This window comes from Micromonospora sp. NPDC005215 (assembly GCF_040607915.1).
In the GTDB taxonomy this organism is placed as follows: Bacteria; Actinomycetota; Actinomycetes; order Mycobacteriales; family Micromonosporaceae; genus Micromonospora.
This window is the reverse complement of the sequence record NZ_JBEXHQ010000026.1, coordinates 1-54,332: the sequence shown is the minus strand read 5'-3', so window position 1 is coordinate 54,332 and position 54,332 is coordinate 1. Positions and strand designations below refer to the sequence as shown.

Sequence of the window (54,332 nt, the reverse complement as noted above, 5' to 3'; positions counted from 1 at the left end):
GCAGCTGATCGACGAGGCTCGGGCCGGCGGTGGGGGAGAACCCGGGCCGGTCGCCGCGCGGGCCGTCGCGCTGCTCGCCGAGCGCGACCCGGAGGACATCGTCGGGTACGCCCGGCACCAGACGCGGGTGCTGGCCGCCTCGCACAAGGCGGACCTGTGGGGTGCGGCGTACCTGATCAACGGTGGCGCCTCGGCCGACGGCTTCGAGCACTTCCGGGGCTGGCTGATGGCCCAGGGGCGGGCGGTCTTCGCCCGCGCGGTCGCCGAACCGGACTCCCTGGCCGAACTGCCCCAGGTGCGGGCGGCCTCGCTCAGCGGCGAGGAGTTCTCCGCCGAGCGGATGCTGTCGGTGCCCTGGGACGCGTACCGGAAGGCCACCGCTACCGACCTGCCGGCGGACCGCGAGCCGGTGCGGACGCCGGACCTCAACGACTTCTGGGACTTCGACGACGAGGAGGAGGCGCGTCGGCGGTTGCCCCGACTGGCCGCGCTCTTCGTCGAGCCGCCGCTGGAGTGAGGGCCGCGGGCCGATCCGTCGCCCGCGCAGCGGGCGCACCCCGGCGGCGTGGGAACATAGAGGGGGTCGGCGGCGCGCCGGCCTGTTCACGTCAGCCGACCAGAACGGACCGCTGTGCCACCGAAGCTCGATCCCGGCGCGAATGCTCCTGGTTCCACCGACCCCGGTCGCATCCGGAACTTCGGCATCATCGCCCACATCGACCACGGGAAGTCGACCCTGGCCGACCGGATGCTGCAGCTCACCGGTGTGGTCGACCCCCGGCAGATGCGCGCCCAGTACCTGGACCGGATGGACATCGAGCGCGAGCGCGGCATCACCATCAAGAGCCAGGCCGTCCGCATGCCGTGGACCATCCGCGACGGTGAGCGGGCCGGCGAGCACGCGGTGCTCAACATGATCGACACCCCGGGGCACGTCGACTTCACCTACGAGGTGTCCCGGTCGCTGGCTGCCTGCGAGGGCGCCGTGCTGCTTGTCGACGCCGCGCAGGGCATCGAGGCGCAGACCCTGGCCAACCTCTACCTGGCGCTCGAGAACGACCTGCGCATCATCCCGGTGCTCAACAAGATCGACCTGCCGGCCGCCCAGCCGGAGAAGTACGCCGAGGAGCTGGCCCACCTGATCGGCGGCGACCCCGCCGACTGCATCCGGGTCTCCGGCAAGACCGGCGAGGGCGTCCCGTACCTGCTCGACGAGATCGTCCGGCAGTTCATCCCGCCGGTCGGTGACGCCGAGGCGCCCGCCCGGGCGATGATCTTCGATTCGGTGTACGACGTCTACCGCGGCGTCGTCACGTACGTCCGGGTCATCGACGGCCGGATCAGCGCCCGGGACCGGATCAAGATGATGTCCACCGGCGCCGTGCACGAGTTGCTGGAGATCGGCGTCATCTCGCCCGAGATGGTGAAGGCCGAGGCGCTCGGTGTCGGCGAGGTCGGCTACCTGATCACCGGTGTGAAGGACGTCCGGCAGTCCCGGGTCGGTGACACGGTCACCATCAACAGCCGGCCGGCAGCCAAGGCGTTGGGTGGCTACAAGGACCCGAAGCCGATGGTCTACTCGGGCCTCTACCCGATCGACGGGTCCGACTACCCCAACCTGCGTGAGGCACTGGACAAGCTCAAGCTCAACGACGCCGCCCTGGACTACGAGCCGGAGACCTCCGGCGCGCTCGGGTTCGGCTTCCGCTGCGGCTTCCTCGGCCTGCTCCACCTGGAGATCATCCGGGAGCGGCTGGAACGCGAGTACAACCTCGACCTCATCTCCACCGCGCCGAACGTCGTCTACCGGGCGATCACGGACGACGGCGAGGAGATCGTCGTGACCAACCCGAGCGAGTACCCCACCGGCAAGATCGCCGAGGTGTACGAGCCGGTCGTGCGCGCCACCGTGCTGACGCCCAACGACTACGTGGGCGCGGTGATGGAGCTCTGCCAGGGCCGGCGCGGCACCCTGCTGGGCATGGACTACCTCTCCGCCGACCGGGTGGAGCTGCGCTACACGCTGCCCCTGGCGGAGATCATCTACGACTTCTTCGACCAGTTGAAGAGCCGCACCAAGGGCTACGCGTCACTCGACTACGAGCCCACCACCGAGCAGGCCTCCGAGCTGGTGAAGGTGGACATCCTGCTGCACGGCGAGCCGGTGGACGCGTTCAGCGCCATCGTGCACAAGGACAAGGCGTACAACTACGGCGTCACCATCGCCGCCAAGCTGCGTACCCTGATCCCCCGCCAGCAGTTCGAGGTGCCCATCCAGGCGGCCATCGGCAGTCGGGTGATCGCCCGGGAGACCATTCGGGCGATCCGCAAGGACGTGCTCGCCAAGTGCTACGGCGGTGACATCAGCCGTAAGCGCAAGCTGCTGGAGAAGCAGAAGGAAGGCAAGAAGCGGATGAAGATGGTCGGCCGCGTCGAGGTGCCGCAGGAGGCCTTCATCGCCGCCCTCTCCTCCGACTCCGGCGACGGCAAGGCTGCCGGGAAGAAGTAGTTCCGACGTTCGACACCGCCGGGCGTGGCCAAGATCCGCGCAACTTCGGGGAAAGTGCTGCCTGGAGTTGTGTTGAGGCAGCACTTTCCCCGAAGTTGCCTCTGCCCTGGCGCACCTTGCCCTGATCCTCCCGGTCTGTTGGGTGCGGGGTGTGGAGGTGTGATCCACCTGGCCGGAAAATTTTTCTGGGACTGTTGCGGGGCGGTCGGGTCGACGACATGGGCTCCTACCTGTGTGGACGCGCTTCCGCGCCAACCGACGCACCCGTCGGGCATTGACGTCTGGCGTTGTCATCCACGGTGAGTCGGTTTGGGATTTCGGCGGGTCGGGCACTTAGCGGTCACGACAGGAAGCACACATCGTGTGTCGAACATTCTTTGAAGGAGGGCGACCGTGGAGTTCACCGTGTGGGGCATCATCACTGCGATCGTTGTTGGTCTCATCGTCGGCGCGCTCGGCCGCCTGGTCGTCCCGGGCCGGCAGAACATGCCGATCTGGTTGCACCTGCTGATCGGTATCGGCGCGGCCCTGCTGGGCACGGTGCTGGCGCGGGCCGTCGGCATCGCGACCGAGACGAGCGGCATCGACTGGGGCGAGCTGCTGGTCCAGGTCGTGGTTGCCGCGATCGCTGTCGCGCTGGTGGCTGGTGTGGGTGGCCGCCGCCGAGTGACCCGGTAACACCGAGCACCAATTCTCGTACCACCGCCACACAGTCGATGGGCGCCCGGCCGACAGGCCGGGCGCCCATCGGCGTTTCCGCAGCCGCAGCGGCCAATCGCTGCGCCAGCCGGGCGTTCTCGGCGCTCCGGCAGGTGATGTCGCGGCGGGCTGGCGGCCCGTGGCGGTGGTTCCGGTGAGCGGCGGTCGGTGGAACGTGCTGGTGTCGACAAAGACGTGATCGTTTGGTGGCCGGAGTCGGTTTGGAATTTGGGTGGGTCGGGCAATTAACGGTCACGACAGGAAGCACACGAACCGTGTGTCAGACATTCTTCGAAGGAGGGTGGCCGTGGAGCTCACCGTGTGGGGCATCATCACTGCGATCGTTGTTGGTCTCATCGTCGGCGCGCTCGGCCGCCTGGTCGTCCCGGGCCGGCAGAACATGCCGATCTGGTTGCACCTGCTGATCGGTATCGGCGCGGCCCTGCTGGGCACGGTGCTGGCGCGGGCCGTCGGCATCGCGACCGAGACGAGCGGCATCGACTGGGCCGAGCTGCTGGTCCAGGTCGTGGTTGCCGCGATCGCTGTCGCGCTGGTGGCCGGCGTGGGTGGCCGCCGCCGAGTGACCCGATAACGACCTGGCATCACCTGGCGAGGCAACAGCACCGTAGGACAGCACGACCGAAAAAGCGCCCGGCCGAGAGCCGGGCGCTTTTTCGTGCCGTGTGCCCGGGTTCGCCCCGATGTCAGAGCGTCAGTCGTCGGGCCGCTGCGGTACGGTCGCGACGCTTCGGCCGGCCCGCCCACTGTCGTAAAGGAATTCTTCGTACTAGGGTGCGGCGGAGAAGGTTAGTTCCAGGCGGCGCGAGGGGAGAAGTGGCGTGAACAGGTGGAAGCGGTTGGCCCCGGTCACCGCCATGGTGGCCTCGGCCGCGATGGTGCTGACCGGCTGCGGTGGTTCCGGTGAGGACGCGGCCGACGACAGCAAGCTCACGGTCTGGATGATGGGCGAGGGCGGCGACGCGCAGAACGCCTTCCTCGACACCGTCGAGACCGAGTTCCGCCAGAAGCACCCCGACACCGACGTGGTGGTGCAGTACATTCCCTGGCTCGAGGCGCCCAAGAAGTTCCAGGCCGCGCTCGCCGGGGGTGAGGGGCCGGACATCACCGAGTTGGGCAACACCGAGACTCAGGGCTGGGCTGCCCAGGAGGCGCTCGCCGACGTCAGCGGTCGGATGGGCGGCTGGGCCGACGGCAAGGACCTGCTGCCCGACCTGGTGCGCAACGCCCAGCTCGACGGCAAGCAGTACGGCGTGCCCTGGTACGCGGGTGTGCGCGCGATCTACTACCGCACCGACTGGTTCGCCGAGGCCGGCGTACAGCCCCCGAAGACCTGGGACGACCTGGTCACCGTGGCCAAGGCCGTGCAGGCGAAGAAAAAGGGCACCTACGGCATCGCCCTGCCGGGCAACTCCGAGCTGCCGTTCTACTCCTTCCTCTGGGGTGCCGGCGGCGAGATCGCCAGCAACCAGGGCGGCACCTGGAAGTCCGGCTACACCACGCCGGAGGCGCAGCGCGCCGTCAAGTTCTGGACCGACCTGGTGACCGTGCACAAGGTGGCCCCGCCGGCCGCGGCGGGCTGGAACGAGATCGACGCGCGCACGCAGTTCGCCACCGGCAAGGCCGCGATGGCGTTCGCCGGCAGTTGGCAGCAGGCCGCCATCAAGAAGGACAACCCCGAGATCGAGAAGGTCTGGGGTACGTTCCCGATCCCCGGCCCGGACGGCAAGGCGGCACCCGGGTTCGCGGGCGGCTCGGACGTGGCGATCTGGAAGGACAGCGAGCGCCAGGACCTGGCCTGGGACTACCTGACCGTGCTGCTGAACAAGAAGAACGCGCAGAGCTTCGCGAGCAGCCTCGGCTTCTTCCCGGTCTACCAGGATCTGGTCGCCGGTGACACGTACGCCAACGACAAGGTGATGGCGGCGTTCGCCACCACCATGCAGAACACCAAGCTCACGCCGCTCACCCCGAAGTGGGTGGAGGTCAGCCGGACGAAGACGGTGACCCAGGCGATGAACAGCTCGGTCATGAAGGGTCAGAAGACGGTCGAGAAGGCTACCGCCGACGCGGCCGGTGAGATGGAAAGCATTCTCAACTCCAAGTGACCACGCTGACCGAGACACCGGAGACGGCCGCCGCGCGGGAGACCCCCGCGCGGCGGCGTCGCCGGGTGGACCGCCTGCCCTACCTGCTGCTCCTGCCCGCGCTGGCGATCATCGGGGTGCTGCTGCTCTGGCCGCTCGGCCAGGTGGTGGTGATGTCCTTCTACCGGCTCAACAGCGTCCGGCAGTTGCGCGGCGACCGGGAGTGGCCGTGGGTGGGGCTGGGCAACTACGCCGACATCCTCTCCGATCCGTTCTTCCTGACCGTGCTGCGCAACACGGTCCTGTTCGCTGCCGCCAACGTGCTGCTCACGATGGTCCTCGGCACGCTGGTTGGGCTACTGCTCAACCGGCTCGGCCGCAAGATGGCGACCTTTGTGGCCAGTTGCGTGATGCTCGCCTGGGCCACGCCGGCGCTGACCGGCACCATCGTGTGGAAGTGGATCTTCGACGACACGAGCGGCCTCGTCACGTGGTTGTTCAACGCGCTGCCGGACGGGCTCTCCAACAGCCTGTTCGGTCGTAGCGACTGGACCGGCTACGGCTGGTTCAACTCGCCGCTGCTCTTCTTCGCCATCCTCACCCTGGTGGTGGTCTGGCACTCGTTCCCGTTCATCGCGGTGAGCGTGCTCGCCGGTCTCAAGAGTGTGCCGAGCGAACTGCACGAGGCGGCCCGGGTGGACGGCGCCAGCCCGTGGCGGGTCTTCTGGAAGATCACCTTCCCGCTGCTGCGCCCGGTCTTCGGGATCCTGATCGTGCTCTCCACCATCTGGGACTTCAAGGTCTTCACCCAGCAGTTCGTGCTGGCCGGCGGCACCCAGGACCGGCCGACGTTCATGCTCGCCATCTACTCGTACGCCGAAGCTTTCTCGCCACCGCCGAAGTACGGACTCGGCGCGGCCATCGCGGTGATCCTCACGCTGATCCTGCTCGTGGTGACCGGCTTCTACGTACGGATGGTGCTCAGGCAGGAGGACGAGTCGTGAAGAAGGTCGCCCTCAACGCCGCCGGGCTGCTGGTCGCGCTCTTCGCGGCGTTCCCGGTCTACTGGATGATCTCGACCTCGCTGAAGCCGAGCAACGAGATCTTCTCGGCCACCCCGCAGCCGGTGCCGACCCACCCGACGCTGGCGCACTACCGGGAGATCCTGACCGGCAACCTGATCCCCGGCGTGAGCTTCTTCGACTTCTTCCTCAACAGCGCGCTGGTCGCGGTCTCCACAGTGGTGCTCAGTGGCCTGGTCGCGTTGCTGGCCGCGACCGCTGTGGCGCGGTTCCGCTTCAAGCTGCGGACCAGCTTCCTGATCATGCTGCTGGTGGTGCAGATGATCCCGCTGGAGGCGTTGGTCATCCCACTCTTCCTGATGATCCAACGGCTGGGGCTCTACAACACCCTGCCCAGCCTGATCCTCACGTACCTCGGTTTCTCGCTGCCGTTCGCGGTCTGGATGCTGCGCGGCTTCGTCGCCGCGGTGCCAAAGGAATTGGAGGAGGCGGCGGCCATCGACGGCGCCAGCCGGGCCCAGATCTTCCGCCGGGTCCTGTTTCCGCTTGTCGCGCCCGGCCTGGTGGCCACCAGCATCTTCTCCTTCATCACGGCGTGGAACGAGCTGATCTTCGCGTTGACGTTCATCAACGACCAGGGGAGCTACACGCTGCCGGTGGCGATGACGTTCTTCTTCGGCCGGGACGACACCAACTGGGGGCCGGTGATGGCCGCGTCCACCCTGTTCACCCTGCCGGTCATCATCTTCTTCCTGCTGGTGCAGCGGCGGATGGTCTCCGGTCTGGTGGCCGGCGCCGTCAAGGGCTGACAGGTCGGAAACGACGCCCGGCGGTCAGTCGGGGGGCGGCTTCGGCAGCCGCTCCATCCGGTTCCAACCGGACCAGCCGCGCTCGCGCATCAGCTCCCGCAGCCGCCGTACCCGAGGGTCGGACTCGACGGCAAGCGCGTCGATCAGGTCGTGCGGGAGGTCGTCGTCGACCTCCTCGCCGCGCAGGACCTCGTCGCCGGCGGCGTACGCCTGCTCCGCCAGGCAGGCCATGATGTCGGCGGCCTCCGCCAGCCGCGGGTCGTCCTCCTCGTCACCGTCGAAGATCTCCGAGAGCACCCGATAGAGCCGGACGACCTGCGGATCATCGAGATGGGCGATCTTGCCGGGCATCCACTCGACGACGCGGTCGGGCCAGCGCGCCGCGACCAGGATCCACCCGTCCCGTTCGGCCTCCACCATCCGCTGGGACGCCCCGATGCCCCGGAGCCGGTCGAGGTAGGCGGCGACCTCGGGTGGGAGCGTCAGGCTGTCCCCGGCGGTGAGCTGCGCGATGTGTCTGCGGCTGGTCTCCAGCCGTTGGATCTCGTCGCGCAGGTGCCTGTCGATGGTCCGGATCGCTTCGGCGAAGGCTGAGGCGTCGGCTTCGAGCATCCGACTGATCTGCGACAGTGGCACGCTGGCGTCGGCGAGGGTGCGGATCTTGATGAGGGACACGACTGCCGTTGCGCCGTAGCGCCGGTAACCCGAAGCGTCTCGCTCCGGCTCGGGCAGGAGTCCGATCTGGTGATAGTGCCGCACCGCCCGCACCGTGACGCCGGCGTACGCCGCGAGTTGACCGATCGTCAGCATGCCCTGATCCTGCCCGCAGTTCGCCCAGCTCTGGTCGACACCGGCTCAGGAGATCTTGCGACGGTAGGTGACGTTGGCGAACAGGTAGGCGAGGACGAGGATGCCGGCGCACCAGGCGAGGGCGATCCAGATGTCGGAGCCGACCGGCTGTTGGGTGAACAGGTCCCGGATCGCGTTGACGATGGAGGTCACCGGCTGGTGCTCGGCGAAGGCGCGTACCGGGCCGGGCATGGACTCGGTGGGCACGAAGGCCGAGCTGACGAACGGCAGGAAGATGAGCGGGTAGGAGAACGCGCTCGCGCCGTCCAAGGTCTTCGCGGTGAGGCCGGGGATCACGGCGATCCAGGTCAGCGCCAGGGTGAACAGGACCAGGATGCCGGCGACCGCGAGCCACCCCGACACGCCAGCCCCCGAACGGAAGCCCATGATCAGGGCGACGCCGATGACGACGACGAGCGAGATCAGGTTGGCGACCAGCGAGGTCAGGACGTGCGCCCACAGCACGGCGGAGCGGGCGATCGGCATGGACTGGAACCGTTCGAAGATGCCGCCCTTCAGGTCCAGGAAGAGCCGGAAGGCGGTGTAGGAGATGCCTGAGGCGATCGTGATGATCAGGATGCCGGGCAGCAGGTAGTTGACGTAGGAGTCGGACCCGGCCTCGATCGCGCCGCCGAAGACGTAGACGAACAGCAGCATGAAGGCGATCGGCATGATCGCGGTGGTGATGATGGTGTCCGGGCTGCGGGCGATGTGGCGCAGCGAGCGTCCCAGGAGAACGGCGGTGTCGCCGACGAAATGCTTGTTCATCGTTCTTCCTTGCTCGTGCGGGCGCCGACGAGGGTGAGGAAGACGTCCTCAAGGCTCGGCTGCTTCTCGACGTACTCGATCTTCGCGGGTGGGAGGAGTTGCTTGAGTTCGTCGAGGGTGCCGTTCACGATGATCCGGCCCTCGTGCAGGATCGCGATCCGGTCGGCCAGGTGCTCGGCCTCGTCGAGGTACTGAGTGGTGAGCAGTACGGTCGTACCGCCCTTGGCAAGTTCCTTGACGGCCTGCCACACCTCGAGGCGCGCCTCCGGGTCCAGCCCGGTTGTCGGCTCGTCGAGGAAGATCACCGGTGGGTTCCCGATGAGACTCATCGCGATGTCCAGCCGCCGGCGCATGCCACCGGAGTACGTCGCCACCCTCCGGGTGCCCGCCTCGGTCAGCGAGAAGCGCCTCAGCAGCTCATCCGCGATCGTGCCCGGCGCTCTGTGGTGCCTGAGCCGGGCGACCAGGACGAGGTTCTCCCGCCCGGTGAGGACCTCGTCGACCGCCGCGAACTGCCCGGTGAGACTGATCGACTCGCGTACGTGGGCAGCCTGTGCCGCGACGTCGAAGCCGTTGACCCGGGCGGTCCCCGCGTCGGCCTTGAGCAGCGTGGACAGGATCTTCACCACCGTGGTCTTGCCCGCCCCGTTGGAGCCGAGCAGGGCGAAGATGGTGCCGCGCGCCACGTCGATGTCCACACCGCGCAGCACCTTCAGTTGCTTGAACGACTTCTCCAGGCCCTGCACGTGTATCACGGCCGGCTCGACCTGATCGGTTGTTGGCGGAATGCTCATGGCAGCCAGCATGGAGGGTTGACGCAGCGTCAAGGTCAAGCCCGCACTGCGAATTCACCTAGGCTGACGGTCATGACGGGCAGGGTGGCAGCGGTGAACCTCGGCATCGTGACCGAGGCGCGGTGGGCCGGCGACGCGAGCGGTCGTAGCGGCATCGACAAGCGGCCGGTGGACGGCCCGGTGCTGATCCGCGCCGACGGGGTGGTTGGCGACTTCATCGGCGAGCGAGCCCATCACGGCGGTCCTGACCAGGCGGTCTACGCCTACGCGGAGGAGGACGCCGCCTGGTGGGCGACCGAGCTGGGCCGGCCCGTACGGGCTGGTGGCTTCGGCGAGAACCTGTCCACGTACGCGGTCGACGTGACCGGCGCGGTGATCGGCGAGCAGTGGCAGGTCGGTTCCGCAGTGCTCCAGGTCACCAAGCCGCGGACACCCTGCGCCACCTTCGCCGGGTTCTGGGGCGTACCGGATCTGATCAAGCGCTTCACCGCGCGGGCGTTGCCCGGCGCCTACCTGCGGGTGCTGCGGGAGGGTGAGGTCGGCCCGGGTGACCCGGTCGAGGTGGTGGAGCGGCCCGCGCACGGGGTGACCATCGGCGAGGTGTTCCGGGCGACCAGTCTGGAGCCGGAGCTGCTGCACCGAGTGCTCGAAGCGGAGGGCCTGCCGGAAACGATCCGGGAGAAGGCCCGCCGACGCCTCGCCTCCCGCGGCTGAACGCGGTGCCGCGACGACACGCGGCCTTCCTGTCCGGGTAGGGGTGGCTGGCGGCCGACAAGAACCCGAGGACGGGACCGACGGCGGACGGTTGCCCGTATTGTCCCTACCGGGGGCGTGCGGCGGGGGGCCGGCTCGCCCCGGCGGCGGAGGATCCGGGGAAGCGGAGCGGACGTCACTGCGACTGCCTCCTGTGCCACCCCGCGCTCTGGGGCGGGGGCGCCGCGCCCCGACCCGCGCACCCGCCACGCTACCGACAGTGCGGTCTCCGGTGGTCGGGAACGGACTCGGCCCGGGTGATCGAGTCCCCGCGGACACGGAACGGCCCTCTGCCGTCGTTCAGTGGTGGCAGAGGGCCGTTCTACGAGCAGGAGATCAGCGGAGCCAGGGGATGTTGCGGTCGAGCAGGCCGCGCTCCTTGAGCTCCTTGCGCAGCGGGATCTCGTCGTCGACGTACCCGTCCCAGTTAATGCCCCAGTAGTTGGCGGTGTGGGTGCCCTCACCGATGAGCTGGCGCTGCACGGGGGTGCGGTTGCGGTACCACTCGCCGTTCACGTCGGGGTGCAGCTCGTCCAGCGGACGGATCCAGCGGTAGGTGTAGCCGACGAAGAGCATCTTGCGGGTGATGGTCGACAGGTTCGTCGAGCGCGAGTGCCACTGCCGGCGGTCGAAGATGAAGGCGTCGCCCGGGTTGGCGGTGATCTCCACAGTGCCCTCCGGGTCGGGGTTCTGCACTGTGAGGTCCGCCGGCCGGGGCAGCGAGTTCTTCAGGTGGCTGCCCGGGATGACCTTGGTGGCGCCGCGGCCGGTCTCGGAGAGGTCCGACAGCACGTACGCGACCTTCAGTGAGAACATCGGCCGGGGCAGGTTCGGGTCCATCGTCTCCGGGTCGGAGTTCTGCCGGTACCCGTCCTGGTGCCAACCCCAGTACGGCTTCTCCGGCTCGGCGGCCGGCGGGGTGACGTCCAGGTGGTTGTGGTGGGTGTAGATGTTCCAGCCGGCCAGCCCCCACATGTACGGGAAGGCGATCGGGTGGGTGAGCAGCTCGCCGAAGAGTTCGTCGCGCTCCAGGAAGCCCAGCAGGTGCAGGGTGCCGTCCTTCTTGGTGGTGCCCTTGGCCTGCTCCTCCGCGTAGACGCGGTCGACCGCCGCCTCCAGCGCCGCCCGGTGGTCCTCCGTCAGGACGTTGCGCAGCAGGAGAAAGCCCTGCTCGTGAAACTCCTTGCGGTCAGTGTCGCTGATCGGTTCGTAACCGGTCCGGTCGCCGTAATCGAACACCGCGTCGTACCCCTCCCCATGAGGTGAAGCCTTTTCTGGCACAGGCCGCCGATCGTAACGCGATGGCACTGGCCTCGGGGAGGGCGTCTGGGGCTGGTGGGCCGCAGGGGGACCCCGTGCAGTGGGGGAACTGCGGAGAGTGAGTCGACCGTGATCAATAGGGGCGTTTGCGGTTTTTTGTCCGATTGTGCGGTGACTGCCGGTTAAGAGATCCGGCCCGGTCAGCCCTCGTTGAACACCTCGGCCACCACCTGGCCGGCGGAGTTCTGCTGGCCGTCCACTCGACCCCAGGTGCCGCCCCGGGCGGTCCACTCCAGGTCGCCGAAGCGGACCCGCTTCACCCCGTGGTCCTGGGCGTGCGAGACCAGCCAGTGCGCGTACCGCCAGCCGTCGCGCTGGTCACCCGGAGTCACCGTCAGCCCGGTCGGGTCGTTCGGGTCGAGCCCCTTCAACCCCCAGTCCAGCACGAGGTTGCGGGTGAGCTGCGCGGCCGCCGCCGCCCCGTGCATCACCGGGGTACGCCCCACCGTGCAGGCGACCGCCCCGGTGGCGTCGCCCATCAGTGCCCGGCTGAGCACCTCGGAGTCGTCGGCCCACTTCTGGTAGGCCTCCGGGAAGGCCGAGCGCTGCACCCGCTGGGCGGCGTCGGTGACGCGCATCTTCTCCCAGCCGCGGACCTTCTTGAGCGCCGCGTAGAACCGGTTGGCCGCGTAGCGCGGGTCGCGGATCTGCGCCGAGGTGCCCCAGCCCTGACTCGGCCGCTGCTGGAACAGGCCGACCGAGTCGCGGTCGCCGTCGGCGAGGTTGCGCAGCCCGGACTCCTGGTACGCCGTGGCCAGCGCGACCACCACGGCCCGCTCGGACATGCCGCGCTGGGCGCCGATCGCCGCGATGGTCGCCGCGTTGGCCATCTGGTCGGCGTCCAGGGCGACCCGGCCGTCGGCCTGCACTGTGCACTTGCGTGCCGTCAGCGGCAGCTGTAGACCGCCCCCGACCTGCCGTACGACGAGCCAGATCGCGATCACGGCGACGAGGATGAGGACCACTCCACCCGCAACGGCTGCCCGAGTTCGCACCCACACCCCCAGATCGACAAGTCTGCCAAGCGTACGTCTCCGTCGCGCCCAACGGGTCGTCCGAGCGGGTTCGAGGCCGGCTCGACGGCTCCGTCCCGGTTCGGGTCGGCTCCGCCGACGCGTTCCGATCGAGGCATTCCCGCTGCGGGCGCGGTCTCACCTGCCCGGATGGCTCTCCCGCGCACCCCTGCTCAATGCCTACCCGGCATGATCAGCGGAACCACCGTCCAGAGCGGCCACCCATCGAGCTAGTCGTTTGTCCCGGAAGGCCATGACCCCCTCGCGTCCCTCGTCGGAGAGGAAGTAGCCGGTCGAGAGGGCGGACAACCGAGCCAGCTCGGCACGCAGCTCGGCGGTGCCCGGCCGGCGCAGCAACTCCTTCGCCCCGGCCAGAGCGCCCGGCGCACCGCGCACCAGCGAGTCGCAGTACCGCCGCACCGCGTCGTCCAGCCCGGCCGCCGGCACACTGGCCGTGACCAGGCCGATCTCGGCGGCCCGCCGGCCGTCGAAGGTGTCCCCGGTCAGGTACAGCTCGGCGGCGGCGCGCGGGTGCAGCCGGGGCAGCACGGTCGCCGAGATCACCGCCGGGATCACCCCGATCCGCACCTCGGTGAACGCGAACGTCGCCTCGTCGGCGCAGACCGCCAGGTCAGCGGCGGCGATCAAACCCAGCCCGCCGGCCCGCGCCGGCCCGCCCACCCGGGCCAGCACCGGCTTCGGGCACTCCCAGAGCGCCGCGAGCACGTCACCCAGCATCCCGGCGGGCACCGCGCCGCTGGCGTACGCCGCGGCCGTCTCCTTCAGGTCCGCGCCCGAGCAGAAGACCGGGCCGGTGTGGTCGAGCACGATCGCCCGGACCGTCTCGTCGGCGACCGCGTCGGCCAGCCCGGCCAGCAACTGGGTCATGAGGCCGGTGGAGAGCGCGTTGCGGTTGGGCGGGCTGTCCAGGGTGAGGGTGGTCACCCCACGGGCCGTGGCGACCCGCACGAGGACGTCGGGAGTGGTCATGCCGGGCACACTAGTGGCCATGCCCGGCGTCCTTCCAGATGGTGAGACCGTCCCCGTCGACGGATCGCTGCCCGCCACCGCCACCACCGCGGTCGGCGCGCGCGGCTTCGGCGTGTACGTGCACGTGCCGTTCTGCGCCAGCCGCTGCGGCTACTGCGACTTCAACACGTACACGTCGGCCGAGCTGGGCGGAGGCGCCAGCCGCGAGGGGTACGCCGACACCGTCCTGGCCGAACTGGCGCTCGCCGCGCGGGTGCTCGGCGACAGCCCGCCGCCCCGGGTCGACACCGTCTTCGTCGGCGGCGGCACACCCACCCTGCTCCCCGCCGACGACCTGGCCCGCATCCTCGACGGCATCGACAGCACCTGGGGGCTGGCCGCCGACGCCGAGGTGACCACCGAGGCCAACCCGGAGTCGGTCACCCCGGAATCGTTGAAGCTGCTGCGGGCCGCCGGCTACACCCGGATCTCGCTGGGCATGCAGTCCGCCTCGCCGGGGGTGCTGGCGATCCTGGACCGCAAACACAGCGCCGGCCGGGCCACCGCCGCCGCCTCGGAGGCACGCGACGCCGGATTCGAGCACGTCAACCTGGACCTGATCTACGGGACACCGGGGGAGCGGCCCGAAGACTTCGCCGCCTCGCTGGAGCAGGTCGTGGCCGCCGGGGTGGACCACGTCAGCGCGTACGCCCTGATCGTGGAGGACGGCACCCGGCTCGCCGCGCGGATGCGGCGCGGCGAACTGGCGTACCCCAGTGACGACGTGGCCGCGGACCGCTACCTGGCCGCGGAGGCCGCCCTCGACGCGGCCGGGCTCTCCTGGTACGAGGTCTCCAACTGGGCCCGCACCGAGGACGCCCGGTGCCGGCACAACCTGCTCTACTGGACCGGTGCGGACTGGTGGGGGCTGGGGCCGGGGGCGCACAGCCACGTCGGCGGGGTGCGCTGGTGGAACGTCAAACACCCCTCGGCGTACGCCCAGCGGTTGGCGGCGGGCGCGTCTCCCGGCCTGGCCCGGGAGGTGCTCACTGTCGACGAGGCGCACATGGAGGACGTGATGCTCCGGTTGCGGCTGGCCAGCGGCCTGCCGCTCGCGGTGCTCGACGCCACCGGACGGGCGGGCGCCGAGCGGGCACTGGCCGGCGGCCTGCTGGCCGCCGACGAGTACGCGGCCGGCCGGGCGGTGCTCACCCTGCGCGGGCGGCTGCTCGCCGACGCTGTCGTGCGCGACCTGCTGCCCTGAGCGGGACACGCGACCTGCTGCCCTGAGCGGGACACGCGACCTGTTGCCCTGAGCAGGACAGTGGTGCAGGGGCCGGCCGGGGGAGCGGCCGACCCGCTGTCACTTGATGAAGTTGGCCGACATCGGGTAGCGGTAGGGCCTGCCCTCGTTGGCCTTCATGCCCGCGATGATCCCAAACAGGATCTGGATCACCACGACCGCGATGCTGGGTAGGAAGAGCAGGCACCAGCTCACGAAGAGCAGCACGAACGCGATGATCGACCAGAGGATCTGGAAGTTCAGGGCGGCCAGGGCGTGCGCCCGGACGGTCGGCGACTGGTTGCCGCGGGCCAGGTAGGCGATGAGCGGGGCGACGAAGCCCAGCGGGCCGAAGCTGATCAGCGCGCCGAGGGCTCCGCCGAAGTGGGCGACAAGCGCCCAGGTCTTGTCCTCGTTGTTGGCGTAGCCGCCGCCGGGGCCACCGTAGGCGCCGCCGGTCGGATACCCGCCAGCGGGATAGCCACCGGGCGGCGGATAGCCCCCCGCCGGGGGGTAGCCGCCTGACGGCGGTTGGTCACCGGTGGGCGGCGGATAGCCACCGGGCGGGGGATAGCCGCCCGGGCCAGGCGCCCCGGACAGTGGTGCGGTGGGTGGCTCGGCCGACGGGTACGAGCTGGGAGAGGTCGGCTCCGGCGGGTAGTTGCCGGGGTCACCCGCGCCCGGAGGGCGAGGAGGTTCAGTCATGGGTGTCACGGTAGGGGTCGGTGGCAACGCCGCACCAGTGGGCGGTCGTTGATCATCGCGCCGGCGGGTACGCCGACGTAGACTGGCACTCGTTACAGTCGAGTGCCAGGACGGCTCGGCCGGGCCCACGGCACCGGCGGCCGACGTGCGACAGGAGGTGCGGATGATGGGTCTCGACGACCGGAAGCTCGCCGTGCTCCGCGCGATCGTCGAGGACTACGTCTCCACCCAGGAGCCGGTCGGCAGCAGGGCGCTCGTCGAGCGGCACCAGCTCGGGGTCTCCCCGGCCACGGTCCGCAACGACATGGCCGTGCTGGAGGAGGAGGGCTACATCCGGCAGCCGCACACCAGTGCCGGCCGGGTGCCCACCGACCGCGGCTACCGGCTCTTCGTCGACCGGTTGTCCCGGGTCAAGCCGCTCAGCCCGGCCGAACGTCGGGCCATCGAGCGCTTCCTGGTCGGCGCTGTCGACCTCGACGACGTGGTGCACCGCACGGTGCGGCTGCTCGCCCAGCTGACCCGGCAGGTGGCCGTCGTGCAGTACCCGAGCCTGGCCCGCTCCTCGGTTCGGCACCTGGAGTTGGTGCCGATCTCCACCACCCGGCTGATGCTCGTCATGATCGCTGACACCGGGCGGGTCGAGCAGCGGCTGGTGGAGCTGCCCGGTCCGGTGCCGGCGGACGACGTCTTCGACCTGCGCCGGCTGGTAAACGAGAAGCTCGCCGGCGCGCGGCTGTCCGAGACGCCGCCGTTGGTGCAGGCGCTGGTCGAGGAGGTGCCGTCCGAGCTGCGTCCGGCGATGACCACGCTCGCCACTGTGCTCCTGGAGACGCTTGTCGAGCGGCACGAGGAACGCATCGCGCTGGCCGGCACCGCGAACCTCACCCGGGGCGGCCTGCTCGACTTCCAGGGTTCGCTGCGTCCGATCCTGGAGGCTCTGGAAGAGGAGGTCGTGCTCCTCAAGCTCATCGGCGAGACCGAGCCGAGCACGACCCGGGTGCTGATCGGCGACGAGAACGAGTTCGACAACCTGCGGGCCGCCTCGGTGGTCAGCACCGGGTACGGCCCAGGCGCCACGATCGTCGGCGGCCTGGGAGTGCTGGGACCCACCCGGATGGACTACCCCGGCACCATCGCCACGGTGCGCGCCGTGGCACGCTACGTGGGCGAGTTGCTGGCCCAGAACTGACCAGTCAGGGCCGACGGCCGGCTGTTTGCCGCCGGATCGGCGCAACGCGAGACGAACATGAGGACACGGAACGCAGTGGCCAGGGACTACTACGGCATCCTCGGTGTGAGCCGGGAAGCCTCCGATGACGAGATCAAGCGCGCCTACCGCAAGCTGGCGCGCCAGTTCCACCCGGACGTCAATCCGGACCCGGAGGCTCAGGAGAAGTTCAAGGACATCAACGCCGCGTACGAGGTCCTCTCGGACGACCGGAAGCGGCAGATCGTCGACCTGGGTGGCGACCCGCTCGCCCCCGGCGGCGGTGGCGCCGGCGGCCCGGGTGGCCCCGGTGGTGCCGGCCCGTTCGTCGGTTTCCAGGACATCATGGACGCGTTCTTCGGTGGCGCGGCCGGTGGGGCGCGCGGCCCCCGTCCACGGACCCGCCCGGGTGCCGACGCGATCCTGCGACTCGAACTGGACCTGCACGAGACGGCGTTCGGCGTCGAGGCCCCGATCACCGTCGACACCGCCGTGCTCTGCACCACCTGCTCCGGCGCCGGCACGGCCGCCGGCACCCACCTGGCGACCTGTGAGGCGTGCGGCGGCCGTGGTGAGGTGCAGTCGGTGCAGCGCACCTTCCTCGGCCAGGTGGTCTCCGCCCGGCCGTGCACCGTGTGCCAGGGCTACGGCACCACCATCCCGCACCCCTGCCCCACCTGCGCCGGCGACGGCCGGGTGCGCACCCGCCGTTCGCTGACCGTCAAGATCCCGGCCGGCGTCGAGGACGGCATGCGGATTCGGCTGGCCCAGCAGGGCGAGGTGGGCCCTGGTGGCGGCACCGCCGGCGACCTCTACGTGGAGATCCACGAGCGGCCACACGACGTCTACTCCCGCAAGGGCGACGACCTGCACTGCCGCGTCACAGTGCCGATGACCGCCGCGGCGCTCGGCACCCGCCTGACCATCAAGACCCTGGACAGCGAGGAGACGGTCGACGTCAAGGCCGGCACCCAGCCGGCCAGCACGCTGCGACTGCGCGCCCGGGGCGTGCCGCACCTGCGCGGCACCGGCCGAGGCGACCTCTACGTGCACCTGGACGTGCGGACCCCGACCAAACTCGACCCGGACCAGGAAAAGATGCTGCGCGACTTCGCCAAGACCCGCGGCGAGGAGGTCGCCGAGTTATCCAAGCAGGGCGGCTTCTTCTCTCGGATGCGCGACGCGTTCAACGGGCACGCCTGAGGTGTCCGCGCCGCTGTTCCTGGTCGAGGCGCTGCCCACCGGTGACGCGTTGACCCTGGACGGCCCGGAGGGGCACCACGCCGCCACCGTGCAACGGCTGCGGGTCGGTGAGGAGCTGCTGCTCGCCGACGGTCGGGGCGGCACGGCCGCCGCCGTGGTCACCGCCGTCGGCCGGGGCAGCCTGGAGGTCACCATCACCTCCCGGGGGTACGCGGACGCGCCGGTCCCCCGGCTGGTGACTGTGCAGGGCATTGCCAAGGGCGACCGCGGTGAGCTGGCCGTGCAGGCGATGACCGAGGTCGGGGTGGACGAGATCGTGCCCTGGGCGGCGTCCCGCTCGGTCACCCAGTGGCGTGGCGACCGGGGCGTACGGGCCCGGGAAAAGTGGGTGGCCACCGCTCGGGAGGCCGCCAAGCAGGCCCGCCGGCCGTGGTTGCCAGTGGTGGCCGGCGCGCCGGACGAGTCCACCGCCACCGTCGCCCGCCGGATCGCCGGCGCTGCCGCCGGGTTCGTGCTGCACGAGGAGGCCGAGGAGCGGCTCACCACCGCCGAGCTGCCGTCCGCCGGTGAGATCGTCCTGGTCGTCGGCCCGGAGGGTGGCATCGCCCCGGCCGAGCTGACGGCCTTCCGGGAGGCGGGCGGGCGAGTCGTCCGGCTCGGCCCGGCCGTGCTGCGCACCTCGACCGCCGGAGTGGCGGCGCTCAGCGTGCTCGCCACCCGCCTCAACCGCTGGTGACCTGACCGGTCCGTTCGCCGGTTCGGCCAGGGGCGAGGGGGGAGGGAATACTGGCACCTGTTTCTCCTCCGGCCCTCGCGCATGGGTGCGTTGTTGCAGCGCTGCCGGACGCCGGGGCGGACGGTTGAGAGGGCTACCGGCGTTCAGCCCAGCCAACGAAACGTGGCGTCAGGTCCGGCAGCGTGACGCCCGGGTTGAGCTTCGTTAGGTCGGCCGTCGCCTCCTCCTGAACCTTCGCCATGTGCACCAGCAGGCCCGGTCGATCCTCGCGGAACTCGCCGAGGAGGCGCAGCTTCGCGGCCGAGCAGGGCCAGAGAATGCCGCAGTTAGGGCAACGCCACGACGGGCGTAACGGCTTGTGCTCGGGCTCGCCGCGCATCAGCCGACCCGCAGCGGTTTGCGGGCGACCGGACGGCGGGCGGTCGTCCGGGCGGGCTGGGGCGGCGGGTCCTGCCAGACCAGGCCGGCGGTCATGACGAACAGGGAACGACGCGCGACGGCGTCCCCGCGCGCCCCCAACTCGTACGCGTCAATCCACAGCCACCCGTCGTAGGTCGGCCAGTCCAACGGCCGGATCACGCGGACGAGGATCGGGCGCATGAACTGCACGCTCGCGGTGCGGGTCAGGCGCAAGACGTCACCCGTCTTGACCTTCCGGAGGGGTCCCGTCATGCGACCGCCGCCCAGCGGCGATCAGGGGCGCGGTTGCTGCGGCTGAGCGGCCAGGTCGGAACGACGGTCCCCGGCGGCCACGGGACCGGCGGTGGCGTCGCCGGTTGGGTCTGCGGGTCGGGCTTCGGTTCGGGTGACGTGTCCGGCACGGTGCTCCCCCTGATCGTCACTATGGGAAGAGGCCGCCCCCGTGAGTGCTTGCCCGCCAGGGGCGGCCCCAGTACGAACGCGTCCGCCGGGTCTCGGGATCCCCTACCGGTCGCGCCGTCTACAGAGCACCTTGCCCATTGAAGCTGGACGGCTACACCACGTAGCTATACGTTCTATAGACGTTGAAGACGTTCGCTCGGAGGTGGGTATGAACCAGGCGCTGCGAGCGGCGTTGGCCGACACAGGTGAGACCGTCGAGAGTCTTGCCGAGCAGGTGGGCGTAGACCCGAAGACGGTGGCGCGCTGGGTCAACCCTGGCCGAATCCCACACCCGCGCCACCGTGCAGCCGCAGCTGCTGCGCTCGGCCGTGAGGCTGAGGACATTTGGCCGGACGTCTTGAAGCGGAGGGAACCGGCATGGCTACGCCCGTGGGTGGAGACCGAGCTTCAGGCGTCCGCCCTACGCGCCTTTCAGGTGGCGGTCATTCCCGGCTTGTTGCAAACCCCCGATTACGCCTCGGCGGTGCTTTCCAGTGGGGTGCTCGACCCGGACGAGGTCGCGGACTACGTCCAGACCCGGCTACGCAGGCAAACGGCGGTGCTCGACCGACGCAAGCCCCCGCTCTTCGTCGCGGTGATTGATGAATTCGCTCTTCGTCGGGGCGACCCCGAGATCATGAATCCGCAGCTAGACCACCTGTTGAAGATGGCTCAGCGGCCGAACGTGCTTCTACACGTTCTGCCGTTGGACGCGGGTCTTCACGCCGGACAGGCAGGGCCGTTCGTCATCGCCACAACCGAAGACGGCGATGTCGCGTACCTCGACGACCAGGCTGCGGGACGGCTGACCAACGACACCGCCGCCCTTTGGGCCACCTGGGATACGCTGCGCTCGGTGGCCCTCCCACGCCGCCAAACCATCGACTACCTAGAGGCAAGGTCATGGCTGATCTGACCGGCGCCCTGTGGCGCAAGAGCACCCGTAGTAGCTCCAACGGCGGCGACTGCGTCGAGGTTGCCGACAACCTTCGGGGCGTCGTCGCGGTGCGCGACTCGAAGGACCCATCGGGTTCGACGCTGGCCTTCCCTCCGGCCGCGTGGGTCGCGTTCGTCGGCCAGGTGGCCGAGCGGTCGTAACCGCCGCCAGACGCAGGCCAGCGCCCGTCCCCTGGTGGGAGCGGGCGCGCCGCTTGGGGCAGGCGTGCGCTGTTCGACGCAGAGCCAGGGTGGCCTGAGTGCGCACCCAGCACACGGAGAAGCGACTGTACGTTCGCTCGGCCGGCGGCCGCGGGCCGTAAGCCTCGGGCACTCCGTGCTGCGCACCTCCACCGCCGGGGTGGCCGCCCTCAGCGTTCTCGTCATCCGCCTCGGCCGCTGGTGATCCGCCGGCCACCGGCACGGTCAGGGCCTTGGAAACACCGGCACCACCTCCTCCTCCGGCCCCAGATCCAGCCCTGCCGGTCCGATGATTTGTGGGTCCGGGGCGCCGACCACCTCGTGGTCCTTGCCGGCGTAGTCGAAGCGGTGCAGCACGTGCCGCATCGCCTCGATGCGGGCCCGCTTCTTGTCGTTGCTCTTCACGACCGTCCACGGCGCGTCGGCCGTGTCGGTCCAGAAGAACATCGCCTCCTTGGCCTCGGTGTACTCGTCCCACCGGTCGAGTGAGGCGATGTCCATCGGGGACAGCTTCCACTGCCGGACCGGGTCCACCTGGCGGATCGCGAACCGGGTCCGCTGCTCGTTGCGCGACACCGAAAACCAGAACTTGACCAACCGGATGCCCGAACGCACCAGCATCCGCTCCAGCTCCGGGGCCTGCCGCAGGAACTCCAGATACTCCTTGCGGGAACAGAAGCCCATCACCCGCTCGACGCCGGCCCGGTTGTACCACGACCGATCGAACAGCACCGTCTCGCCGGCCGTCGGCAGGTGTGCCAGCCATCGCTGGAAGTACCACTGGCCAGCTTCCCGCTCGTCCGGCTTGGCCAGCGCCACCACGGACGCGCCGCGCGGGTTGAGGTGCTCCATGAACCGCTTGATGGTGCCGCCCTTACCGGCCGCGTCCCGACCCTCGAAGAGGATCACCAGGCGCTCACCGGACTCCTTGATCCAGTCCTGGAGCTTGAGCAGCTCGATCTGGAGCAGTCGCTTGTCGCGGTCGTACTCGTCGCGGTCCATCCGCTCGTCGTACGGGTAGTCCTCCCGCCAGGTCTGCACGGGGGTGCCGTCCGGGCGCAGCAGGACAGGGTCGTCGTCGTGGCCATCGGCCACCTGGTAGTCGGCGGTGAGGTCCAGCAGCGCGGTGTCGGCCATGTCGGTGAGACTTACCCGCCTTCGTGCCGTCAGCCACCCCCCTGGCCAAGTGATGTGTGCGGCTGTTCCCCCGTCAGCTACGCAGGTAGGAGGCGCCGTTGAGGTCCATGATCGTGCCGGAGGCCCACTGGGCCTGCGGCGAGGCGAGCCAGTGCACGGCGGCGGCGATCTCCTCCGGCTGACCCACCCGGTCGAACGGGCTCTGCGCCCGGATCGCCGCGCCCTCCTCACCGCGCAGGTACTCGGTGACCATGTCGGTCGCCACGAAGCCCGGCGCGACAGTGGCGACCGCGATGCCGTACGGCGCGAGCGCCACGGCGAGGGACTGGCCCAGCGCGTTCAGCCCCGCCTTGCTGGCTCCGTACGCCGGCTGGTGCGGCTCGCCCCGGAACGCGCCCCGCGACGAGACGTTGATGATCCGACCGCCGCGCTCCCGCATGTGCTGGGCGGCACACCAGGTGGCGTTGCCGGCCCCGGTCAGATTGGTGTCCAGCACCTGCCGCCAGCGCTGCTGCCACTGCTCGTAGGAGGCGCCGAAGATCGGGTGCGGATCGTTGCGGTCGCCGTACGTCCCGGCGTTGTTGACAAGCACGTCCAGCCCACCGAGCAGTTCGGCGGCCCGGTCGACCATGGCCCGGACCGCGTCCGGATCGGTGAGGTCGGCCCGGACCACCACATGCCCCGTTCCGGGTAGCTGGGCGCGCAACTCCTCGGCCGCGTCGGCGGAGTCCCGGTGGTGGATCGCCACTCGGTCGCCGCCGAGCGCGAACGCCGTCGCCACCGCCCGGCCGATTCCGCGCGAGGCTCCGGTCACGAGTACCGCTCGATCCGTCATGGCGGCCATCCTGCCCCAGCCGTCACCTTCCCTGCGCACAGGCCGGCGGCGCATGCTGCGCCGGAGCGCCCCCGGCCCGTTAGTCCTTACACTGCCCCGATGGGATCCGACTGCCTGTTCTGCCGCATCGTCGCCGGGGAGATCCCGGCCACCGTGGTCCGGGAGACCGACACCACGCTCGCCTTTCGTGACATCGACCCGAAGGCGCCGGTGCACGTCCTGGTCATTCCGAAGGAGCACTACGCCGACGTCGCCGCGCTCGCCCAGGGTGACCCGGCGCTGGCCGCCGACGTGCTGGCGACGTCCGCCGCGGTGGCCGAGGACGAGGGCCTGCTCGGCGACGGTTTCCGGTTGATGTTCAACACCGGCGTGTACGGCGGGCAGGAAGTGTTCCACGCGCACGCCCACCTGCTCGGTGGCGCGCCGCTCGGCCCGATGCTCACCCGGAACCTGGCGTGAGCGAGCGGACCAGCGGGCTCAGCGTGGCGGCCGGTGCGCGGCGACGTGGAGTGGTGGCGTGAACGCGGGTTCGGGGTCCGACGCCGGGATGGACGAGCGCCTGGGCCGGCTGGTCCGCAGGGTGCAGGCCGACGCTCGGGTGCCGGCGGTGTCGGCGGCGCTGCACCGGGCCGACCGACCGCTCTGGAGCTGCACCGTCGGCGCGACCGGCACCGACAGCCCGTTGGGGTCGGGCACCCAGTTCCGGATCGGCTCGGTCACCAAGACCTTCACCGCGGTGCTGGTCCTGCAGTGCCGCGACGACGGGCTGCTGGACCTGGACGACCCGGTGGGCCGGCACCTGGACCTCCCCGCGCACGGCGAGCTGACCGTCCGCCGGTTGTTGTCGCACACCGCTGGCCTGCAACGCGAGCCGTTCGGTGACGTCTGGGACAGCCTGCGTGCGCCGGACGCCGACCAGTTGGTGGCCGAGCTGGACCGGGCCGAGCGGGTGCTGCCGACGGCCCGGCGGTTCCACTACTCCAATCTCGGCCTGGCCGTACTCGGTCAACTTGTCGCCCGGCTGCGCGGTGCGGGTTGGGCGCAGTCGCTCACCGATCGGATCCTGACACCGCTGGGGCTGACCGACACCAGCGTGGCCCCGCTACCGACGGCGGCCACCGGGTTCCTGGTCGACGCGTACTCCGACGAGGCACACCCGGAGCCGCCCACCGACTTCGGCGCGGTCGGCCCGGCCGCCCAGCTCTGGAGCACCGCGACCGACATGGCCCGCTGGGCCGCGTTCCTCGCCGACCCGGCCGCACTGGACCCGGCCGGCGCGGTCCTCGCCCCCACCACGCTGGACGAGATGCGCTGGCCGCTGACCACCACCGACGAGACCCTCTGGGGCGCGGGCTTCGGGCTCGGCCTGATCCTCATCCCGCAGGGGGAACGGGTGGTGCACGTGGGGCACGACGGGGCGATGCCCGGTTTCCTCGCCGCCGTCTACGGCCGGCGGGGAGGCGACGGCACGGCCGGCGCGATGGGTGCCGCCGTGCTCGGCTCCTCCGGAACGGCGACCGAGGTGCTCGACCTGCCGCACCGGCTGCTCGCGGCGGCGGTCGAGCACGACCCAGCCGAGATCGAGCCGTGGCGGCCCGGGTCGCCAGCTCCGGCGGCCCTGCGGGGAGTGCTCGGCCGCTGGTGGGGCGAGGGCTTCGAGTACGTCTTCTCCTGGCACGACGGCGCTCTGCGGGCCTGCGGGGCCGGCGACCCAGCCGGACGTCCACCGGCGATCTTCACCGCACTGCCGGACCAGCCGGACGTGTTCCGCACGGTCTCCGGTCGGGAGGCCGGTGAGCTGCTGCGGCTGACCCGGGACGGGGCCGGCGCGGTGGTCCGGATGCACTGGGCGACGTACCGTTTCACCCGCCACCAGGAGACCTTCGACCGGTACGACTTCCGGACCGGGAGTTGATCCGGCCAGCGGAAATGGGCGCGATGCGGCCCGCGTTGAACAGATACGATGGTTGTAACGTCCGCATGCCGTGCCAGCAGGGCCGGCACCGAGATCGAGAGCAGGTGCGCAGGGCCCTTCGGCCCAAGCTATGACCGGCACCCCACCTCCCGGCCCGCCCCGGGTGCAGACCAGGATCACCGTGCCCGACTCGAAGATCATGGTCAATCTGCTCGGCGCAGGCGACGAGATACTCCGGCTCGTCGAACGCTCGGTCAGCAGTGACGTGCACGTCCGTGGCAACGAGATCACCATTACCGGTGACCCCGCGGACAACGCCCTCGCCGAGCGGGTCTTCAGCGAGCTGCTCGAACTCATCGAGAAAGGCGAGACCCTGACCACTGACGCCGTCCGGCGTACCGTCGGCATGCTCGAGCAGGGCAGCGCCGAGCGGCCCGCCGAGGTTCTGACGCTCAACATCCTCTCCCGTCGCGGGCGCACCATCCGCCCCAAGACGCTCGGGCAGAAGCGTTACGTCGACGCGATCGACACCCACACCATCGTCTTCGGCATCGGCCCGGCCGGCACCGGCAAGACCTACCTGGCGATGGCGAAGGCCGTCCAGGCGTTGCAGGCCAAGCAGGTCAACCGGATCATCCTGACCCGGCCGGCGGTGGAGGCGGGTGAGCGACTGGGCTTCCTGCCCGGCACGCTCAACGAGAAGATCGACCCGTACCTGCGCCCGCTCTACGACGCGCTGCACGAGATGCTCGACCCGGAGACGATCCCGAAGCTGATGGCCCAGGGGACGATCGAGGTCGCCCCGCTGGCATACATGCGGGGCAGGACGCTCTCCGACGCGTTCATCATCCTGGACGAGGCCCAGAACACGACGCCCGAGCAGATGAAGATGTTCCTGACCCGGCTCGGCTTCAACTCCAAGATCGTCGTGACCGGTGACATCACCCAGGTGGACCTTCCCGGCGGGACGAGCAGCGGCCTGCGGGTCGTCCGGGAGATCCTGGATAACGTCGACGACGTGCACTTCTCCCAGTTGTCCAGCTCCGACGTGGTCCGCCACCGGCTGGTGGGGGAGATCGTCGACGCGTACGCCCGCTGGGACGCCGAGCGGGAGAACCAGCAGGCGCAGGGCGTCCACGCCGTGCCCGGGCGACCCGCCCAGGGCGGCCGGGCCGGCCGCCGCCGCTAAAGCAGAGGAAAGCAGTTGTCCATCGAGATCGCCAACGAGTCCGGTGTCGAGGTTGACACCGATGCCGTGCTCGCCGTCGCCCGGCACGCCCTCGACGAGATGGGGGTCAACCCCCTCGCCGAGTTGTCAGTGCTGCTTGTCGACATCGACTACATGACCGAGCTGAACCACCGCTGGATGGGTGGCGACGGCCCGACCGACGTGCTCGCCTTCCCCATGGACGAGGGCAGCGTCGACCATGGCCCGGGGGAGTCCGCGCCGGCCGGCGGTGAGCCCGCCCTGCTCGGCGACATCGTGCTCTGCCCCGAGGTCGCGGCCAAGCAGGCGGCGACCGCCGGGCACGCCCCCGCCGACGAGCTGCACCTGCTCACCGTGCACGGGGTGCTGCACCTGCTCGGCTACGACCACGCCGAGCCGGAGGAGGAGCGGGAGATGTTCGCCCTCCAGGCCCGCCTGCTGTCCAGCTGGCGGTCGACCCGCATCCAGTGATGTCCACTCCTCCGTTACTGGCGGCCGGTGCCACCGCCGGCCTTCCCGACCTGCAGCTGATCGTTTTCGCGGCCGGCCTGGTGGTGCTGGCCGGCCTGATCGCGATGACCGAGGCGGCGCTCGCCGCGATCTCGCCGGCGCGGGCCGCCGAGCTGGCCCGCGACGGTGTGCGGGGCGCCCGTACCCTCCAGGCCGTGGCCGGCGACGTCGTCCGGCACCTCAACCTGCTCCTGCTGTTGCGACTGCTCGCCGAGCTGACCGCCACCACCCTGGTGGCGCTGGTCGCGGTGGACAGCTTCGGCGCCGGCTGGCGGGCCGCACTGGTGACCGCCGGCGCGATGACAGTGGTCAGCTTCGTGGTGGTCGGCGTGGCCCCGCGCACCATCGGCCGGCAGCACGCGTACGCCGTGGGCCGGGCGGTGGCGCCGCTGGTCCGTTGGCTGGGCCGGGCGCTCAACCCGCTCGCCTCGTTGCTGATCCTGATCGGCAACGCGGTAACGCCGGGGCGCGGCTTCCGGGAGGGGCCGTTCGCCAGCCAGGTCGAGTTGCGTGAGTTGGTCGACCTGGCCGAGCAGCGCGGCGTGGTCGAGCACGGCGAACGTCAGATGATCCACTCGGTCTTCGCGCTCGGTGACACCATCGCCCGTGAGGTGATGGTGCCGCGTACGGAGATGGTGTGGATCGAGGAGGGCAAGACGCTCGCACAGGCGTTGGTGCTCTTCCTGCGTTCCGGTTTCTCCCGCATCCCGGTGATCGGCGAGAGCGTCGACGACGTGCTCGGTGTGCTCTACCTCAAGGATCTGATCCGGCGCTCCCGCGGTGGCGACCCGGCGGCCGAGCAGTTGCCGGTGGCCGAGCTGATGCGCCCGGCGACCTTCGTGCCGGAGTCCAAGCCGGTCGACGACCTGCTCTCGGAGATGCAGGCGGCCCGCAACCACCTGGTCATCGTGGTCGACGAGTACGGCGGCACCGGCGGGCTGGTCACCATCGAGGACATCCTGGAGGAGATCGTCGGTGAAATCACCGACGAGTACGATGTCGAACGCCCACCCGTCGAACGTCTGACGGACTCCTCGGTGCGGGTGACCGCTCGCCTGCCGGTGGAGACCCTGGGCGAGATGTTCGACACCGACCTACCCGCGGACGAGGTGGAGACGGTCGGTGGCCTGCTGGCCCAGTCGCTGGGGCGAGTGCCGATCCCCGGCGCGGAGGTCGAGGTCGCCGGGCTTCGGCTGCTCGCCGAGGGCACCACCGGCCGGCGCAACCGGATCGACACCGTCCTGGTCAACCGGGTGGAGTCGGGCCATGAGCAGGACACCGCGGGGCGTGGCGAGCACGCCGGCTCCGGGGACGACACGGACAACTATCGAGACGACGAGAGGCAATCCGCCGATGCCTGACACACCCGCCGCGCCCGCCCCTCGGTCCGCCCCCACCGCGCCGGCACCCCTGAGCGCCGAGGACGCCAAGCTGGTCGTCCTGGCCCGGGGAGCCCGTGGCCGGGTCGCCGCCGTGGAGGGTGCCGCGGTCCGGGATCAGGACGGCCGGACGTACGCGGCGGCCAGTGTCGCGCTGCCCTCGCTGACTCTCACCGCGTTGCAGTTGGCTGTCGCGTCGGCCGTGGCGGCCGGGGCGAGCCGGCTGGAGGCCGCGGTGGTGGTGACCGAGGCGTCGACCCTGGACGGCGCCGGGCATGCGGCGGTGCGTGACCTCGCTGTGGACGCGCCGATCCACGTGGCCGCCCCGGACGGCACGGTCCTCGGCACGGTGACCCAGTGAGCCCCGTGCGGGACCCGGAGACGCGGCCGTACCGGGCCGGGTTCGGCTGCTTCGTGGGCCGGCCCAACGCCGGCAAGTCGACGCTGACCAACGCCATCGTCGGCACCAAGATCGCGATCACCTCGAACAAGCCGCAGACCACCCGGCACATCATCCGGGCCGTGCTCCACCGCCCGGAATCGCAGCTGGTCCTTGTCGACACCCCGGGCCTGCACCGCCCCCGTACGCTGCTCGGCGAGCGCCTCAACGACCTGGTCCGGTCCACCTGGACGGAGGTCGACGTGATCGGCCTGTGCATCCCGGCCGACGAGCCGGTGGGGCGCGGTGACCGGTTCATCACCGGTGAGCTGGCCGAGCTGAAGGCGACAGTGCTGGCGGTGGTCACCAAGACCGACCTGGTCGACAAGCGCCGCCTGGCGGAGCAGTTGCTCGCGGTGAGCCAGATGGGGGAGTTCGCCGAGATCGTGCCGGTGAGCGCGGTCGCCGGGCACCAGGTGGACACACTCGTCGACGTGATGACCAAGTATCTTCCGCCGTCGCCGCAGCTCTACCCGGACGACATGCTGACCGACGATCCCGAGCAGGTGCTCGTCGCGGAGCTGATCCGGGAGGCCGCCCTGGAGGGGGTTCGGGACGAGCTGCCGCACTCCATCGCCGTGGTGGTGGAGGAGATGATCCCCGAGGGTCAGGTCATGAAGATCTACGCCGACCTGTACGTGGAACGGCCCAGCCAGAAGGCGATCGTGCTCGGTCACAAGGCGAGCCGGCTCAAGGAGGTCGGCACCAACGCCCGCCGGCAGATCGAGGAGTTGCTGGGCGGCCGGGTCTATCTCGACCTGCACGTGCGGGTCGCGAAGGACTGGCAGCGCGACCCGAAGCAGTTGCGCAAGTTGGGTTTCTGAGCGTCCTCGGCAGCGGGCCGGCCCGACCGGCGGCATGATCGTCTTCGGTCGGGTGAATGGGGTGTTTCACCTTCGGTCGGGGGTCGCGGCCGTCCGGTGCGGGCGTCGCGCAGGGTAGGGGAGATACGCCCGGCGTCCCCGACCCAGATGCAGGCTGATGCGCAACAGGTACCTCGACGTGCTCCGTTTCCTGGCCATCGTCCGAGTGATCGTCTACCACGTCACCGGGTGGGCGGCCCTCACCCTCGTCTTCCCCGCCATGTCGGTGATGTTCGCGCTGGCCGGCTCGCTGATGGCCGCGTCGCTGACCCGCTCCGGGCCAGCGGCGGTCGGGCGTCGACTGCGTCGGCTGCTGCCGTCACTCTGGGTCCTGGCGGTGGTCTTCGTACCCGCGATGCTGCTCAGCGGGCTGCCAGTGACACCCCGGGTGCTGCTGTGGCTGTTTCCGGTCGCCGACCCGCCGGCCAACCACTGGGGTGCCCTGGCGCTGAGCATCATCTGGTACCTGCGCGACTACCTGTGGTTCGTGCTCGCCTCACCGGTCGCGCTCTGGCTGTTCCGCCGTGCTCCGCTGCCCACCCTGCTGGCCCCGTACCTCCTGCTGGTGGCGATCGAGGTGGGGATCTACCCGGCGCCGCCGGTGCTGCGTGAGTTCGGGCTCTACTTCGGGGCGTGGCTGCTCGGCTTCGCCCAACACGCCGGGATGCTGCGCCGGCTCACCGGGCGGGTGCTCTACCCGGTGGCGCTCGCACTCGCGGTGGCCGGCGGCGCCTGGATCGTCGGGCATCCCGGGCCACGCGGGTACGACCTGAACGACAACCACCTGGGCAACGCCCTCTGGTCGGCCGCGTTCATCCTGGTCGTGCTGGGTCGGGCGCCCGCCGGGGTGGCCTGGCTGGGCCGCAACCGACTGGCCGACCGGGCGGTGACCGTGGTCAACCGGCGGGCGCTCACCATCTATCTCTGGCACATGCCGTTCGTGGTGGCGCTCACCCCGCTTGTCGACGTGGTGGGTTGGTCCCATCAGGACCCGGTCGGGTTGGCCGTCCGGGTGTTGCTCGTCTTCGCGCTTGTCGGCCTGGTCACCCTGGCCGTCGGCTGGGTCGAGGACGTCGCAGCGGGTCGCCCCCCGGAGTTGGTCCCCGGTGGTCCGGAGCGGCCCGTCGAGCCAGCGGCCGGCACGGGTACCGGATCGCCGCTCCGGGCCGATGCGGCGATCCGGCCGGGCGGCGAAGCGGCGGACGGTGCCGGAGCGGCGATCCGGCCCGGCGGCGAAGCGGCGGACGGTGCCGATGCGGCGATCGGGCCGGGCGGCGAAGCGGCGGCGGACGGTGCCGGGGTGGCGGAGGCGACCGGCGACCGAGCGGTGGTGCCGGCGCAGCGGGTCGCCGGAGAGCCGGCCAGCTTCGGGATCAACGCTCGCGGATCGTGAGATTGCCGCTGCTGGCGGAACCGTCGAGCACCAGGGACGCCGCCGGATTGTCGGCCACGGTGACGGTCTTGTCGCCGGATTCGGCGTCGGATCGGACCCGGTAGCTGCCCTCCGGAACCAGCAGCGTGACGTCACCGCTGGACGCGTGGACGCGGGCCGAAGCGGGCTTGTCCAGCTCGACGTTGACATTGCCGGAGGTGGCCTCCGCGTCGACAGTGCCGCTCAGCCGGCGTGCGTTGATGTCTCCGGACGACGCGCGCAGCCGTACCGCGGCGGCGGCCTCGCTCACCTCGATGTTGCCGGACTGGGCCTCCACCCCGAGCGCGCCCGACGCACCGGAGATCCGCACGTCGCCCGAGCTCAGCCGCAGGTCCACCGCGCCGACCCGGCTCAGCTCGACGTTGCCGGAGCTCGTCTCGCCCTGCACCGCCACGCCCTCGGGCACCCACACCTCGTAGGAGATGCTGCACCGCGAGCCGCAGTCGGTGTCCAACACCAGCTCGTTGCCCTTGATCTCGTACCGGGCGTTGTCGGGTTCACCGCCCTGATAGCGCACCACCCGCTTGATCCGCACCTGCGAGGCCGGGCCGGTGCCGCGGACCACCACGTCGCCCGAACCACCCGACACCCGAATCGTGGTGACCTGTGCCGCCTCGGTGTTGTCGTAGTCGAGCCGACGCATGGCCAGGTTGTCGCACCCGGCGACAAGGATGAGGGCGGTTGCCAGGCCGAGAACGACAGGCGCGGTGGCGCGACGGACGGCGCTGGTGGTGGGGTGCATTGCCATGACCAGCACGCTACGGCCGGCGACGAGTCGGGCACATCGGGGTTCGTCCGCGCATCCACCCCGAACCAACCCTGATTTCACACCCCGAGGGAGAATGGCCCGATGGCCGGGTATCGCCGACAGCTCTACCGCGACGACGCGGTGGTGCTGCGTGTGCAAAAGCTCGGCGAGTCCGATCGGATCATCACGCTGCTCACCCGTCGGCACGGCCGGCTGCGCGCGGTGGCCCGGGGGATCCGCCGCACCACCAGCAAGTTCGGTGCACGGCTGGAGCCGTTCGGTCACGTCGACCTCCAGCTCGCCGGTGACCCGAAGGGCAACCACGGCAGCTCGCTGCACACCGTCAGCCAGGTCGAGGGCATCGACCTGTACGGCAAGCGGTTCCTCGGGGATTATCCCCGCTACACGGCGGCCAGCGCGATCGCCGAGACCGCCGAGCGGCTGACCCCGGTCGAGCGGGAGCCGTCGCTGCGACTGTTCCAGCTCACCGTGGGTGCGCTGAAGGCGCTGTCCCGGGGCGAGCATGCCACCACCCTGGTGCTCGACGCGTACCTGCTGCGGGGGATGACCCTCGCCGGCTGGGCGCCGGCGTTGATCGCCTGTGCGGTCTGCGGCACCCCCGGGCGGCACCGGGCCTTCTCCGTGCCGGCCGGCGGCGCGGTCTGTCCGGATTGTCGACCGCCTGGCGCGGCCCACCCCGCGCCGGCCACCATCGACCTGATGTCCGCGCTGACCACCGGCGACTGGGTGCTCGCCGACGCCACCGAATCCGGCGTACGCCGGGAGTGCAGTGGGCTGGTCGCGGCTCACCTGCAATGGCACCTGGAGCGCGCGCTACGCTCGCTGCCGCTGGTCGACCGGGGTCCCTCGGCGGCCGGCACGACCTCGCCGCCGGATGGCACCGGGGTCGTGGTGCTCCGGCCACGTGGCGACGTCGAGGCCGGGGCGGACGGCGCGAACAGGGAGTGACCGAGTGATCCGATCGAAGAAGGCTGGCCGGCGCGAGCCGACGCCGCCGACACCTCACCCGTCCGGCGCCCGGCCGCCGGCGCTGCCCACCGAGGCGGTGCCGAAGCACGTGGCGGTGGTCATGGACGGCAACGGTCGCTGGGCCAAGGATCGCGGACTGGCCCGCACCAAGGGGCACGAGGCGGGAGAGCACAGCCTCTTCGACACCATCGAGGGCGCGATCGAGATGGGTATCCCGTACCTGTCGGCGTACGCGTTCTCCACCGAGAACTGGCGACGCTCGCCCGACGAGGTCCGGTTCCTGATGGGGTTCAACCGGGACGTGATCCGTCGTCGCCGTGACCAGTTGGTCGACCTCGGCGTCCGGGTGGTCTGGTCGGGTCGGTCCGGCCGGTTGTGGAAGAGCGTCATCTCCGAGTTGCAGACCGCCGAGGAGATGTCCCGGGACAACTCGACGTTGACCCTGCAGTTCTGCGTCAACTACGGCGGGCAGGCCGAGATCGGCGACGCGGCTGCCGCGATCGCCCGCGACGTGGCGGCCGGCCGACTGGATCCGGCCAAGGTCAACGAGAAGACCGTGGCCAAGTACCTCTACCACCCGGAGATCCCGGAGGTGGACCTGTTCCTGCGTCCCTCGGGGGAGGAACGGATCTCCAACTTCATGCTCTGGCAGGCCGCGTACGCCGAGTTGGTCTTCCTGGACACGCTCTGGCCCGACTTCGACCGCCGCCACCTCTGGTATGCGTGCGAGTTGTACGCGCAGCGGGACCGACGCTTCGGCGGGGCGCTGCCCAACCCGGTCGCCCCGGTGATCTGAGCCGACGCGCTTACTCTCCCGTCACTCTGGGTATCACCGTTGTCAGAAACCACTGACGGAGGTGAACCCACATGATCCAGAAGCGCATTGCCCAGTGGGCGGTGATGGCGGTCGCGGTGCCCGTGGCAGCTGCCGGTGCCCGCCGGCTCAGCCACACCCTGGAGGCCCGGCGTGGTCCCTCCGGGATGACCCGGTTGCTCACCAGGGGCGCGGACCTCATGCGTCCCCAGAAGGCCAGGCGGCGCCGGTTCTTCTGACCCCCCGACCTCAGGCGCCGCCCGCATTCGAGCGGGCGGCGCCTTTCGGTGTTGCGGCGCCTTTGGGTGTTGCGGCGCCTTTGGGGTGTTGCGGCGCCTGTCGGGGTGGCGTGGCCTGAGGCGGGCGTGGGGTGTGGCGCTGTTCCGGGGTGACGGGGGATCGGGCCGGGTAGGGTCCGAAGGTGGCGGGACGACGGCGGTGGGGGTGGCTGTGCGGGATCTCCGGTACAAAATGATCATGGCGTTGAACGCCGCGGATCTGGGTGAGCCGATCTGTGCGCAGGTGGCCGACATCTGTGCCGAGATCGCCGAGCAGCACTGCGCCGAGTTCGGTCACACACCGCAGTTGCGGACCGGTGAGATCGCCGAGCTGGCCACCGGTGAGCCGGCCCTCACCTGGGCACCCACGACCCCCGACACCGCGCAGCGTGCCTGGTGACCGCTCCCGCGCCGTCGGTCGACGTGCGCCGCGCCGACGACCGCTTCGCCACCCGGATCTCCTGGCTGGACTCCAAGCACTCGTTCTCGTTCTCCCGGCACTACGACCCGGCCAACACCCACCACGGCCTGCTGCTTGTCAACAACGACGACGTGGTGCGCCCGGGGGCCGGCTTCGAAACCCACCCGCACGAGGACATGGAGATCATCACCTGGGTGCTGCGCGGCTCCCTGGTGCACCAGGACTCCACCGGCCACTCCGGGGTGATCTACCCGGGCCTGGCCCAGCGGATGAGCGCCGGCACCGGCATCCTGCACTCGGAGAAGAACGACGCCTGGCGACTCAACAACCAGGAACCACACACCGACCCGGTCCACTTCGTGCAGATGTGGGTGCTCCCCGACGAACAGGGCGTCGACCCCGGCTACGAGCAGCTGGAGATCGAGGACGAACTCCTCCGCGGCGGCCTGGTGCCGATCGCCTCCGGAATGGACCGCTACGACGGTGCGTCCGCGATCCGGATCCGTAACCGGTACGCGACCCTGCACGCCGCCCGCCTCACCCCCGGCGACGCCGTCACCATCCCCGACGCGCCCTTCGTGCACCTGTACGTGCCCAACGGCACGGTGACCCTGGAGGGCAGCGGCCCGCTCGGCACCGGCGACGCGGCCCGGCTCACCATGACCGGCGGCCGGCGGGTCACCGCCGACGAGCCGGCCGAGATCCTCGTCTGGGAGATGCACGCCACCGTCACCTGACCCCACCAGCGGCGGGGCCAGGTGACCGGCGTCGACGTCAGGCGGGGGACTCGGTACGGTCCGCGGCCCAGGTGGTGTGGAACGAGCCCTCGCGGTCCACCCGCTGGTAGGTGTGCGCGCCGAAATTGTCCCGCAGGCCCTGGATCAACGCGGCGGGCAGGCGCTCGGCGCGCAGCGCGTCAAAATACGCCAACGACGAGGAGAACGCCGGGGTCGGCACACCGGCCCGGGTCGCGTCGGCCACCACCCGCCGCCAGCTCGGCACACCAGCGGCGACCGCCTCGGCGAAGTACGGTGCCACAAGCAGCGTCGGCAGGTCCGGCTTCTCGTCGTACGCCTCGCGGATCCGGTCGAGGAAGCGGGCCCGGATGATGCAGCCGCCCCGCCAGATCGTGGCCGTGCCGCCGAGGTCGATGTCCCAGTTGAACTCCTGGCTGCCGGCGCGGATGTGGTCGAAGCCCTGCGCGTACGCCACGATCTTGGAAGCGAGCAGCGCCCGGCGGACGTCCTCGACGAACGCGTCCCGGTCGGCGACCTGCCACTGCTCACCCGCGTCCGGGAACGCCCGCCGTGCCGCCTCCCGCTGGTCGACGTGCCCGGAGAGCGAGCGGGCGAAGGTCGCCTCGGCGATCCCGGTGATCGGAATGCCCAGGTCCAGGGCGCTCTGCACGGTCCATCGACCGGTGCCCTTCTGCTCGGCCCGGTCCTGCACGATGTCGACGAACGGGCGGCCCGTCGCCGCGTCGGTGTGCGCGAGCACATCGGCGGTGATCTCGATGAGGAACGACTCCAACTCGCCGCCGTTCCAGTCGCGGAAGATCTCCGCGATCTCCGCCGGCTTCGCGCCCAGACCGGCTCGAAGCAGGTCGTACGCCTCGGCGATGAGCTGCATGTCGGCGTACTCGATGCCGTTGTGCACCATCTTGACGAAGTGCCCGGCGCCGTCCGGCCCGACATGGGTGCAGCACGACACGCCGTCCACCTGGGCGGCGATCTTCTCGAACATCGGGCCGAGCCTGGCGTACGACTCGGCGGAGCCGCCGGGCATGATGCTCGGCCCGAGCAGCGCGCCCTCCTCGCCACCGGAGACGCCGGTGCCGCTGAAGTGCAGCCCCTGCGCGCGCAGCGCCTCCTCCCGACGGCGGGTGTCGGCGAAGTGGGCGTTGCCGCAGTCGACGATGATGTCGCCCTCCTCCAGCAGCGGCACCAACTCGTCGATCACCGCATCGGTGGGCGCGCCCGCCTTGACCATCACGATCACCGCGCGGGGCCGTTCCAGCGACGCCACGAAATCAGCCATCGTCTCGCCGGGCACGAACGTGCCCTCGTCGCCGTGCTCGGCGATCAGGCTCCGGGTACGCGCAGGCGTCCGGTTGTGCACCGCCACCGTGAAGCCGTTGCGGGCCAGGTTGCGGGCCACGTTCCGGCCCATCACCGCCAACCCGGTCACACCGATCTGCGCCGTCGCCTGCTCAGCCATTCGTGCCGCCACCTCTCGCCGTCGGACTTCCGTGCTAGGACCGTATCGCGGTGCGGCGAAACGTGGGCGTGTCGTCTCGACAGCCGGTTACCGGCCAATGCTGCTCAGCTCTGCTGGGCCAGGCGATCCTCCACATGCGCCACCTTCGCGGTGAGCGCGTCCGTCACCCCCGGGCGGATGTCGGCCTTGAGCACCACGCTCACCCGGGGCGCCTGCGCGGCCACCACGTCGACCGCCCGCTTGACGACCGCCATCACCTCGTCCCACTCACCCTCGATCGTGGTGAACATGGCATCGGTGCGATTGGGCAGGCCCGAGTCGCGGACCACGCGTACCGCCTCGGCGACCAGGTCACCGACAGACTCACCGACACCGAGCGGGGTTACCGAGAACGCGATAAGCATGCCGCCGATGGTGCCAGGAAAATCGGCTGCGCCGAGGAACGACCAGCCGATAGTGTGCGGGTATGCGCTACTGACGCCCCTTCTCCGAGCCGGCCCGCCGCCCCGCGACGCGGTCCGTGCGCTCCTGGGCGTCCCGCATCCCACCCGCAGTTCGGCGGCGCTGGCCCGGCCCGACCCCGGTGAGCAGTCTCTCTCCCGTTCGACCGTCGCGCGCGGCGGTCACCAGCCGATCCGACCGACCGCCGGAACGCGGGACCGGCCGAGCCGGTCGGCACCGAAGGAGGCCCGGATGCCTGCCAGGCGCAATCCGAAGAAGACCCGTACCCCCAGGGCGACGCCACTCGGCATTAACCCGGCGGCCGAGCACGGCCCGCTCCTACCCACCCGCCCCGACCTCGCCGTCGAACCGGTCGAGCCGGCGGTGCCGGCGCTGCTGGTCGAGCCGGGGTTGCCGGCGCTGCTGGTCGAGCCAGGGCTGCTGGTCGAGCCGGGGCTGCCGGTGGCGGCTGTCTCGGATGCGTTGGCGCTGCCGGTCGACGTGCCGGCGGCGGTCGACGCGCCCGCGGTGGAAGATCTGCCCAAGGCGGCCGGTCGACCGACGGCACCGACGGCGGGTCCGCCGCAGGGTGGCGGCAACCGCTCGGGCAACGGCCGCAGCCAACAGGCCGGCCAGACCCGCCGCTACGCCTTCCGCCGCAGCTGACCGATCCTCCCCGGCCCCGCCGTCCGTGGGCGCTGGAGGGTGACAGCAACATCAGGGATGTAGTGGCCTCCTTCGCCAACGAGGCCACTACATCCCTGATGTTGTGCGGATCTTGCCCGCGGGCAGCGGGCAGCGGGCAGCGGGCGGCGCGCGGACAACCGGGGGTGGGCTCAGCTGATCAGGGGGCGGAAGGTGCCGACCAGGACGCTTGTCGTGAGGGCGGCGCCAGCCAGCACGGCGGCCCCGGCGATGAGGAGCGCGTCGGCGCGGGTGAAGCGTTGGTGGCGGGCCACGGTCCGGGGCGTGCCGGCGTCGAAGCCCCGGGCGTCCATCGCGACGGCGAGGCGGGTGCCCCGGCGGATCGCCCCGACCAGCAGCGCGAACGCGGTGGAGGCGAACAGTCGCAGCTTCGCGACCGGGTTGCGTCCCGCGTCGACGCCGCGTGCGCGTCGGGCCATGCTGATCATCTGCCACTCCTGTCCGAGCAGCGGCACCAGACGAAACGCGGCCAGCGCTCCGATGGCGAACCGGGCCGGCGCCTTCGCGTTCTGGATCAACGCGTCGGCCAGGTCGGTGGGGTCGGTGGTCGCGAAGACGATCACACCGGGCAGGGCCACCGCGAAGACGCGCAGCACCAGCCCGAGCGCGGTGAGCAGCACGCCGGTGCTCACCAGGACCGGTCCCGCGTCCAGCAGGACCCGGCCGGACCGGTCGGCGGCGAAGAGCACCAGGGTGACCAGGATGCCGGCGGCACTGAGGAGCAGCGGCCAGGCCCGCCGGGCCAGCACCCGGTAGCCGATGCCGAACAGCGGCAGCACGGCGAGTTCGAGCGCGATGGCGATCGCCGGGGCCAGTGGGTCCAGGGTGGCGAGCAGGGTGAACGAGAAGACCAGCGCGGCGGCGACCTTCGCCACCGGGTTGCGGCGGGCCAACGGCGCACCGGGCGCGGCGACTGGCTCAATGTTGATCATCGGGCGTCGTCCGCGGCCCGTCGCAGGGTGACGGTTCGGTCGGCGAGCGCGGCCACGAAGTCCGCGTCGTGGGTGACCGCGACCACGCCGTGTCCGGCGTCGCGTAGGTCGGCGAAGAGATCCACAAGCTCCCGCCAGGTCCGCCGGTCCTGACCGAAGGTGGGTTCGTCGCAGATCAGCAGGCGGGGCGCGGTGGCCAGGGCGGTCGCCACGCTCAGCCGCCGCGCCTCACCACCGGAGAGGGTGTACGGGTTGGCGGCGGCGAGGTGGACCAGTCGCAGCCGTTCGAGCAGCCCGGTCACGGTCTCCTTGACGGCCGCCTCGGGCTGACCGGTCCGGCGTGGGCCGAGCGCCAGCTCGTCGAAGACGGTGCTGGTGACGAACTGGTGCTCCGGATCCTGGAAGACCGACCCGATCCGCCGGGCCAGTGCGGGTGCCCGCCAGCGGTGCGGTGGAGTGCGGTGGTCGGTGCCGGCCAGCTCGACGGAGGCGGTGACGCGTCCGCCGCCCGGCCGGAGCAACCCGCCGAGCAGCAACGCCAGGGTGGACTTGCCGGCGCCGTTGGGTCCGCGAACGGCGAGTGCCTCGCCGGCGCGTACCGCCAGGTCGGTGCGGCCCAGCCGGGGTGGCAGGCCGAGCCGGTCGGCGGTGAGCAACAGCTCCCCGGGCGCGGCGGTGGCGGGTCGGGGCGTGCTGGGGTGACCGGGCACCCAGACCCCCTCGGCGGCCAGCGCCGCGCCGTGTGCGGCGAAGACCGCCTCGGGTGTGCCGTCCGCGCGGACCCCGCCGCCCGGTTCCAGGACGATCACCCGGTCGACAAGCGGCAGCGCCTCGGCGACCCGGTGCTCGACCAGGATCAGCGTGGTGTCGGCGTGCAGCGCGCCGGCCACCGCCTGGCGGACGAGGTCGGCCCCGGCCGGATCGAGGTTGGCGGTCGGCTCGTCGAGCAGCAGCAGCTCGGGACGCAACGCCAGCGCGCCGGCCAGGGCGAGGCGTTGCTGCTCGCCGCCGGAGAGCGCGGCGGTGGGGCGGTCCCGGGGGTACGGGAAGCCGACGCGGTGCAGCGCCTCGTCCACCCGGGGCCAGATCTCGTCGGCCGGTACGCCGCGGTTCTCCAGCCCGAACGCGACGTCGTCGCCGCAGCGCGCCATCACCAGTTGGGTTTCCGGGTCCTGGAAGACGATGCCGACCCGTTCCCGCCCCTTGCGCGGGTCGAGCCCGTCGATCTCGACGGTGCCCTCCTGTTCGCCGGAATCCTCCGGCAGCAGCCCCGCCAGCGCGCTGAGCAACGTGCTCTTGCCGGCCCCGGACGGCCCCAGCAGCAGCACCCGCTCCCCAGCCTCAACCCGCAGGTCAACCCCGCGCACAGCCCAGGCGCGCCGCCCGGCATGCCGCCACCCGAACCCCCGCAGCAGTACCCCGCCCACACCCACCCCCTCCCGGCCGCGCCCGTCCCCAGTCCGTTGATCAAGAGGTTCGCGTCAGAGCATCGCCCTCCGTTGACGCGAACCTCTTGATCAACGTCATCGGGTGGGGGTCAGATCAGGGCTCGGTTTCGGCCTACCGGGAAGCGGTCCAGGACGCCGGTGTTGGCCAGGGCCTTCGTCAGCAGCCAACCGCCGACGCCGGCGATCACTGTGGCGCTGACGATGGTGATCAGCGCGTACGGGATGCGGTAGTCGCCTAGCGCGTAGTCGACGTTCCACACGAAGAAGTCGAACAACGCGGCGCTGAGACCGGTCAACGCGCCGGCCAGCATCGCGGTCGGCAGCCGGTACGACCGGTACCGGAAGGCGGCGAACGCCAGCTCGGCGCCGATGCCCTGCACGATGCCCTGCGGGATCACCGTGCCGGCCCACTGGCTGCCCAGCAGTGCGGACAGGACCGCGGCCACCGTCTCGCAGTAGAGCGCGGCGCCGGGCTTGCGGATGACCAGACCGCCGATCACGGCCGGCATCAGCCACACGCCGTAGAGCAGCGTCTGCGCCGGCGGGAAGAACGCGAACGCACCCTCGGTGGCGCTCCAGACCAGGCCCCAGGCCCAGAAGATGACGCCGAAGGCGACAGCGATCACCGAGGCGACCACGATGTCGACCGTCCGCCAACGGCTGGTGTCGGCTGTGGATTTCATGTGTTGCTCCCAGTTCTGCGTGCGAACCAGGAGAAGACGCACGCCGCGCGTCCGGTGGCACCGGACGGCGGCGCGGCTGGAGGTCGACCGAACTCCCTGCGCTGGCATTACCCAGATCAGGTTCGAGGGTCTGCGGGCGTGCCCGCACTCTCAGCGCTGTGCGCTCCCCTGTCGGATGTGAAGTTGTCTCGTCGACGCTAACACCGACCAGGGGTGCCAGCCCAGCAGGGCGTCTGCCCGACTTGGCGTTCAGCCAGCCGTACGCCGACTGGGTAGGCTGACGATCATGCGGGTCGACGCGCGAGGTCTCACGTTCGAGGTAACCGCCGGCGGTCCGTCGGACGGCGTACCCGTCCTGCTGCTGCACGGCTTCCCGCAGCACAGCGGCGAATGGGACGACGTGGTGCCCGCGCTGCACGCGGCCGGGCTGCGCACGTACGCGCTGGACCAGCGCGGGTACTCGCCCGGCGCCCGGCCGACGGCGGTGGCCGACTACCGGATCCCCGAACTGGTCGCCGACGTGGTGGCGGTCCTCGACGCCCTGGGGCTGGACGCCGTCCACCTGGTCGGCCACGACTGGGGCGCGATAGTGGCCTGGGCGGTCGCCGCCGGGCACCCCGACCGGGTCCGCACGCTGACCGCGGTGTCCGTGCCGCATCCGGCAGCCATGGCGTACGCCCTGACCAACGACGGCCAGCAGAAGGCCCGCTCGTCGTACATCACAGTGTTCCGTAAGCCCGGTACGGCGGAGAAGGTGCTGCTGGCGTGGCACGCGACAGCGCTGCGCAGGCTGCTCGGCGGGGTGGGCGACGGGCCCCGGGTGGACCGCTACGCGGCCCCGATGCGCGAGCCGGGGGTGCTCACCGCCGCGCTGAACTGGTACCGGGCGATGTCCCGCGCCGACCTGGCCGGCGTCGGCCCGGTCGCGGTGCCCACCACCTACGTCTGGAGTGACCGGGACGTCGCCATCGGCCGGACCGCCGCCGAGGCGTGCGCGGCGAACGTCACGGGGGCGTACCACTTCGTGCGGTTGCCCGGTGTGAGTCACTGGATTCCGGACACGGCGCCGGGCCCGCTCGCCGAGGCGATCCTGGCTCGGGCCGGCGGGACGACCTGAGCCGTGCGGGTCGGTCAGGAAGGGGCACCGTGACGACGAACACCAGCGGGCCGGGCACTCGACGCTCGCTCGCCGCGCAGCTGCGCCTGCTGGGCGTACGCCCCGGCGGGACGCTGCTGGTGCACGCCTCGCTGCGTACCCTGGGATTCGTCTCCGGCGGGTCGCACGCGGTGGTGCTCGCGTTGCGCGACGCTCTCGGCCCGGACGGCACCATCGTGGTGCCCACCCACACGCCCGACAACAGCGACCCCGCGCAGTGGCGCAATCCGCCGGTGCCGGTGGACTGGTGGCCGCTGATCCGCGCAGAGATGCCGGGCTTCGACCCGGCGGTGACCCCGAGCCGGCACATGGGCGCGGTCGCCGAGACGGTTCGCGGCTGGCCCGGCGCCCTGCGCAGCTCGCATCCGCACGTGTCGTTCGCCGCGCTCGGCCCGGCCGCCGAGCAGGTGGTGGCCGGGCACACCCTGGCCGACATGCTCGGTGCGGGCTCCCCGTTGGCCCGGCTCTACGACCTGGACGCCGACGTCCTGCTGCTCGGCGTGGACCACTCCGTGAGTACCTCGCTGCACCTGGCCGAGTACCGCTGCCCGGGTTCGCCCCGCGAGCGGGTCGGCGCCGCGGTGCGGACCGGCGACGGTGGTCGGGAGTGGGTGTGGTGGCAGGACGTACGGCTCGACGCGGACGACTTCACCGCGCTGGGTACGGACCTGGAGGCCACCGGGGCGGTTCGCACCGGACCGGTCGGCACCGGGACCGGCAGGTTGATGCGCCAGCGGGCGGCGGTCGACTTCGCGACGCGCTGGCTGGACCGGAACCGGACGACGGAGGACGCATGACGGTGAGTGCCGAGGCATATCTGGCCGTGGTGACCGAGACGATCGGCCGGGTGGCCGCCAGCCAGCGGGAGGCGGTGGGACGGGCCGCCGACCTGATCGCCGACGCCGTCCGCGCCGACGGGGTGGTGCACGCGTTCGGCACCGGGCACTCCGAGGCTCTCGCCATGGAGATCGCCGGCCGGGCGGGGGGTCTGGTGCCGACCAACCGGATCGCGCTGCGTGACCTGGTGCTGCTCGGCGGCGAACCGGCCGAGCGGCTCGGCCCGCTGCTGGAGCGGGACCCGGCGGTCGCGCACCGGCTCTACGAGTTGGCGCCGGTGCGGCCCACCGACGTCTTCGTGCTGGCCTCGAACTCCGGGGTCAACGGCGCGATGGTGGAGTTCGCCACGCTGGTCAAGGAACGCGGCCACGCCCTGGTGGCGATCACCTCCGCGCAGCACTCGGGCCGGATGACCTCCCGCCACCCGTCCGGGCGCAAGCTGGCCGACCTCGCCGACGTCGTGCTCGACAACGGCGCGCCGTACGGTGACGCGACGCTGCCGCTGCCCGGCGGCGGCGCGGTCGGCGCGGTCTCCTCGATCACCGCGGCGCTGCTGGCCCAGCAGGTGACGGTGGAGGTGGTGGCCCGGCTGCTGGCGGCGGGAGAGCGGCCGCCGGTCTACCTGTCGGCGAACATCCCCGACGGCGACGCGCACAACACGGAGCTGGAGGCCCGGTACGCCGGTCGGATCCGACGCGGGTCCTGAGGCCGTCGCGGGGCGAGCGGTCGCCGCGACTCCGCAGCCGACAGGCGTTGCCGGTCGTCCGGCAGCGGTTCGCGTGGCCGGCGACGTGTGAACCGGTGATGAACAGCGAATGTCGTGAAGCCGTTTCGCGCTCAGCCGGGTGGGGCATTGGCGTTGCTGCCGGCGGCCGGGACCGCCGGCAGTAGCGTCGCACCGGAGGTAGCGCGTGTCCAAGGAGACCGAGAAGCAGCGTTGGCAGCGTAATTTCGCCGACCTGTTGCAGGAGTTGCGGGTCGCACAGACGGGCGTGCAGATCCTCTTCGCCTTCCTGCTCACCCTGCCGTTCAGCAACGGGTTCACCCAAACCAGCGAGTTCCAACGCGACGTCTACATCGTCGCGCTGCTCGCGGCGGCCGCCGCCACCGCGATGATCATTTCACCGGTGGCGTTCCACCGGGCGTTGTTCCGGCAGGGGCGCAAGCCGGAGCTGGTGCGCTACGCACACCGGATGGCCACCGGTGGTCTCGCCTTCATGCTGATCGCGATGGTCAGCGCGGTGCTGCTGATCACCGACTTCGTGCTGGACCGGCCGATCGCCTTCGTGCTCAGCGCGCTGACCGGGCTCTGGTTCGTCACATTCTGGGCGGCCCTGCCGTTCGCCCGCCGCAACTGGGGTGAGGACGACATCGACGACGAGGACGACGACCCGGACGAGGTCGCCGACCGCTGACCGAGGCAGACCTCCACGAGTGCTACCCCTGGGTAACACCCGGGGGTAACGTGACGGTAGTCGCACACGTCGAGCAGCCGCACCGAGGTTCGAGGGGGCAGCCGTGACCACGACAAAGGACGACCGACCAGCACCGGACGGCCCGGATTCCGAAACCACAGCGCAGACCGCCGGGGCCGCCGCACCGCTGCGGGCCGAGGCCGGGCAGGTCTCCGAGAAGGAGGCCCGGCGGGTCGCCGAGGCCGCTCGCGAGTCCTCCTGGGACCGGCCCAGCTTCGGCAAGGAGTTGTTCCTCGGCCGCTTCCGGCTCGACCTGATCGACCCCTGGCCCCAGTCCGATCCGGACGACGTGGCCCGCGCCGAGGAGTTCCTCTGCCGGTTCCGCGCCTTCCTCACCTCCGAGGTGGACGGGGCGGCCATCGAACGCGACGCGTCCATTCCGGACTCGGTGTTCCACGGCCTGGCCGACCTCGGCGCGTTCGGCATGAAGATCGACCGGAAGTACGGCGGGCTCGGGCTGAGCAACCTGCACTACTGCCGGGCGCTGATGCTGGTCGGCTCGGTCAGCCCGGCCATCGGCGCGCTGCTCTCCGCGCACCAGTCGATCGGGGTGCCACAGCCACTGAAGATGTTCGGCACCGCCGAGCAGAAACAGCGCTTCCTGCCCCGGCTCGCCGCCGGCGAGGTGTCCGCGTTCCTGCTCACCGAACCGGACGTCGGCTCCGACCCGGCCCGGCTGGCCACCGTCGCCGAGCCGACCGAGGACGGCACCGGCTACCGGCTCAACGGGGTGAAGCTCTGGGCCACCAACGGCATCGTGGCCACCCTGCTGGTGGTGATGGCCCGGGTGCCGGCCACCGAGGGGCGGCGGGGTGGGATCACCGCGTTCGTGGTGGACGGCGACAGCGCCGGCATCACCGTCGAGCGGCGCAACGAGTTCATCGGCCTGCGTGGCCTGGAAAACAGCCTCACCCGGTTCCACGACGTGTTCGTGCCCGCCGAGAACGTCATCGGCGGCGAGGGCAAGGGGCTGAAGATCGCCCTGACCACGCTGAACACCGGCCGCCTGTCACTCCCGGCGATGTGCGTGGGCGCCGGCAAGTGGGCGCTGAACGTGGCCCGGGGCTGGGCCGCCGACCGGGTCCAGTGGGGCCGGCCGGTGGGTGAGCACGAGGCGGTCGCGCAGAAGCTCTCCTTCATCGCCGCCACCACGTACGGCATGGAGACCATGCTCGACCTGTGTTGCCTGCTCGCCGACGACGACCGCAACGACATCCGGATCGAGGCCGCGCTGGTCAAGCTGTACGCCAGCGAGATGGCCTGGAAGATCGCCGACGAACTGGTGCAGATCCGGGGCGGGCGCGGCTACGAGACGGCCGACTCGCTGGCCGCCCGCGGCGAACGTCCGGCCGCCGTCGAACAGATGCTGCGCGACCTGCGGATCAACCGGATCTTCGAGGGTTCCACCGAGATCATGCACCTGCTGATCGCGCGGGAGGCGGTCGACGCCCACCTGTCGGTGGCCGGCGACATCATCGACCCGGACGCGGGGCTGGGCCGCAAGGCGCGCGCCGGCGCCCGAGCCGGTGCCTTCTACGCCAGGTGGCTGCCCACGTTGGCCGTGGGCCGGGGGCAGAGCCCATCGGCGTACGCCGAGTTCGGGCCGCTCGCCGCGCACCTGCGGCAGGTGGAGCGGTCGTCGCGCAAGCTGGCCCGGTCGACGTTCTACGCGATGTCCCGGTGGCAGGGAAAGATGGAGCGTAAGCAGGCGTTCCTCGGGCGCGTGGTGGACATCGGCGCCGAGTTGTTCGCGATGTCCGCGGTCTGCGTCCGGGCGCAGTCCGAGCGGGACAGCCGCCCGGAAAATGTCGAGCTGGCCGACCTGTTCTGCCGGCAGGCGCGGGTGCGGGTGGATGCCCTGTTCTCGGCCCTCTGGGACAACACCGACTCGGTCGACACCGCCGCCGCGAAGCGGATCCTCGCCGGCCGTTACGTGGGCCTGGAGGAGGGCGTGATCACCCCATCCGACGAGCTGCCCTGGGTGGCCGGCTGGTCGCCCGGCCCGTCCACCGCCGAGGACGTCCGCCGCCGCATCCCGCCAAAGCCGTGACCAGGCCGCCCGGCGTCATGCCTGGCCGTGACCAGTCCGCCCGGCGTCATGCCGGGCCGTGGCCAGGCCGCCCGGCGTCATGCCGGGCCGTGACCAGTCCGCCCGGCGTCATGCCTAACCGTGGCCGTGCCGCCCGGCGTCATGTGCCGTGACCAGGCCGCCCGCGTCATGTGCCGAGGCCGCGCCGCTCGGTGCTACTCGCCGTGACCGCGCCGCCCGGCTACTCCTGGCCGGGCCGGCCGCGGCGGTGATGGCGCAGGTCAGCGGGCGACCGCGAAGGCCAGCACGGCCGCCAGGATCAGGCCGTTGAGCACCGCCAGACCCAGGTACGCCGTGGGTGGGATCTTCTTGCCCCGGCGGACGAAGGAGACCAGGACGGCGGCGTAGCCGAGCAGCAGGACGGCGATGACGACCAGGAAGTAGAACACCCGAAGACCTTAACGGTCCCGGCCGCGCGGACCGACGTGGCGCGGTGGTCGGACCGCCGTTGCGTTGATCAGGAGATGGAAAGTAGGTCAGAGGAGGCACGAGGACCTACTTCTCATCACTTGATCACGGCACGAGCGGTGGTTGCCGGCACCCGTGGTCGAGTGGTCGAGGGGCGTCAGCGGTCCCGGCCGCGCAGGCCGAGGTGGCGCAGCTCCAGCGCGGCCAGCGCGTCGACTGTCGCGTCGTCGCCGCGCCGCCACGCCTCGGCCACGTCCGGACCGATCCGGGTCAGCCGGCCCAGCGGCTGGGTGGCCAACGCGCGCAGGGCGAGCAGGTCCCGGCCGGCCGGCCCGGCGGCCAGCTTCGCGGCCGACCCGGCCCGGCGCATCCAGCGCAGCCGCAGCGGTAGCCAACCGAACAGCACCAGGCCGAGCGGGAAGATGAGCACCGCGATGGTGAGGGCGAGGGCGAGTTGGTCGACGAGGTGCTGCTGGTCGCGGCCGGCGTCGGCGAGCCCCCGGGCAGCGTCCGCGGCCCGCTGGAAGGGCGCGGTCAGCTCGTCGCCGACCAGCGGCACCCGGCGAACCTTTCCGCCGGCGTCGGCGAGGTTGTCGGCGAGGCCGCTGCCGGCACCCTCCAACTTCTGCCCCGGTACGGCGAGCTTCTGCACGAGGTCGTGCAGCCACAGCGCGCCGCGGATCGCCACGTACACCCAGGCGACGACGAGCAGGTCGGTGAGCAACTGACGGGCGGCGGTCGGAAACCGATCGGCATAGATTTTCACGCCGGACAGCGTGTCACGAACCGAGCGGTCCCGACACGGTCGAATTTAGCCGCCGGAACTCTCGACGCGCCCTTCCGGTCGGGGTGAGGCGGCAACCTCAGGGCCACGGCCTGCCGTGAGGAGCGGCGGTCAGTGGGCGCAGGCGGGGCAGGTGCCGAAGATTTCCAGGGTGTGGCTGACGTCGGCATAGCCGTGCTGCGCGGCGACCCGGTCGGCCCAGCTCTCCACCGCGGGCCCGGCCACCTCCACGGTGCTTCCGCAGACCCGGCAGACCAGGTGGTGATGGTGCCCCTCGCTGCACCGGCGGTAGAGGTGCTCGCCGCCCGGTGGTCGCATCACGTCGATCTCGCCCGCGTCGGCCAGCCCTTGCAGGGTGCGGTAGACGGTGGTCAGGCCGACCCGCTCGCCGCGCTGCCGCAGCATCGCGTGCAGGTCCTGGGCGCTGTGGAAGCCTTCCATCTCGGCCAGCAGCGCGCTCACCGCCGAACGCTGCCGGGTGTTGCGCACCGCGGCGCCGTTCTCGCTCATGATCCCTCCCCGGCGTGGCTGACCGCGTCCGCCACGATGTGCGCGACGTGCTCGTCGACCAGGCTGTAGGCGATCTCCCGACCTCGGCGGGAACCCCGCACCACACCCGCGCCGCGCAGCACCCGCAGATGCTGGGAGACCAGTGGTTGCGCGGCACCGAGTTTGTCCACCAGCTCGTGCACGCACCGCTCACCGCTGGCCAGTTCGCTGACAATGGCCAACCGGATGGGCGCCGACAGGGCGCGGAGCAACTCGCTGGCCCCGTCGAACCCCTCATAGCCCGTCGCGCTGGTCATCCTGCAACGGTAACCAACACCACCGTCATCTCCCCGTTCAGGATCGGCCCAGCACGACCTCGTGCGGTTCCGCCGCCGGCGCGGCGGCCGGCGTCGACCGCCGGCGCAGGGCCCGCCAGACCCCACCGGCGACGGCGACCACCAGGAACGACGCGATCGCCACCAGCACCACCGAGGCGCCCGGCGCGGTGTTCGCCGTGGCCGCCACCCAGACACCGGAGCCGGCGGCGAAGAGCCCGAGTGCCATCGCGGCCGTCATGGTGCTGCGGAAACCCCGGGTGACCTGCTGGGCGGTGGCGACCGGCACCACCATCAGCGCGCTGATCAGCAGCACTCCGACGGCCCGCATCGCGATGGTCACGGTGACGGCGGTGGAGACCGCGATCAGCAGGTTCAGCGTGCGTACCGGCAGGCCGGACACCCGGGCGTACTCCTCGTCGTGGCTGACCGCGAAGAGCGCCGGGCGCAACGCGATCATCGTGACCAGGATCGCCGCGCCGAGCACCGCGATGGTGATCAGGTCGTTGGGCGAGATGGTGGTCAGCGACCCGAACAGGTAGGCGTTGAGGTTCGCGCTTGTCGCGTTGGAGAGGCCGACCAGCAGCACGCCGCCCGCGATGCCGCCGTAGAAGAGCAGAGCCAGAGCCAGGTCACCGGAGGTACGCCCACGGGCGCGCACGATCTCGATGGCGATCGCGCCGATGGTGGCGGCGATCACCGCGACCAGCACCGGCGAGCGGTTGAGCAGCAGCCCGGCCCCGACGCCGGTCAGCGCGACGTGCCCGACACCGTCGCCGATCAACGCCAGCCGGCGCTGCACCAGGTAGATGCCGAGCGCCGGCGCGGCCAGGCCGATCACCAGCGCGCCGATCAGGGCACGCTGCATGTAGGGGTACTGGAAGAGTTCCATGTGTCAGTTGCTCCACAGCCCGGCGGGCTCGTCGTAGCAGTGCGGGTGCACGTGGTCGTGGTCGGGCTCCGCGTGGTGCCCGGCCGGGTCCGGCACCGCGCCGTCGTGGGCGATGCGACCCTCGTGGACGACGACCGCCCGGCTGATCACCGGTCGCAGTGGGCCCAGTTCGTGGGCGACCAGCAGCACCGTCCCGCCGTCGGCGACGAAGTCGCGCAGCGCGTCGGCGAACGCCTCCTGGCTGGCCGCGTCCACCCCGGCGGTGGGCTCGTCGAGGACCAGCAGCTCCGGCTGGCCGGCCAGGGCGCGGGCGATCAGGGTGCGCTGCTGCTGGCCGCCGGAGAGGGTGGAGACCGGGTCGCCGGCCCGGTCGGCGAGCCCGACGGCGAGCAGCGCGGCGTCGACGGCGGCCCGGTCGGCCCGACCCGGCGGACGCAGCACCCCTCGACGGGCCAGCCGGCCGGAGGCCACCACCTCGCGGACGGTGGCCGGTACGCCACCGCCGGCGCCCAGGCGCTGCGGGACGTACCCGATGCGCGCCCACTGCCGGAACCGGCGCAACGGCCGGTCGAAGAGGGTGACCGAGCCGGCGCTGATCGGCACCAGCCCGAGCACGGCGCGGATCAGGGTGGACTTGCCGGAGCCGTTGGCCCCGAGCACGGCGACCACCTCACCGGCGGTGACGGTGAGTGAGATGTCCCGGAGCACGGGGCGGCCGTCGTAGCCGACCACCCCGTGCTCGACGGAGATGACAGGTGTGGTCACGAGCAGCTCAGGGCCGTCTGCAGGGTCCGCAGGTTGGTGCGCATGACCGAAAGGTAGTCCCCGTCGCTGCCGGCGGCGAGCCCTTCGATCGGGTCGAGCACGGCGGTCTTCGCGCCGACCTGACCGGCGATGGTCTCGGCGACCTTCGGGCTGACCAGGGTCTCGAAGAAGATCGTGGTGGCGTGGTGTTCCTTCGCCTCCTCGATCGCGTGCGCGAGGCGCTGCGGCGAGGGCTCGACGTCGGGGCTCAGCCCGGTGATGCCGACCTGGTCGAGCTGGTACCGGTCGGCGAGGTAGCCGAACGCGGCGTGGCTGGTCACGATCTCCCGCCGCTGGCAGGTCGCCAGACCGTTCTTGAACTCGCCGTCCAGGGCCGTCAGGTCGGCGCGCAGCGCCGCCGCCCGGGCGTTGTAGTCGGCGGCGTGCTTCGCGTCGGCCTTGCCGAGCCGCTGGGCGAGCTGGTCACCGATGCCGGCCAACCGGGTCGGGTCGAGCCAGACGTGCGGGTCCTTGGCGGCGCCCTCCTCGGCGTGCTCCTCCTCGCCCTCGTGGTTGTGCCCGCCGGCGGTCGCGTCCAACAGTGGCTGCACGCTCGTCACGTCGAACGCCCGGTCGCCGCCGTTCTGCGCGACGGCGTCGTCCACGGCCGGCTGGAACCCCTTGAGGTAGACGATCAGCTCGGCCTCGCTGACCTGGCCGACCTGGCTCGGGTTGAGTTCCAGGTCGTGCGGTTCGGCGCCGGGCTTGGCAAGGTTGGTCACCCGGACCGCGTCGCCGCCAATGCGTTCGGCCAGGAACTGCAGGGGATAGAACGCGGCCACCACGTCGACCCGTTGGGGGTCGGCGCCGCCGGCGCTGGTGGAGCAGCCGGCCGCGGCACCCAGGGCGAGCAGGGCGGTCGCGGCGGCCAGGACACGGGACGTGGTGCGGTTACTCATGTTTTCAACTGTCCGTGGCAACGATAATGATTGTCAAAAACGCATGATTGCATGTCAGAGCAGCTTGGCGAGGCCCACCGTCACCAGCAGGGTGAGCATCACCAGTCGAATCAGCCGGGTCTGCGGCGCCTGAACCGCCCAGGTCGTCGCCAACAGGGCGATCAGGACGGCGGCGAGCGCGAGCGTCAGCAGCCCGCCGATCACCCCCGGCGTGAAGAACGCCACAAGCACCACCACCAGGGTGAGCAGGAACACCGACGTCGGGTTGGCCCCGGCCAACCGGGCCAACAGAGGGCGCTGCGTACGCTGCATTCCACAGACTCTACGAGGAGGGACACCCGTTGCTGGTGACCAACCGGTTCGTGGTCGACGTCGATGTCGCCGACGACTTCACCGAACGGGCGCACGCCGCCCTCACCGCACTGGCCGCCTGCCCCGGCTACCTGCGCGGTCAACTGGTCCGGGCGCTCGACGACCCCCGGTGCTGGTCGCTGGTCACCGAATGGGAGTCGGTCGGCACCTACCGGCGGGCACTGGGCGCCTTCGAGGTCAAGGTCAGCGCCGTGCCGCTGCTCGCCGAGTCGGTCGACGAACCCTCCGCGTACGAGGCGCTGGCCACCGCGGCCCCCGGCGGAGCAGTGGTCGTCGCCGAGAGTGATCGGGCTGCGGGTCCTTACCGCTGAGCCGCCGGACACTACGCTGCTCCTATGACCGCACCCGCCCCGCCACCCGGTCCCGGGGTGGCTCCGCCGTTCGCCGCGCCGCCCACCGAGGGTCGCCGGACTCGGCTCTGGATCGGCCTCGGCATCGGCGCGCTCGCCGTGGTGCTCTGCTGTGGCGGGGGCGGCAGTGCCGTCATCGGCCTGGCCGTCACCGGCGTGCAGGCGATCCGGGAACAGGCCCGCACCGTGACCGGCGACTACTACCAGGCGCTTGTCGAGCGGAACTACGGGCGGGCGTACGAGCAGCTCTGCGACGACGCGCAGCGGCGCGAGTCCCGGCCCGAGTTCGAACGGCGTGCCGCCGCCGAGCCCCAGGTGGCAACCTTTCGGGTGGGTGAGGTGGACAGCGTCAACCTGACAGTGCCGGTCGACGTGACCCTCGACGGCGGCGACCGGGAACAGCAGCAGGTCAGTCTGGGCCGGGACGGGCAGACCGGCGGCGTGGAGGTCTGCGGGGTCAGCTGACCCGCCCCCGGTATTCTGCTGGGCTCAGGGCGACGGTGGTCGTACCGTTGTCCCGAACCGACCGATCCATCCACATCTCGCCCCCGCCGACCGCCAGCCGGCGTAGGAGGAAACATGCCAGCCGACCGTATCGACGCCGTCGTCAGCCTCGCCAAGCGTCGAGGCTTCGTCTTCCCCTCCAGTGAAATCTACGGAGGCACCCGATCGGCGTGGGACTACGGCCCGCTCGGTGTGGAGCTCAAGGAGAACGTCCGCCGGCAGTGGTGGAAGACCATGGTCCAGCAGCGTGACGACGTGGTCGGCCTCGACTCCGCCGTGATCCTGTCCCGCAAGGTGTGGGAGGCGTCCGGCCACATCGCCGAGTTCGTCGACCCGCTCACCGAGTGCCAGTTCTGCCACAAGCGGTTCCGGGCGGACCACCTGGAGGAGGCGTACGCCGAGAAGCACGGCAAGCCGCTGACCTCACTCGCCGAGCTGAACTGCCCCAACTGCGGCAACAAGGGCACCTTCACCGAGCCGAAGATGTTCAACGGCCTGATGAAGACCTACCTGGGCCCGGTGGAGAGCGACGAGGGGCTGCACTACCTGCGCCCGGAGACCGCGCAGGGCATCTTCGTCAACTACAAGAACGTGGAGACGGTCGCCCGGAAGAAGCCGCCGTTCGGCATCGCCCAGACCGGCAAGTCGTTCCGCAACGAGATCACCCCGGGCAACTTCATCTTCCGGACCCGCGAGTTCGAGCAGATGGAGATGGAGTTCTTCGTCGAGCCGGGCACCGACGAGCAGTGGCACGAGTACTGGCTCCAGGAGCGCTGGAACTGGTACATCGACCTCGGCCTTTCGGCGGACAACCTGCGCCTCTTCGAGCACCCCGCCGAGAAGCTCTCGCACTACTCGAAGCGGACGGTGGACATCGAGTACCGCTTCCAGTTCGGCGGCACCGAGTTCGCCGAGCTGGAGGGTGTGGCCAACCGCACCGACTTCGACCTCTCCACGCACAGCAAGCACTCCGGCGTCGACCTGTCGTACTTCGACCAGACCAAGAGTGAGCGCTGGATGCCGTACGTCATCGAGCCCGCCGCCGGTCTGACCCGCGCGGTGCTCGCCTTCCTGCTGGAGGCGTACGACGAGGACGAGGCGCCGAACACCAAGGGTGGCGTGGACAAGCGCACGGTGATGCGGTTCGACCCTCGGTTGGCGCCGGTCAAGGTGGCGGTGCTGCCGTTGTCGCGCAACGAGGCGTTGTCGCCCAAGGCGAAGGACCTCGCCACGCTGCTGCGCAAGCGCTGGGTGGTGGAGTTCGACGACTCGCAGGCGATCGGCCGCCGCTACCGCCGGCAGGACGAGATCGGCACCCCGTTCTGCGTGACCGTCGACTTCGACACGCTTGACGACAACGCCGTGACGGTACGCAACCGGGACACCATGGCCCAGGAGCGGGTCTCCCTGGACCAGGTCGAGCGCTACCTGATCGAGCGCCTCCCCGGCTGCTGAGACGCTGCGCACGGGGCCTCGCCCGACGCGACGAGCGCCGGTCGGGGCCCCGTACACTTGTCCGGTGCCTGCCTCGACCATGCCCGCGCTGCGCCCGTTGACTCTCGGGCCGCACCAGGTGTGGCCGCCGGTGGTGCTCGCGCCGATGGCCGGGATCACCAACGTCGGCTTCCGCCGGCTCTGCCGGGAGCAGGGCGGCGGCATCTACGTCTGCGAGATGATCACCACCCGGGCGCTGGTCGAGCGGAACCCGAAGACACTGCACATGATCGCGTTCGGCGACGACGAGAAGCCGCGCAGCCTCCAGCTCTACGGCACCGATCCGGAGATCACCGCCGCCGCCGTCCGGATCATCGTGGAACGCGACCTGGCCGACCACATCGACCTCAACTTCGGTTGCCCCGTACCCAAGGTCACCCGGCGTGGTGGCGGCGCGGCGCTGCCGTGGCGGCGCCGGCTCTTCGCCCGGCTGGTGCGGGCCGCGGTGGACGCCGCGGCGCCGGCCGGGGTGCCGGTCACGGTCAAGATGCGCAAGGGCATCGACGATGACCACCTGACGTACGTCGAAGCCGGGCTCGCCGCCCAGGAGGCCGGCGTGGCCGCGGTGGCCCTGCACGGGCGGACGGCTGCGCAGCGCTACTCGGGCACCGCCGACTGGGACGCGATCGCCACCCTGAAGCAGGCCCTCGACGTGCCGGTGCTCGGCAACGGTGACATCTGGGAGGCCGACGACGCGCTGCGGATGGTCGCGCACACCGGGGTCGACGGCGTGGTCGTCGGGCGTGGCTGCCTGGGTCGCCCATGGCTCTTCGCCGACCTGGAAGCCGCCTTCAACGGCCGGTCGGAGCGGCGACTGCCCACCCTCGGCGAGGTGGCGTTGACCATGCGTCGGCACGCCGAGCTGCTTGTCGACCAGTTCGTGGCCGCCGCCCGCAACCCGGCCCGGGGCGAACGGGACGGCTGCGCCGATTTCCGCAAGCACGTCGCCTGGTACCTCAAGGGCTTCCCGGTCGGCGGCGAACTGCGCCGCTCGCTGGCGATGATCGAAAGCCTGGCTCAACTCGACGACCTGCTCGGCAAGCTCGACCCGACCGAGCCGTTCCCGCTGACCGCCCTGGGTCAGCCCCGTGGGCGCACCAACTCGCCGGGCAAGGTCTTCCTGCCGGATGGTTGGCTGGCCAGCCGGGACGACGACGCCGTCCCCGAGGGCGCCGAAATGGACGACTCCGGCGGCTGAGCCCCGGGCTGGCTGGGCCCCGGGCTGGCTGGGCCCCGGGCTGGCTGGGCCCCGGGCTGGCTGGGCCCCGGGCTGGCTGGGCCCCGGGCTGGCTGGGCCCCGGGCTGGCTG

Annotated in this window: 62 protein-coding genes and 1 riboswitch (1 of these 63 running past the window's edge); of the genes, 37 read left to right on the top strand and 25 right to left on the bottom strand. The window is 71.0% G+C overall.

The window, feature by feature from the left end; all coding sequences use genetic code 11:
- The 7 genes from ABZU25_RS20125 to ABZU25_RS20095 form a co-directional block, all read left to right on the top strand.
- On the top strand, nt 1-517 hold the 3' portion of the coding sequence (locus ABZU25_RS20125; protein WP_355030871.1) for a DUF4240 domain-containing protein. It extends 20 nt beyond the left edge of the window; only the last 517 of its 537 coding nucleotides appear in the window; the start codon falls outside the window, past its left edge; it ends in the stop codon at nt 515-517.
- A 114-nt stretch (nt 518-631) separates the two neighbouring features.
- Nucleotides 632-2,509 carry a translation elongation factor 4 gene (gene lepA / locus ABZU25_RS20120; RefSeq protein WP_355030870.1) on the top strand — a complete coding sequence of 626 codons (1,878 nt, stop codon included), beginning with the start codon at nt 632-634 and terminating at the stop codon, nt 2,507-2,509.
- Nucleotides 2,510-2,902: 393 nt separating this feature from the next.
- A complete protein-coding gene (locus ABZU25_RS20115; protein WP_355030869.1) occupies nt 2,903-3,187 on the top strand; it encodes a GlsB/YeaQ/YmgE family stress response membrane protein in 285 nt (94 codons plus the stop codon).
- Nucleotides 3,188-3,515: 328 nt separating this feature from the next.
- The gene (locus ABZU25_RS20110; protein WP_355030868.1) at nt 3,516-3,800 is read left to right on the top strand and encodes a GlsB/YeaQ/YmgE family stress response membrane protein; all 285 of its coding nucleotides are present in this window, start codon (nt 3,516-3,518) and stop codon (nt 3,798-3,800) included.
- A gap of 247 nt (nt 3,801-4,047) precedes the next feature.
- Nucleotides 4,048-5,334 (top strand): sugar ABC transporter substrate-binding protein, encoded by a 1,287-nt coding sequence (locus ABZU25_RS20105; RefSeq protein ID WP_355030867.1) that lies wholly within the window; start codon nt 4,048-4,050, stop codon nt 5,332-5,334.
- A complete protein-coding gene (locus tag ABZU25_RS20100) occupies nt 5,331-6,317 on the top strand; it encodes a sugar ABC transporter permease (protein ID WP_355030866.1) in 987 nt (328 codons plus the stop codon). The genes ABZU25_RS20105 and ABZU25_RS20100 overlap by 4 nt, the downstream gene beginning before the upstream one ends.
- Nucleotides 6,314-7,144 carry a carbohydrate ABC transporter permease gene (locus ABZU25_RS20095; protein ID WP_355030865.1) on the top strand — a complete coding sequence of 277 codons (831 nt, stop codon included), beginning with the start codon at nt 6,314-6,316 and terminating at the stop codon, nt 7,142-7,144. Before ABZU25_RS20100 ends, ABZU25_RS20095 begins: the two co-directional genes overlap by 4 nt.
- A 24-nt stretch (nt 7,145-7,168) precedes the next feature.
- Here ABZU25_RS20095 and ABZU25_RS20090 read toward each other — a convergent pair whose 3' ends face one another.
- From ABZU25_RS20090 to ABZU25_RS20080, 3 genes are read right to left on the bottom strand one after another with little or no spacing between them, the layout of a single operon-like run.
- The gene (locus ABZU25_RS20090; RefSeq protein WP_355030864.1) at nt 7,169-7,954 is read right to left on the bottom strand and encodes a MerR family transcriptional regulator; all 786 of its coding nucleotides are present in this window, start codon (nt 7,952-7,954) and stop codon (nt 7,169-7,171) included.
- Between the two features lie 45 nt (nt 7,955-7,999).
- On the bottom strand, nt 8,000-8,761 hold the full coding sequence (locus ABZU25_RS20085) for an ABC transporter permease (protein WP_355030863.1): 762 nt from the start codon (nt 8,759-8,761) through the stop codon (nt 8,000-8,002).
- Nucleotides 8,758-9,555, bottom strand: coding sequence for an ATP-binding cassette domain-containing protein (locus tag ABZU25_RS20080; protein ID WP_355030862.1), 798 nt, complete (start codon nt 9,553-9,555; stop codon nt 8,758-8,760). Before ABZU25_RS20080 ends, ABZU25_RS20085 begins: the two co-directional genes overlap by 4 nt.
- A gap of 72 nt (nt 9,556-9,627) precedes the next feature.
- On the opposite strand from ABZU25_RS20080, the gene ABZU25_RS20075 reads away from it, so the two are divergent.
- A complete protein-coding gene (locus tag ABZU25_RS20075; protein WP_355030861.1) occupies nt 9,628-10,269 on the top strand; it encodes an MOSC domain-containing protein in 642 nt (213 codons plus the stop codon).
- 375 nt (nt 10,270-10,644) lie between these two features.
- On the opposite strand, the gene ABZU25_RS20070 is transcribed toward ABZU25_RS20075, so the two are convergent.
- From ABZU25_RS20070 to ABZU25_RS20060, 3 genes are all read right to left on the bottom strand, one after another.
- Nucleotides 10,645-11,547 carry a phytanoyl-CoA dioxygenase family protein gene (locus ABZU25_RS20070; protein ID WP_091409805.1) on the bottom strand — a complete coding sequence of 301 codons (903 nt, stop codon included), beginning with the start codon at nt 11,545-11,547 and terminating at the stop codon, nt 10,645-10,647.
- Nucleotides 11,548-11,768: 221 nt separating this feature from the next.
- Nucleotides 11,769-12,629 (bottom strand): hypothetical protein, encoded by an 861-nt coding sequence (locus ABZU25_RS20065; protein ID WP_355030860.1) that lies wholly within the window; start codon nt 12,627-12,629, stop codon nt 11,769-11,771.
- Nucleotides 12,630-12,821: 192 nt separating this feature from the next.
- On the bottom strand, nt 12,822-13,631 hold the full coding sequence (locus ABZU25_RS20060; protein ID WP_355030859.1) for an enoyl-CoA hydratase-related protein: 810 nt from the start codon (nt 13,629-13,631) through the stop codon (nt 12,822-12,824).
- 19 nt (nt 13,632-13,650) lie between these two features.
- Here ABZU25_RS20060 and hemW point away from each other — a divergent pair, with 19 nt between their 5' ends.
- Complete coding sequence (gene hemW, locus ABZU25_RS20055) at nt 13,651-14,874, top strand: radical SAM family heme chaperone HemW (protein WP_355030921.1); 1,224 nt, start codon at nt 13,651-13,653, stop codon at nt 14,872-14,874.
- Between the two features lie 99 nt (nt 14,875-14,973).
- Here the strand turns inward: hemW and ABZU25_RS20050 are convergent, their stop codons facing one another.
- Nucleotides 14,974-15,597, bottom strand: coding sequence for a DUF4870 domain-containing protein (locus ABZU25_RS20050; RefSeq protein ID WP_355030858.1), 624 nt, complete (start codon nt 15,595-15,597; stop codon nt 14,974-14,976).
- Between the two features lie 166 nt (nt 15,598-15,763).
- Here ABZU25_RS20050 and hrcA point away from each other — a divergent pair, with 166 nt between their 5' ends.
- The 3 genes from hrcA (at nt 15,764) to ABZU25_RS20035 (ending at nt 18,743) form a co-directional block, all read left to right on the top strand.
- Complete coding sequence (gene hrcA / locus ABZU25_RS20045) at nt 15,764-16,786, top strand: heat-inducible transcriptional repressor HrcA (protein WP_355030920.1); 1,023 nt, start codon at nt 15,764-15,766, stop codon at nt 16,784-16,786.
- 75 nt (nt 16,787-16,861) lie between these two features.
- On the top strand, nt 16,862-18,007 hold the full coding sequence (gene dnaJ, locus ABZU25_RS20040; protein WP_192580165.1) for a molecular chaperone DnaJ: 1,146 nt from the start codon (nt 16,862-16,864) through the stop codon (nt 18,005-18,007).
- A gap of 1 nt (nt 18,008) precedes the next feature.
- Nucleotides 18,009-18,743, top strand: a complete 735-nt coding sequence (locus ABZU25_RS20035) for a 16S rRNA (uracil(1498)-N(3))-methyltransferase (RefSeq protein WP_355030857.1) — start codon at nt 18,009-18,011, stop codon at nt 18,741-18,743.
- 133 nt (nt 18,744-18,876) lie between these two features.
- Here the strand turns inward: ABZU25_RS20035 and ABZU25_RS20030 are convergent, their stop codons facing one another.
- Nucleotides 18,877-19,122: a flavin reductase gene (locus ABZU25_RS20030; RefSeq protein WP_355030856.1), complete on the bottom strand. Its 246-nt coding sequence runs from the start codon at nt 19,120-19,122 to the stop codon at nt 18,877-18,879.
- Complete coding sequence (locus ABZU25_RS20025) at nt 19,122-19,415, bottom strand: hypothetical protein (protein ID WP_355030855.1); 294 nt, start codon at nt 19,413-19,415, stop codon at nt 19,122-19,124. The genes ABZU25_RS20030 and ABZU25_RS20025 overlap by 1 nt, the downstream gene beginning before the upstream one ends.
- Nucleotides 19,416-19,773: 358 nt before the next feature.
- Between ABZU25_RS20025 and ABZU25_RS20020 the strand changes: the two genes are divergently transcribed.
- On the top strand, nt 19,774-20,520 hold the full coding sequence (locus ABZU25_RS20020) for a DUF5753 domain-containing protein (protein ID WP_355030854.1): 747 nt from the start codon (nt 19,774-19,776) through the stop codon (nt 20,518-20,520).
- On the top strand, nt 20,508-20,702 hold the full coding sequence (locus tag ABZU25_RS20015; RefSeq protein WP_355030853.1) for a DUF397 domain-containing protein: 195 nt from the start codon (nt 20,508-20,510) through the stop codon (nt 20,700-20,702). Before ABZU25_RS20020 ends, ABZU25_RS20015 begins: the two co-directional genes overlap by 13 nt.
- A 264-nt stretch (nt 20,703-20,966) precedes the next feature.
- Here ABZU25_RS20015 and ppk2 read toward each other — a convergent pair whose 3' ends face one another.
- Together ppk2 and ABZU25_RS20005 are read right to left on the bottom strand one after the other, a co-directional pair.
- Entirely contained in the window at nt 20,967-21,878 is a 912-nt protein-coding gene (ppk2, locus tag ABZU25_RS20010; protein ID WP_355030852.1) for a polyphosphate kinase 2, read from the bottom strand.
- A gap of 73 nt (nt 21,879-21,951) precedes the next feature.
- Nucleotides 21,952-22,713 carry an SDR family oxidoreductase gene (locus ABZU25_RS20005; RefSeq protein WP_355030851.1) on the bottom strand — a complete coding sequence of 254 codons (762 nt, stop codon included), beginning with the start codon at nt 22,711-22,713 and terminating at the stop codon, nt 21,952-21,954.
- Nucleotides 22,714-22,812: 99 nt separating this feature from the next.
- Between ABZU25_RS20005 and ABZU25_RS20000 the strand changes: the two genes are divergently transcribed.
- The 8 genes from ABZU25_RS20000 (at nt 22,813) to ABZU25_RS19965 (ending at nt 30,419) form a co-directional block, all read left to right on the top strand.
- Complete coding sequence (locus ABZU25_RS20000) at nt 22,813-23,172, top strand: histidine triad nucleotide-binding protein (RefSeq protein WP_355030850.1); 360 nt, start codon at nt 22,813-22,815, stop codon at nt 23,170-23,172.
- Between the two features lie 88 nt (nt 23,173-23,260).
- A complete protein-coding gene (locus ABZU25_RS19995; RefSeq protein ID WP_355030919.1) occupies nt 23,261-24,628 on the top strand; it encodes a serine hydrolase domain-containing protein in 1,368 nt (455 codons plus the stop codon).
- Nucleotides 24,629-24,758: 130 nt separating this feature from the next.
- A complete protein-coding gene (locus ABZU25_RS19990) occupies nt 24,759-25,817 on the top strand; it encodes a PhoH family protein (RefSeq protein WP_355030849.1) in 1,059 nt (352 codons plus the stop codon).
- A 15-nt stretch (nt 25,818-25,832) separates the two neighbouring features.
- Nucleotides 25,833-26,306 carry an rRNA maturation RNase YbeY gene (gene ybeY / locus ABZU25_RS19985; protein ID WP_355030848.1) on the top strand — a complete coding sequence of 158 codons (474 nt, stop codon included), beginning with the start codon at nt 25,833-25,835 and terminating at the stop codon, nt 26,304-26,306.
- Nucleotides 26,282-27,706, top strand: a complete 1,425-nt coding sequence (locus tag ABZU25_RS19980) for a hemolysin family protein (protein ID WP_355030918.1) — start codon at nt 26,282-26,284, stop codon at nt 27,704-27,706. Before ybeY ends, ABZU25_RS19980 begins: the two co-directional genes overlap by 25 nt.
- Nucleotides 27,699-28,085: a cytidine deaminase gene (locus ABZU25_RS19975; protein ID WP_355030847.1), complete on the top strand. Its 387-nt coding sequence runs from the start codon at nt 27,699-27,701 to the stop codon at nt 28,083-28,085. Before ABZU25_RS19980 ends, ABZU25_RS19975 begins: the two co-directional genes overlap by 8 nt.
- Entirely contained in the window at nt 28,082-28,987 is a 906-nt protein-coding gene (gene era, locus ABZU25_RS19970; protein ID WP_355030846.1) for a GTPase Era, read from the top strand. The genes ABZU25_RS19975 and era overlap by 4 nt, the downstream gene beginning before the upstream one ends.
- Nucleotides 28,988-29,144: 157 nt before the next feature.
- Entirely contained in the window at nt 29,145-30,419 is a 1,275-nt protein-coding gene (locus ABZU25_RS19965; RefSeq protein ID WP_355030845.1) for an acyltransferase, read from the top strand.
- On the opposite strand, the gene ABZU25_RS19960 is transcribed toward ABZU25_RS19965, so the two are convergent.
- Nucleotides 30,400-31,206, bottom strand: coding sequence for a DUF4097 family beta strand repeat-containing protein (locus ABZU25_RS19960; protein WP_355030844.1), 807 nt, complete (start codon nt 31,204-31,206; stop codon nt 30,400-30,402). The genes ABZU25_RS19965 and ABZU25_RS19960 overlap by 20 nt on opposite strands.
- 102 nt (nt 31,207-31,308) lie before the next feature.
- Here ABZU25_RS19960 and recO point away from each other — a divergent pair, with 102 nt between their 5' ends.
- The 5 genes from recO (at nt 31,309) to ABZU25_RS19935 (ending at nt 34,446) form a co-directional block, all read left to right on the top strand.
- Nucleotides 31,309-32,175: a DNA repair protein RecO gene (gene recO / locus ABZU25_RS19955; protein ID WP_355030843.1), complete on the top strand. Its 867-nt coding sequence runs from the start codon at nt 31,309-31,311 to the stop codon at nt 32,173-32,175.
- 4 nt (nt 32,176-32,179) lie between these two features.
- Nucleotides 32,180-32,992: an isoprenyl transferase gene (locus tag ABZU25_RS19950; protein WP_355030842.1), complete on the top strand. Its 813-nt coding sequence runs from the start codon at nt 32,180-32,182 to the stop codon at nt 32,990-32,992.
- A 71-nt stretch (nt 32,993-33,063) separates the two neighbouring features.
- Nucleotides 33,064-33,249, top strand: coding sequence for a hypothetical protein (locus ABZU25_RS19945; protein WP_355030841.1), 186 nt, complete (start codon nt 33,064-33,066; stop codon nt 33,247-33,249).
- A 238-nt stretch (nt 33,250-33,487) separates the two neighbouring features.
- Entirely contained in the window at nt 33,488-33,688 is a 201-nt protein-coding gene (locus ABZU25_RS19940) for a thioredoxin reductase (RefSeq protein ID WP_355030840.1), read from the top strand.
- A complete protein-coding gene (locus ABZU25_RS19935; RefSeq protein WP_355030839.1) occupies nt 33,685-34,446 on the top strand; it encodes a pirin family protein in 762 nt (253 codons plus the stop codon). The genes ABZU25_RS19940 and ABZU25_RS19935 overlap by 4 nt, the downstream gene beginning before the upstream one ends.
- A 37-nt stretch (nt 34,447-34,483) precedes the next feature.
- Here ABZU25_RS19935 and gndA read toward each other — a convergent pair whose 3' ends face one another.
- Nucleotides 34,484-35,926 carry an NADP-dependent phosphogluconate dehydrogenase gene (gndA, locus tag ABZU25_RS19930; RefSeq protein WP_355030838.1) on the bottom strand — a complete coding sequence of 481 codons (1,443 nt, stop codon included), beginning with the start codon at nt 35,924-35,926 and terminating at the stop codon, nt 34,484-34,486.
- Between the two features lie 104 nt (nt 35,927-36,030).
- A complete protein-coding gene (locus ABZU25_RS19925; RefSeq protein WP_355030837.1) occupies nt 36,031-36,330 on the bottom strand; it encodes an MTH1187 family thiamine-binding protein in 300 nt (99 codons plus the stop codon).
- A gap of 289 nt (nt 36,331-36,619) precedes the next feature.
- Between ABZU25_RS19925 and ABZU25_RS19920 the strand changes: the two genes are divergently transcribed.
- The gene (locus ABZU25_RS19920; protein ID WP_355030836.1) at nt 36,620-37,033 is read left to right on the top strand and encodes a hypothetical protein; all 414 of its coding nucleotides are present in this window, start codon (nt 36,620-36,622) and stop codon (nt 37,031-37,033) included.
- Nucleotides 37,034-37,203: 170 nt separating this feature from the next.
- Here the strand turns inward: ABZU25_RS19920 and ABZU25_RS19915 are convergent, their stop codons facing one another.
- The 3 genes from ABZU25_RS19915 to ABZU25_RS19905 form a co-directional block, all read right to left on the bottom strand.
- Entirely contained in the window at nt 37,204-38,004 is an 801-nt protein-coding gene (locus ABZU25_RS19915; RefSeq protein ID WP_355030835.1) for an energy-coupling factor transporter transmembrane component T, read from the bottom strand.
- The gene (locus ABZU25_RS19910; protein ID WP_355030834.1) at nt 38,001-39,431 is read right to left on the bottom strand and encodes an ATP-binding cassette domain-containing protein; all 1,431 of its coding nucleotides are present in this window, start codon (nt 39,429-39,431) and stop codon (nt 38,001-38,003) included. The genes ABZU25_RS19915 and ABZU25_RS19910 overlap by 4 nt, the downstream gene beginning before the upstream one ends.
- 110 nt (nt 39,432-39,541) lie before the next feature.
- Entirely contained in the window at nt 39,542-40,135 is a 594-nt protein-coding gene (locus ABZU25_RS19905) for an ECF transporter S component (protein WP_355030833.1), read from the bottom strand.
- 75 nt (nt 40,136-40,210) lie between these two features.
- Nucleotides 40,211-40,315, bottom strand: a riboswitch (TPP riboswitch).
- Nucleotides 40,316-40,421: 106 nt separating this feature from the next.
- Here ABZU25_RS19905 and ABZU25_RS19900 point away from each other — a divergent pair.
- The 5 genes from ABZU25_RS19900 (at nt 40,422) to ABZU25_RS19880 (ending at nt 45,653) form a co-directional block, all read left to right on the top strand.
- On the top strand, nt 40,422-41,252 hold the full coding sequence (locus tag ABZU25_RS19900; protein ID WP_355030832.1) for an alpha/beta fold hydrolase: 831 nt from the start codon (nt 40,422-40,424) through the stop codon (nt 41,250-41,252).
- 29 nt (nt 41,253-41,281) lie between these two features.
- Nucleotides 41,282-42,088, top strand: a complete 807-nt coding sequence (locus ABZU25_RS19895) for an AAC(3) family N-acetyltransferase (RefSeq protein ID WP_355030831.1) — start codon at nt 41,282-41,284, stop codon at nt 42,086-42,088.
- Entirely contained in the window at nt 42,085-42,834 is a 750-nt protein-coding gene (locus tag ABZU25_RS19890) for an SIS domain-containing protein (RefSeq protein WP_355030830.1), read from the top strand. Before ABZU25_RS19895 ends, ABZU25_RS19890 begins: the two co-directional genes overlap by 4 nt.
- Before the next feature lie 205 nt (nt 42,835-43,039).
- Nucleotides 43,040-43,543 carry a DUF6328 family protein gene (locus ABZU25_RS19885; protein WP_355030829.1) on the top strand — a complete coding sequence of 168 codons (504 nt, stop codon included), beginning with the start codon at nt 43,040-43,042 and terminating at the stop codon, nt 43,541-43,543.
- Nucleotides 43,544-43,646: 103 nt separating this feature from the next.
- Entirely contained in the window at nt 43,647-45,653 is a 2,007-nt protein-coding gene (locus ABZU25_RS19880; protein WP_355030828.1) for an acyl-CoA dehydrogenase family protein, read from the top strand.
- A gap of 260 nt (nt 45,654-45,913) precedes the next feature.
- Here the strand turns inward: ABZU25_RS19880 and ABZU25_RS19875 are convergent, their stop codons facing one another.
- The 8 genes from ABZU25_RS19875 to ABZU25_RS19840 form a co-directional block, all read right to left on the bottom strand.
- On the bottom strand, nt 45,914-46,081 hold the full coding sequence (locus tag ABZU25_RS19875) for a hypothetical protein (RefSeq protein ID WP_355030827.1): 168 nt from the start codon (nt 46,079-46,081) through the stop codon (nt 45,914-45,916).
- Between the two features lie 176 nt (nt 46,082-46,257).
- The gene (locus ABZU25_RS19870) at nt 46,258-46,866 is read right to left on the bottom strand and encodes a hypothetical protein (RefSeq protein WP_355030826.1); all 609 of its coding nucleotides are present in this window, start codon (nt 46,864-46,866) and stop codon (nt 46,258-46,260) included.
- Between the two features lie 129 nt (nt 46,867-46,995).
- On the bottom strand, nt 46,996-47,394 hold the full coding sequence (locus tag ABZU25_RS19865; protein ID WP_355030825.1) for a Fur family transcriptional regulator: 399 nt from the start codon (nt 47,392-47,394) through the stop codon (nt 46,996-46,998).
- A complete protein-coding gene (locus ABZU25_RS19860) occupies nt 47,391-47,690 on the bottom strand; it encodes a metalloregulator ArsR/SmtB family transcription factor (RefSeq protein WP_355030824.1) in 300 nt (99 codons plus the stop codon). Before ABZU25_RS19860 ends, ABZU25_RS19865 begins: the two co-directional genes overlap by 4 nt.
- Before the next feature lie 37 nt (nt 47,691-47,727).
- Nucleotides 47,728-48,600, bottom strand: coding sequence for a metal ABC transporter permease (locus ABZU25_RS19855; RefSeq protein ID WP_355030823.1), 873 nt, complete (start codon nt 48,598-48,600; stop codon nt 47,728-47,730).
- Between the two features lie 3 nt (nt 48,601-48,603).
- Complete coding sequence (locus tag ABZU25_RS19850; RefSeq protein WP_355030822.1) at nt 48,604-49,365, bottom strand: metal ABC transporter ATP-binding protein; 762 nt, start codon at nt 49,363-49,365, stop codon at nt 48,604-48,606.
- A complete protein-coding gene (locus ABZU25_RS19845; RefSeq protein ID WP_355030821.1) occupies nt 49,362-50,303 on the bottom strand; it encodes a metal ABC transporter substrate-binding protein in 942 nt (313 codons plus the stop codon). The genes ABZU25_RS19850 and ABZU25_RS19845 overlap by 4 nt, the downstream gene beginning before the upstream one ends.
- Nucleotides 50,304-50,357: 54 nt before the next feature.
- Nucleotides 50,358-50,615 (bottom strand): hypothetical protein, encoded by a 258-nt coding sequence (locus ABZU25_RS19840; RefSeq protein ID WP_347659603.1) that lies wholly within the window; start codon nt 50,613-50,615, stop codon nt 50,358-50,360.
- 29 nt (nt 50,616-50,644) lie between these two features.
- Here ABZU25_RS19840 and ABZU25_RS19835 point away from each other — a divergent pair, with 29 nt between their 5' ends.
- From ABZU25_RS19835 to dusB, 4 genes are all read left to right on the top strand, one after another.
- Nucleotides 50,645-50,986 carry an antibiotic biosynthesis monooxygenase gene (locus tag ABZU25_RS19835; RefSeq protein WP_355030820.1) on the top strand — a complete coding sequence of 114 codons (342 nt, stop codon included), beginning with the start codon at nt 50,645-50,647 and terminating at the stop codon, nt 50,984-50,986.
- Between the two features lie 24 nt (nt 50,987-51,010).
- Nucleotides 51,011-51,490 carry a hypothetical protein gene (locus ABZU25_RS19830; RefSeq protein WP_355030819.1) on the top strand — a complete coding sequence of 160 codons (480 nt, stop codon included), beginning with the start codon at nt 51,011-51,013 and terminating at the stop codon, nt 51,488-51,490.
- Between the two features lie 114 nt (nt 51,491-51,604).
- The gene (locus tag ABZU25_RS19825) at nt 51,605-52,984 is read left to right on the top strand and encodes a glycine--tRNA ligase (RefSeq protein ID WP_355030818.1); all 1,380 of its coding nucleotides are present in this window, start codon (nt 51,605-51,607) and stop codon (nt 52,982-52,984) included.
- Nucleotides 52,985-53,063: 79 nt separating this feature from the next.
- Nucleotides 53,064-54,221, top strand: coding sequence for a tRNA dihydrouridine synthase DusB (gene dusB / locus ABZU25_RS19820; RefSeq protein ID WP_355030917.1), 1,158 nt, complete (start codon nt 53,064-53,066; stop codon nt 54,219-54,221).
- The last annotated feature ends 111 nt before the right edge of the window (nt 54,222-54,332 follow it).

What these genes read in the sequence shown, in the direction of transcription:
- ABZU25_RS19825 (WP_355030818.1), top strand. Translation starts at nt 51,605, where the DNA reads ATGCCAGCCGACCGTATCGACGCCGTCGTCAGCCTCGCCAAGCGTCGA.
- recO (WP_355030843.1), top strand. Translation starts at nt 31,309, where the DNA reads ATGGCCGGGTATCGCCGACAGCTCTACCGCGACGACGCGGTGGTGCTG.
- ABZU25_RS19830 (WP_355030819.1), top strand. Translation starts at nt 51,011, where the DNA reads ATGACCGCACCCGCCCCGCCACCCGGTCCCGGGGTGGCTCCGCCGTTC.
- ABZU25_RS20075 (WP_355030861.1), top strand. Translation starts at nt 9,628, where the DNA reads ATGACGGGCAGGGTGGCAGCGGTGAACCTCGGCATCGTGACCGAGGCG.
- ABZU25_RS19920 (WP_355030836.1), top strand. Translation starts at nt 36,620, where the DNA reads ATGCCTGCCAGGCGCAATCCGAAGAAGACCCGTACCCCCAGGGCGACG.
- ABZU25_RS20015 (WP_355030853.1), top strand. Translation starts at nt 20,508, where the DNA reads ATGGCTGATCTGACCGGCGCCCTGTGGCGCAAGAGCACCCGTAGTAGC.
- ABZU25_RS19845 (WP_355030821.1), bottom strand. Translation starts at nt 50,303, where the DNA reads ATGAGTAACCGCACCACGTCCCGTGTCCTGGCCGCCGCGACCGCCCTG.
- ABZU25_RS19905 (WP_355030833.1), bottom strand. Translation starts at nt 40,135, where the DNA reads ATGAAATCCACAGCCGACACCAGCCGTTGGCGGACGGTCGACATCGTG.
- ABZU25_RS19940 (WP_355030840.1), top strand. Translation starts at nt 33,488, where the DNA reads ATGGCGTTGAACGCCGCGGATCTGGGTGAGCCGATCTGTGCGCAGGTG.
- ppk2 (WP_355030852.1), bottom strand. Translation starts at nt 21,878, where the DNA reads ATGGCCGACACCGCGCTGCTGGACCTCACCGCCGACTACCAGGTGGCC.
- ABZU25_RS19925 (WP_355030837.1), bottom strand. Translation starts at nt 36,330, where the DNA reads ATGCTTATCGCGTTCTCGGTAACCCCGCTCGGTGTCGGTGAGTCTGTC.
- ABZU25_RS19865 (WP_355030825.1), bottom strand. Translation starts at nt 47,394, where the DNA reads ATGAGCGAGAACGGCGCCGCGGTGCGCAACACCCGGCAGCGTTCGGCG.
- ABZU25_RS20090 (WP_355030864.1), bottom strand. Translation starts at nt 7,954, where the DNA reads ATGCTGACGATCGGTCAACTCGCGGCGTACGCCGGCGTCACGGTGCGG.
- hemW (WP_355030921.1), top strand. Translation starts at nt 13,651, where the DNA reads ATGCCCGGCGTCCTTCCAGATGGTGAGACCGTCCCCGTCGACGGATCG.
- ABZU25_RS20030 (WP_355030856.1), bottom strand. Translation starts at nt 19,122, where the DNA reads ATGCGCGGCGAGCCCGAGCACAAGCCGTTACGCCCGTCGTGGCGTTGC.
- ABZU25_RS20025 (WP_355030855.1), bottom strand. Translation starts at nt 19,415, where the DNA reads ATGACGGGACCCCTCCGGAAGGTCAAGACGGGTGACGTCTTGCGCCTG.
- ABZU25_RS19860 (WP_355030824.1), bottom strand. Translation starts at nt 47,690, where the DNA reads ATGACCAGCGCGACGGGCTATGAGGGGTTCGACGGGGCCAGCGAGTTG.
- ABZU25_RS19900 (WP_355030832.1), top strand. Translation starts at nt 40,422, where the DNA reads ATGCGGGTCGACGCGCGAGGTCTCACGTTCGAGGTAACCGCCGGCGGT.
- ABZU25_RS19965 (WP_355030845.1), top strand. Translation starts at nt 29,145, where the DNA reads ATGCGCAACAGGTACCTCGACGTGCTCCGTTTCCTGGCCATCGTCCGA.
- gndA (WP_355030838.1), bottom strand. Translation starts at nt 35,926, where the DNA reads ATGGCTGAGCAGGCGACGGCGCAGATCGGTGTGACCGGGTTGGCGGTG.
- ABZU25_RS19960 (WP_355030844.1), bottom strand. Translation starts at nt 31,206, where the DNA reads ATGGCAATGCACCCCACCACCAGCGCCGTCCGTCGCGCCACCGCGCCT.
- ABZU25_RS20080 (WP_355030862.1), bottom strand. Translation starts at nt 9,555, where the DNA reads ATGAGCATTCCGCCAACAACCGATCAGGTCGAGCCGGCCGTGATACAC.
- ABZU25_RS19945 (WP_355030841.1), top strand. Translation starts at nt 33,064, where the DNA reads ATGATCCAGAAGCGCATTGCCCAGTGGGCGGTGATGGCGGTCGCGGTG.
- ABZU25_RS19995 (WP_355030919.1), top strand. Translation starts at nt 23,261, where the DNA reads ATGGACGAGCGCCTGGGCCGGCTGGTCCGCAGGGTGCAGGCCGACGCT.
- ABZU25_RS19890 (WP_355030830.1), top strand. Translation starts at nt 42,085, where the DNA reads ATGACGGTGAGTGCCGAGGCATATCTGGCCGTGGTGACCGAGACGATC.
- ABZU25_RS20085 (WP_355030863.1), bottom strand. Translation starts at nt 8,761, where the DNA reads ATGAACAAGCATTTCGTCGGCGACACCGCCGTTCTCCTGGGACGCTCG.
- ABZU25_RS19840 (WP_347659603.1), bottom strand. Translation starts at nt 50,615, where the DNA reads ATGCAGCGTACGCAGCGCCCTCTGTTGGCCCGGTTGGCCGGGGCCAAC.
- ABZU25_RS19855 (WP_355030823.1), bottom strand. Translation starts at nt 48,600, where the DNA reads ATGGAACTCTTCCAGTACCCCTACATGCAGCGTGCCCTGATCGGCGCG.
- hrcA (WP_355030920.1), top strand. Translation starts at nt 15,764, where the DNA reads ATGGGTCTCGACGACCGGAAGCTCGCCGTGCTCCGCGCGATCGTCGAG.
- ABZU25_RS20050 (WP_355030858.1), bottom strand. Translation starts at nt 15,597, where the DNA reads ATGACTGAACCTCCTCGCCCTCCGGGCGCGGGTGACCCCGGCAACTAC.
- ABZU25_RS19915 (WP_355030835.1), bottom strand. Translation starts at nt 38,004, where the DNA reads ATGATCAACATTGAGCCAGTCGCCGCGCCCGGTGCGCCGTTGGCCCGC.
- ABZU25_RS20020 (WP_355030854.1), top strand. Translation starts at nt 19,774, where the DNA reads ATGAACCAGGCGCTGCGAGCGGCGTTGGCCGACACAGGTGAGACCGTC.
- dusB (WP_355030917.1), top strand. Translation starts at nt 53,064, where the DNA reads ATGCCCGCGCTGCGCCCGTTGACTCTCGGGCCGCACCAGGTGTGGCCG.
- ABZU25_RS20060 (WP_355030859.1), bottom strand. Translation starts at nt 13,631, where the DNA reads ATGACCACTCCCGACGTCCTCGTGCGGGTCGCCACGGCCCGTGGGGTG.
- ABZU25_RS20005 (WP_355030851.1), bottom strand. Translation starts at nt 22,713, where the DNA reads ATGACGGATCGAGCGGTACTCGTGACCGGAGCCTCGCGCGGAATCGGC.
- ABZU25_RS20000 (WP_355030850.1), top strand. Translation starts at nt 22,813, where the DNA reads ATGGGATCCGACTGCCTGTTCTGCCGCATCGTCGCCGGGGAGATCCCG.
- ABZU25_RS19990 (WP_355030849.1), top strand. Translation starts at nt 24,759, where the DNA reads ATGACCGGCACCCCACCTCCCGGCCCGCCCCGGGTGCAGACCAGGATC.
- ABZU25_RS19975 (WP_355030847.1), top strand. Translation starts at nt 27,699, where the DNA reads ATGCCTGACACACCCGCCGCGCCCGCCCCTCGGTCCGCCCCCACCGCG.